Consider the following 57,671-nt stretch of genomic DNA (forward strand, 5'->3'; position numbering starts at 1 on the left):
CAGAAAGGATGAATATCCTCCACCCGCTGGAAATAAAGATGCCCTTTCGTAAAAGGTACTGTCACTGAAGATCACACCATAGAATGCTGAATCAATGATATTTCCCAAAGCACCAGCAAGAATCAGGGCTACATTTAATATAAAGCCACGGTTGTATTTATTCTTGATCATGTAATGTAAACCATACCCGATACCGGCTACGGCAAGTATCCGAAACACGGTCAGGAACAATTTCCCGTAATCACCACCAAATTCCATTCCGTAGGCCATCCCATTGTTTTCAATAAAATGGATTTGGAAGAATTTACCTAATATGTGATGACTTTGTCCAATTGTCATAGAGAGCTTAACCCATATTTTTGACAATTGGTCTATTAAAAGAATCGCGACAATTAGTGCGACTGGTTTCGTATACCCCTTCATTGTGCTATAAAAATGGTCTTTGCCCGCGCAAAGACCATATATTTTTACCTAAAATTAATATTGTTTGTTTTTCGCCTCGATGCTCAACGTCGTATGCGGAACAGCTTTCAAACGTTCTTTTTGGATCAATTTTCCTGTTTCTCTACAGATACCATACGTTTTGTTCTCGATGCGCACCAACGCTGCTTCCAGGTTGTCGATAAACTTCTTTTGACGTGCAGCCAATTGGTTGGTTTGTTCCTTCTCCAAAGTTGCAGAGCCATCTTCTAAGGTCTTGTATGTACCCGCAGTATCGTCTGTACCATTCGCATTGCTGTTATTGAGCGTTGCTGTCAACGAGGAAAGCTCTTCTTTTGCTATTCTAAGCTTGTCCAAGATAATATCTTTGAATTCTTGTAATTCTGAATCGCTATAGCGTGTTTTCTCGTTGTTGTTTGCCATAATTTAATTTTTTTGGATTAATGCCTTAAGTTCTTTGCCATCGATCTCGATGGTCTCTCCTTCAGTTAGTGAATCTTCAAATACCAATGAATCGGCTAGAATTTCGGTGCAAATATAAGATAAATTTTCTTTCGCTGCATTGACTACTTCTAAGGCTGCTGTTAACTTTACGTTAATTCTATCAGTCACCTCAAGTCCTTTTTCCTTCCGTAAATTTTGTAGACGGTTGATCAATTCTCTTGATAAACCTTCTTTCTTCAATTCTTCGGTGATATGAACATCCAATGCTACGGTCAATTTACCCAGATTAGCAACTTGCCATCCCTCCACATCCTCTGCTATAATTTCTACATCGCTTAATAGAATAGTATATGGCGTACCTGTTAGGGCTAATTCACCGGCTGATTCCAATGTGCTGATTTGATCTATAGTCAACGATTGGATAGACGAAGAAACTAACTTCATATCCTTACCAACTTTCGCGCCAAGAGCTTTGAAGTTTGGTTTTATTTTTTTCTTGATTATACCAGTTGTATCCGTAATAAACTCAATATCTTTGATATTGGTTTCTGAAAGTATCAAATCTTTTACTTTTTCCACCTTCTCCTGGAAAGCACTGTCCAATACAGGAACGAGGATTTTGTTTAATGGCTGACGCACATTGATCGACGTTTTCTTACGTAATGAAAGTGTTAAAGACGAAATATCCTGCGCCAGGGCCATACGTTCTTCCAGATCTTTATCCACTAGTTTTTCGTCGTATACCGGGAAGTTGGCTAAGTGAACTGACTCAACTTGTTCCTTATTGGTTGCAGTATTCAAATCCAGGAATAGTCTATCTGAGAAGAATGGCGATATTGGTGACATTAATTTCGCAATGGTATCCAGACAAGTGTATAATGTCTGATATGCAGAAATCTTATCTTCGGTATATTCTCCTTTCCAGAAACGACGACGGCACAAACGAACGTACCAGTTACTTAAGTGTTCATCCACAAAGTTTTGGATTGCACGTGCGGCTTTCGTCGGTTCGTAATCCGCTAGATATTCATCCACTTCTTTCGTTAGTGAATTTAGTAACGAGATAATCCAGCGGTCGATTTCAGGACGATTTTCTAATGCAATATCTGGTTCTGCATAGGAGAACTTATCAATGTTAGCATAAAGTGCAAAAAATGCATAGGTATTGTATAGTGTACCGAAGAACTTACGGCGCACCTCATCCAATCCTTCCATATTGAACTTTAAGTTGTCCCAAGGAGCAGCATTGCTGATCATATACCAACGGGTAGCATCGGCACTATATTGATCGATCGTTGAGAAAGGATCAACACCATTGCCTAAGCGTTTGGACATCTTATTTCCGTTTTTATCCAATACCAATCCATTGGAAACAACGTTTTTGAAAGAGACCGACTTATACATCATCGTGGAGATTGCATGTAGCGTAAAGAACCATCCACGAGTCTGATCAACTCCTTCGGCGATGAAGTCTGCAGGGTATGCATGATTAAATCCATCTTTAAATGGAAACTCTTCACCTTTTGCTAGTTTCTCATGATCCAATCCCCATTGTGCATAAGGCATTGCTCCCGAATCGAACCATACGTCAATTAAGTCAGGCTCACGGAATAATTTTTGACCAGCATCAGAAACAAGCACGATGTCGTCAACATATGGACGGTGTAAATCCAGCTTTTCTGTGTCAAATTTGTCTAGATAGGCTTGGTTTTTCGCTTTCTCATCTGCCGATAGAACATCCGAAGTCAGGGAAGCCTCTAACAAAGACTTTAATTCAGGTAACGAACCGATACAAACCTCTTCATTCTCATCTTCTGAACGCCAGATTGGAAGTGGTGTCCCCCAGTAACGAGAGCGGGAAAGATTCCAGTCCACCAGGTTTTCCAACCAGTTTCCAAAGCGCCCTGTTCCAGTTGCTTCAGGTTTCCAGTTGATAGTCTTATTTAAAGCAACCAGATCCTCTTTTACCGCAGTAGTACGGATAAACCAGCTATCCAATGGATAGTATAAAACCGGTTTGTCTGTACGCCAACAGTGTGGGTAGGTGTGTTCGTATTTTTTAACATCAAATGCTTTATTATCCTCTTTTAGTTTGATCGAGATCAAGACGTCAGTAGGTTTGAAATCTTCTTTCGCACGCTCTTCTGCACTGTAGTATTCCTCTTTTACAAATCGTCCTGCGAAATCAGTGATTTCATTCACGAAACGGCCTGTACGGTCTACCGTAGGAACATCTTTTCCATTTTCGTCTTTGACCAAAATACCCGGTACACCGTGTTCTTTCGCTACACGAAAGTCATCTGCACCATAGGTCGGTGCAGCATGCACGATACCCGTACCATCTTCAGTGGTCACAAAGTCACCCGGGATTACACGGAAAGCATTCTCTTGTAAATCTTCATTGGTGATATAAGGCAACAATTGTTCATAACGCAAGCCTACAAGCTCTTCGCCTACAAATTCTGTTGCAAGTTCCCAAGGGATAACTTTATCACCCAACTTGTAGTCTTGGAAAGAGGCATCTTGCCCCTCTGCTTTAAAATGCTTGCTGATCAGATCTTTTGCCAATACAACAGATACTGGAGCACCTGTGTATTTATTGAAAGTTCTGATTTTGACATAGTTTATTTTTTTGCCAACAACCAGAGCTGTATTGGACGGTAAGGTCCAAGGCGTAGTCGTCCAGGCGATAAATGCAACATCTTCGGCTTCATCATCCACTAATTTTTCAATCGCTGGATGGAGCTGGCTTTTGATCAATCTAAATTCAGCAACAATTGTTGTATCCTTCACATCTTTATACGTGCCCGGTTGATTAAGCTCATGTGAACTCAAACCTGTGCCTGCAGCGGGTGAATAAGGTTGAATAGTGTAACCTTTATACAATAAGCCCTTTTTATACAGCTCTTTTAACAAATACCATAACGTTTCGATGTATTCGTTTTTATACGTGATGTAAGGATGCTCAAGATCGACCCAATAACCCATTTTGTTGGTTAGGTCATTCCATACATCGGTATATTTCATCACTTCCTTGCGGCAAGCGTCATTATATTCTTCTACGGTAATCTTTTTGCCGATATCCTCCTTAGTAATACCAAGAGCTTTCTCGACGGCAAGTTCAATTGGAAGACCGTGGGTATCCCAGCCTCCTTTTCGTTTTACCTGGTAGCCTTTCAATGTCTTGTAGCGACAGAAAATATCCTTAATCGTACGAGCCATCACGTGATGGATTCCAGGCATTCCATTCGCAGAAGGTGGCCCTTCAAAAAATGTATATGACTTGCTCTCAGGGCGATTATTGATACTTTTTTCGAATATTTTTTCCTGTTCCCAACGGGTCAAAATCTCTTTACCAATCTCCGGTAAATTTAACTGCTTATATTCTTTGTACATCAGACTGTTGTATGCTTCTTTTCTAAAGGTCGCTAATTTAGTGAATTATGATGGAAAAAGAAAGAGGGCTTTGTTGCTGTAGTATCATTATATGATGGGCAAAATATTTTTGAAAATCCCCATTACTGTCAATGATCAACGATTACACGATAATGGTGGCTGATGAAGTCGAATTGAAAGCTAGGAGATAGGGAGATTGTAGCAGGAATAAGTTGAATAAAGGGCAGTTTAATTTTCCGAAACCGTTGATCAGGTTTGCTGTTATAGAGGGCTAATACAAAAAAGGGATCGCTATCCGCAATCCCTTTTTCATTGGAATATGTGTAAATTTCAACTTATGCTGAAAAACTACTTCCACAACCACAAGTGCTACTTGCATTTGGGTTATTGAAAGTAAAACCTCTTGCGTCAAGTCCTGATTTGAAGTCAATTTCCATGCCTGCAAGGTATAAGCCGTGTGCTTTGTTCATAAAAATGCGGATTCCTTCAATTTCGTACTCGCTGTCTCCATCTTTTTTCTGGTCAAAACCAAGGATATAACTCATACCTGAACAACCACCACCTTCTACACCGACACGTAAACCAAAATCATCAGAAATTTCTTGCTGATCTTTTAATTTATTGAGTTCCTTGATTGCCCCTTGCGTTAAGGTAACAGGAGCAATTGCTGTATGTTCTGTGCTCATTTTGATAATGTTTTAGCCAATTCTTTAGCAAAAATACATATTTTTAATCGCAAATCGCCCGCCGTAGATTTTTTGACATTTACAAAACATTCGATTTTTATAGGATTGTGTGACTTCAAATAGGAGTTAAACGGATACCTTGTTAATTAGCTAATTCGCATAAATAAGCCTATTTTTCTAAGAACATTTAATAAAATATGGCTTTTTGTCGATATTCTTTATGGAATATGCTATCTTTGAGGCATTAAAATAAAAACAAAATTTACTTTACAACATTTAAAAACAATGGAAAGAGATCAAGCCATTTTTAATTTAATAGCTGATGAGCTGAAACGCCAAGAAGAAGGTATTGAATTAATTGCTTCGGAAAACTTTGTTTCAAAACAAGTGATGGAAGCTGCTGGTTCAGTGTTGACAAATAAATATGCAGAAGGCCTCCCAGGAAAACGTTACTATGGAGGTTGTGAAGTTGTGGATGAAATTGAAACCATCGCAATTGATCGTGCAAAACAATTATTTGGCGCAGAATGGGTAAATGTTCAACCTCACTCTGGAGCGCAGGCGAATGCGGCTGTTTTTTTGGCGACAATCAAACCTGGCGACAAAATTTTAGGTCTTGATTTATCTCATGGTGGACACTTGACTCACGGATCACCAGCGAACCTTTCTGGTAAGATCTATCAACCATTATTTTACGGTGTAAAAGAAGAAACAGGTCTAATTGATTACGAACAGTTGGAAGAAACTGCACTTCGTGAAAAACCAAAAATGATCATCTGTGGTGCTTCAGCTTATTCCCGCGACTGGGACTATGCACGCATCCGTAAAGTTGCTGATGAAATTGGTGCGATTGTTTTGGCTGATATCTCCCATCCAGCAGGTTTGATCGCTCGTGGTTTATTGAATGATCCACTTCCTCACTGTCATATCGTTACAACTACGACACACAAGACGTTACGTGGTCCTCGTGGTGGTATGATTATGGTTGGTAAGGATTTTGAAAACCCTTGGGGCATCAAAACTCCTAAAGGTGAAATCCGTACGATAACGCAATTGTTGGATCTAGCTGTTTTCCCAGGTACGCAAGGTGGTCCTTTGGAGCATACAATTGCTGCAAAAGCAATTGCTTACGGTGAAGCTTTATCTGATGAATACATGGAATATATTGTTCAGGTGAAGAAAAATGCAGCTGCATTGGCACAGTTCTTCGTTGAGCGAGATTATAAGATTATCTCTGGTGGTACAGATAACCATTTGATGTTGGTTGATCTACGTAACAAGGATATTTCTGGTAAAGAAGCTGAGGCCGTATTAGGTAAAGCAGGTATCACAACCAATAAAAATATGGTTCCTTTTGATACACGTTCTCCTTTTGTAACTTCAGGTGTACGTTTCGGTACTGCCGCAATCACTACTCGTGGTATCAAAGAAAATGATATTATTCAAATCGGAGAGTTAATTGATGAGGCATTGAAAAATGCATCCAATGATGCTGAATTGGATAAGATCCATGGTAAAGTGAGAGCCATGATGGCCGAGTTCCCGTTGTATAAATAAGACAAGTCTTTATCATATAGAAAAGCGGAATCATCTTAGGGTGATTCCGCTTTTTCCGTTTTTGATCTTATACGATACCCACCGTGTACTTGCTCTGCCATATGCGAGCCATTAATGCATTTGTTTTTTAAGTTTTATGCTCCGTATCTGCTATGAAGTAAGGCCGTACTATCTTGGGGGCAACTGTATGCCAACCTCCTAATTAAAAGGGATTTTATCCTAATATAATAGGGGATTAATAGGTACTTTATACGCTTTTATCCGAATGAGGTCCGGACAAGGTCCGAATGAGGTCCCTATAAAGTCCCTGTTAGTTGCGAATTTGTATCAAAGTTAGTCACTGGATAAATTGAATCAGACATAAGCTTTTTTTATCAAATGCCTTTTTGCGAAGTGGATGGAGTTTTTACCTTTCTAAATGTTAAAAAACCTTAAATTGAAATGTAATAATTTGATTACTCAATAATTTTACGGTACTTTGAAATACTATTAATTGATTGTTTTACAATAAGAAAGGAACACTATACGCTAAACATTTACATTTTATAACAGAACTGATAATTTATTTGCGAACTGCTAAAAAGTAAGTGACGTATGAGACTTTTGAAAAGTAAGAGTGATCAAGAATTGATCCAAATGTATGTCGGGGGCCAAGAGTCCGGCCTAGAGGCATTGTTGAATCGATATAAATCGAAAATTTACACCTCTATATATATGAAAGTAAAAGACGAATATCTTGCTGAAGATATTTTCCAGGAGACTTTCATTAAAATCATCAACACATTAAAATCGGGTAAGTACAATGAAGAGGGAAAATTTTTGCCTTGGGCTATCCGTATTGCCCACAATATGATCGTTGACTTTTTTAGAAAAGCCAAACGGGCCCCAAATATTGTTAATGCGGATGGTTTCGACATTTTCGAGGTATTGGAATTCAGTGATGAAAGTGCTGAATCTAAGATGCTGAAACAACAGGTCGATGTAGACTTAAAGAAAATGATCCAGAAACTACCAGATGATCAGAAAGAGGTTTTAATTATGCGCCACTTCTGTGATATGAGTTTTAAGGATATTGCTGAGATAACAGAGGTGAGTATCAATACCGCCTTAGGAAGAATGCGCTATGCATTGAGTAATTTACGTAAAATGATAGAGGGCTCTGATTTGGTCTTTCAGATGGGATAATGAAATAGGCTCTATAATTTAGAAAATAACAAGCAAAGGGAGTGAGTTTTTCACTCCCTTTTTTATGCTACAATGTCATGTCGGCATCAGAAGAAATTGTTCTTTTTGTCAGTTATACGCTTTTTATTATCTTAGAAGTTCATGCCTTTATCAATTTATAGGAATTGGAATGAGGTTTGATGATCATATTGAAACTATTAAAAAGAAAATAACGATAAAAATATAAAAAAGCTATGTACTTGATTTTATTTATTGGAATAATGGTGGTAAGCCTAATTGTCCAGACACGATTTAAAAACAAATTTAAGAAGTATTCAGAGATGCCATTGGGGAATGGAATGTCTGGTGCTGAGATTGCGCAGAAAATGCTAAATGATAACGGTATATATGATGTGAAGGTATTGTCTATTCCTGATCGCTTGGGAGATCATTACAATCCATCGGATAAAACGGTCAACTTGAGTCCTGAAGTATATAGTGGTCGTAGTGTAGCGGCAGCAGCAGTAGCGGCCCATGAATGTGGTCACGCTGTCCAACACGCAAAAGCATATAAATGGTTAGGTTTCCGTTCAGCGATGGTACCAATGGTCAATGCAGCTTCCAAAATGACTTCATGGGTATTAATGCTTGGGGTAATGTTATTTGCATTTTCCAAAGGTGGTAATCCATGGTTGTTAGCGGTCGGTGTAGGTGCATTGGCGATCACAACCATTTTCTCGTTTATCACACTTCCGGTGGAATTTGATGCGTCAAACCGTGCCTTAGAATGGCTGAACCATGCGGGCGTTACTTATAATGGTGAGGAGCATGATGGTGCAAAAGATGCATTAAAATGGGCTGCTATGACTTATGTCGTTGCTGCTTTGAGTGCTTTGGTGACACTTTTATACTATGCTTCCATCTTATTTGGTGGGCGTAGGAGCGAGTAAAGAGTGCTATCTAAACTTGAGTATACAAAGAAATGCGATTAATTTTTAATAGTCGCATTTTTTATGAGGTGTTAATGAGGTTACTACAGACAATTTTTTTAACTTTGCTGTTTATATAGAATAAGATTCAGATTTTATGTTTTCAAATCTTCAAGATAAGCTAGATAGGGCCTTTAAGGTATTAAAAGGACAAGGCAGTATTACCGAAATCAACGTTGCGGAAACGATGAAAGAAATTCGCAAAGCATTGTTGGATGCCGATGTGAATTATAAGACTGCTAAAACTTTTACGGATGATGTTAGACAAAAAGCTTTAGGGCAGAATGTATTGACAAGTATTTCTCCGGGTCAGTTGTTGACTAAAATCATGAATGATGAGTTGACAGAATTGATGGGTGGGTCTGTCACGGAGTTGGAGATTGGTAAAAATCCTACTGTTATTTTGATCGCAGGTCTGAATGGTGCCGGTAAAACAACTTTTTCTGGTAAGCTGGCATTATTCCTGAAAGATAAAAAGAATAAAAAACCATTGTTGGTTGCAGGTGACGTTTATCGTCCAGCAGCGATTGATCAATTGGAAGTCCTGGCTGAACAAGTTGGTGTTCCTGTTTATGTTGATAGAGCATCAACAGACCCGATTGCTATTGCGAAAGCAGGTGTTGAAGAGGCAAAACGCAATGGGCATAATGTTGTAATCATCGATACTGCTGGTCGTTTGGCTATAGATGAGCCTTTGATGGTTGAGATTACTGCTGTTAAGGAAGCGACAAAACCGGATGAGATCTTATTTGTGGTTGACTCAATGACTGGTCAGGATGCCGTCAATACAGCGAAGACATTCAACGATCGTCTTGATTTTACAGGTGTTGTATTGACCAAATTAGACGGTGATACGCGCGGTGGTGCTGCATTATCAATTAAATCCGTTGTCAATAAACCAATTAAGTTTATTGGTACCGGAGAGAAGATGGATGCACTGGATGTTTTCTACCCAGATCGTATGGCGTCCCGTATTTTGGGTATGGGTGATGTCGTATCGTTGGTGGAGCGTGCGCAACAACAGTTTGACGAAAAACAAGCTGCGGAGCTTCAAAAGAAAATCCGTAAAAATAAATTTGATTTCAATGATTTCAAATCCCAGATCCAACAGATCAAAAAAATGGGTAACATGAAAGATTTGATGGGCATGATTCCTGGAGTAGGAAAAGCAATGAAGGATATTGAAGTCGATGATAATGCATTCAAACCTATCGAAGCAATTATTGATTCAATGACACCTTTTGAACGAGAAAATCCGGATGTAATAGATCAAAAACGTCGTTTACGTATTGCCAAAGGTTCGGGAACTGACGTTAATGAAGTGAACAAATTGTTGAAGCAATTTGGCGACATGCGTAAAGTGATGAAACAGATGTCTAATCCTGCAATGGCTGCGAAGTTGATGCGCAATATGCCTAAAATGCCTGGGAAAATGTAATTTTAGTGTATAGTTCTATACGATGGGGCATTGTACGCATACAATGCCCCATTTTTTTTAATAAATAATTTGTAATTTCAAGTTCCTCGCTAGAGTAAACGAAATAATTGTTAAATTTGTAATTATTATGGATGACCCCGCGCAATTATCGGAATACGGCAAAATCCTTATCATTCTGCTGATAGGGGCATTGTTAGTCTGTGCGACCATTTTTCTAGCACGTTTAATTTCTCCTAAAAAGAATAATCCCATTAAATCTAGTACTTACGAATGTGGCGAAGACCCTATCGGGTCCTCTTGGGTACAATTCAATCCCCGATTTTACGTTATCGCTTTAGTGTTCCTGCTTTTTGATGTTGAGCTCATCTTTATTTTTCCTTGGGCTACAGTATTTGGACAATCGGAATACATTGCCGCAGACGGCAGATGGGGATGGTTTACGATGATTGAAATGGCGATGTTTATTGGTATTTTAATCTTGGGATTGGTTTTTGTCTGGAAAAAGGGAGATTTGGAATGGGTGAAACCCAATGTATCTCTACCTAAGGTTCCTGTAAATATTCCTCAAAGTGCTTATTCAACATTGAACAATAGCAGCTATCAAGTGCGGAACTATAGAGAGCCGGCGGTTGCGGTCGTAGAGAATACTGTTGCGCAAGAGGTGACAGCTGCGCCAAAGATTGCTTTTAAACCTCGATTTAAAAAACCTGAGTAAGCATGAGTTTAGATAGTCAACTACAAAATAATGGTGTCGTTGTTGCCAAATTGGATGATCTGCTTAACTGGGCAAGACTTTCTTCGATGTGGCCGATGAGTTTTGGTATTGCCTGTTGTGCGATCGAAATGATGGGAGCTATGGCTTCAACTTATGACCTGGATCGGATGGGTGTTTTTCCTAGACCTTCACCGAGACAATCAGATGTTATTATTATTGCTGGTACAGTCACATTTAAAATGGCTGACCGTATAAAAAAACTATACGAGCAGATGCCCGATCCCAAATATGTGATCTCGATGGGCTCCTGCTCCAATTGTGGTGGTCCCTATTGGCAGCATGGTTATCATGTAGTGAAGGGAGTGGATCGGATTATCCCGGTGGATGTGTATGTTCAGGGATGCCCACCTCGTCCAGAAGCACTGATAGGTGCTTTTATTGAACTGCAAAAAAAGATAGATAAAGAAAGCTTATTAGGTGAACAGCTGTTCAGGGAAAAAGCTTAAAAGATAAATTTTATAAGATTTTAGAATCAATTATGGCAAAAGATTTTTATGGCGAACTGCAATTAGGCATTCTTGGTGGTGGTCAACTCGGAAGAATGTTAATCCAGGAAGCCATTAATTACAATGTAAACGTTCATGTACTGGATCCCGACAAGAATGCCCCTTGTCGTAAACTGTGCAATAGATTTGAATGTGGCTCATTGAGCGATTTTGAGACAGTATATGATTTTGGTAAAGACCTGGATTTGATTACTATCGAGATCGAAAAAGTGAATGTGGATGCATTGGAGAAACTGGAAGAGGAAGGGGTGATCGTTTACCCGCAGTCGCGTATTATTCGCCTGATCCAGGACAAGGGATTACAGAAACAGTTTTTTAAACAAAATGATATCCCGACTTCTGCGTTTCAATTGATATCAACTAAAGATAATTTAACAAATGCTTCGTTAAGTTTACCCTACATACAAAAACTACGTAGAGATGGGTATGATGGAAAAGGCGTAAAGAAGATCGTTACTGAAGCGGATATCCAGGATGCCTTTGAAGAGCCAAGTTTGATTGAAGAGTGGATAGATTTTGAAAAGGAAATTGCTGTTATTGTTGCACGTAACGATAGAGGTGATGTCTCCACTTTTCCAATGGTAGAAATGGAATTCAATCCACAAGCTAATTTAGTGGAGTTTCTTATCGCGCCATCATTATATGGTGTAGAGATTCAGCAACGTGCGGAAGCAATTGCGAAGAAAATCGCAGATGACTTGCAAATCGTCGGTTTGCTTGCAGTGGAAATGTTCCTAACGAAAAATGGTGATATTCTGGTGAATGAAATTGCTCCACGTCCGCATAATAGTGGTCATCAAACCATCGAAGGGAATTATGTTTCTCAATTTGCACAACATTTGAGAGCAATATTCAATTTACCATTGGGTGATACAAGATGCCGGACAAACGCTGTCATGATCAATTTACTGGGCGAGGATGGTTATGAGGGCTTAGCAAAATATGATGGAGTAGAAGAGGTGTTGGCGATGGAAGGAGTCTATTTACATCTGTATGGCAAGAAGTATACAAAACCATTCCGCAAGATGGGGCATATCTGTATCATCAATGATGACCGTGATAAAGCCATCTCCAACGCAAGAAAAGTACAAGAAATATTAAAAGTTAAAGCTTAATAATACTATGTCAATCAATAATAAGGCCCAGGTAGGCATTATCATGGGAAGTAAATCCGATCTTCCTGTTATGCAGGATGCCATCGATGTCCTGAAAGTCCTTGGAGTAGAATTTGAGGTCACAATCGTTTCGGCACACCGTACGCCGCAACGTATGTTTGATTATGCTAAAAATGCCGCGTCTCGTGGTTTAAAAGTAATTATTGCGGGAGCTGGTGGTGCTGCGCATTTACCTGGAATGGTGGCTTCAATCACGCATTTGCCTGTAATCGGTGTACCTGTAAAATCATCCAACTCTATTGACGGCTGGGATTCGGTCCTTTCCATCTTGCAGATGCCTAATGGTATTCCTGTAGCAACAGTTGCGCTAAACGCTGCAAAAAATGCAGGTATATTGGCTGCTCAGATCCTGGGAACTCATGATGAGACGATCAGTAAAAATATTATCGATTTTAAAGAGGAATTAGCACGGAAAGTGATTGAAACTGCGGTCGAAGTAGAGGATACGCAATTCTAATAAAATCTTATCAAATAAAAAAAGGGAAGCATTGCTTCCCTTTTTTATTTGATAAGATTTGCCTGAACGTAATCGTAGCTTTTCTTAAGACTTTCCATCTTGTTAGGCATGTAGATATCGTCTTGCTCTACGAAAGCGTATTTCAGGCCCGATTTAGCCTTTTCTTTCACAATTTCTGGGAAAGAGATGCTTCCGGTACCAACTTCGGTATACCTGATATCTTTAAAGATTTGTTCCACAGGTAACTTACCATCCTTAGGCCATTCGATCGGATTAGATTTTGTACGGTCCATATCCTTCACATGCCATAGTTTAAATCTATTGGGGAATTTTTCAAATATGGAGATGGGGTTTTTCCCGGCTTTCTCGGTCCAGAAAAGATCGAGCTCAAAATCGACGAGATCAGGTTCTGTAAAAGCCAACATGACATCTTCACCTGTAGTATTGTTCCCTAAATCTCTAAATTCCCAAAAATGGTTGTGGTATGCAACCTTTAGTCCTAACTTTTTAGCTTGTTCACCGGCCTTATTGAGCTGTTCTGCAGCATAGAGATAGTCATCTTTTTTAAGCGCATTGATATCGAACATCGGTGTTACTGGCGCAATCACATATTCCTGTCCAAGCTCTTTTGCAGCATCAAAGTAAACGGATAAATCTTCTTTATCGGTATGTGATTTACTGAGATATTTAGACATATCATAGTGACCTGAGTGCGTTTTTAGGCCATTGTCATCCAGAATCTTCTTTAGCTCTTTATAGGGTAATTTCCAGAATTGTTTGGCAGTAGGATCTATGCCATAAAGCTCGACATGTTTGTAGCCAATTTTTGCTACCTGTTCCAAAGATCCTTTCGGATCTTTATCCATCAAATCACGTATGGAGTACAGCTGTACTCCTATATTCTGCAAAGGATTGTCACTGACAGCACCCGTTTTATTTTGACAAGATATCAAGTTGGGCATCAGATAAGCTGCCGAAAGACCTATTCCAGCTTGCTTTAAAAATTGACGGCGAGAATTGTTCATCATATAACTGATTATGTGTTAGTGTACAATGTACAATTATTTTGTTCAAAAATCAATAGAACATGCTGGAATATTTTTGTGAAAGGATAATACTGAATTATCAGAAAATAAGAAAGGGCGTGCGTAAAAAGTAAAAACAAACCCGCTGAAAATTACACATTTGCTAAGTGGAGGGGGAGGATACAAACAGTAATAAAAAAAACGAGGATGTCCAAGCTTTTGAACATCCTCGTTTTGTATGTTTAAGAATAAGAACTTAAACAGTCATGATATCTTTTTCTTTCAGTTCAGACAGATTATCAACTTTTACAATGTATGCATCAGTCAATTTTTGGACTTCCCCTTCAGCGGTTTTGATTTCGTCTTCTGAGGCACCGTCATTTTTTAATTTTTTGATGGACTCATTGGTGTCTTTGCGGATGTTACGGATACCTATACGGCCTCTTTCAGTCTCTTCTTTTACTTTTTTCACCAAGTCACGTCTTCTTTCCTCTGTCAAAGGCGGGATATTCAAGCGGATCACAATACCATCATTCTGTGGGTTGACACCAAGATTAGCATCCGTAATTGCTTTTTCAATTGCATTGATGAGCGATTTTTCCCAAGGTTGGATGACAATAGTCCGAGCATCAGTTGTATTGATGTTAGCTACTTGTGAAAGTGGAGTAGCACTACCATAATAATCGACTGAAATACCATCTAACATAGATGGAGAAGCTTTACCGGCACGAATTTTTGTTAATTCTGACTCCGTGTGAGCAACTGCTTTGGACATCTTGTCTTTACAATCGTCCAATTCAATTGAAATTAGTTCGTTCATATAAGATTACGTTTTTTACAGATATTAATTATTTTACCACAGTTCCAACATGTTCACCATTGGCAAGTTTCAATAAATTGCCGGGCTTGTTCATGTCAAATACAATGATTGGTAATTTGTTTTCTTGACAAAGGGTAAAGGCAGTCATATCCATTACATTTAACCCTTTCTCGTATACCTCCGTGAATGAGATTTCTTCGAATTTTGTTGCACTAGGATCTTTCTCCGGATCAGCAGTATAGATACCATCTACACGTGTCCCTTTTAGTACAGCATCGGCATTGATTTCAATCGCGCGCAAAGAAGCTGCTGTATCCGTCGTGAAATATGGGTTTCCGGTACCAGCTCCGAAAATAACAATACGACCTTTTTCCAAGTGGCGTACAGCTCTTCTGCGAATAAATGGTTCACAGATCTGTTCCATCTTGATAGCTGTTAGCAAACGTGTCTTTTTCCCTACTTTTTCAAGAGCATCTTGCAGTGCCATACTGTTGATTACAGTGGCAAGCATTCCCATATAGTCTGCTTGAACACGGTCCATCCCTGATTTTTCAGCACTCAAACCGCGGTAAATGTTACCACCGCCGATAACAATTGCAATTTCTAAACCTTGATCGTGAATTTCTTTGATATCATTAGCGTATTGTGATACACGGTTAATATCGATACCATAGCTTTGGTCACCCATTAAGGATTCACCGCTAAGTTTTAATAAGATACGTTTGTATTTCATAATTGTTTTTTTGGAAATTTTCCAAAGGTCAAAGATAAAATTTTTTTTTCAACCCTTAAGGCCAAAAATGATATTTATTGCGCTTTTGTTGTTTGATCAATCACTTCGCGGTAATATTGTTCGTATAAAGGCATGATATTGGACAATTGGAATTTTTTTGCATGATTTAATGCTGCTTCTTTAAATTTCTCTAATCTGTCAACATCTTCCAAAATATAGATCGCATTCTTGGCCATATCGTCCACATCACCTACATTGCTCAGAAATCCTGTTACACCGTTTTCATTCAGTTCAGGCAATCCACCTGTATTGGATGAAACAACCGGAACCCGGCAAGCCATTGCCTCTAAGGCAGCCAAACCAAAGCTCTCGGAGCTCGAAGGCATCAAGAAAAGATCGGAAACAGACAAGATCTCTTCCACAGCATCCTGTTTACCCAAAAAACGAACATCCATACATACATCCAATTCTCTGGACAGTTCCTCTGCGTTGCGACGTTCAGGACCATCACCAACCATTAATAGTTTGGAAGGGATGACATCATGTACTTTCTTAAATATACGGATGACATCTTCCGTATTTTTTACTTTTCTGAAATTGGAGGTATGGACCAAGATCCGCTCATTGCCCGGAGCAATCGCTTTTTTGAAATGGGAGCGGTCCCTATTGCTGAATCTATCGAGATCGATAAAGTTGGTAATCACTTTAATATCTCTGGTGATATCAAAATACCGGAGTGTCTCATCTTTTAGATTTTGTGAAACGGCGGTTACACCGTCTGACTGATTGATCGAGAAGGTGACGACAGGACTAAAGCTTTTATCTTTTCCAACCAGTGTAATATCTGTACCATGAAGTGTGGTTACTACAGGGATATTAATACCATAGGTCGTCAGTAATATTTGTTTTGCCATGAACGCAGCCGAAGCATGGGGAATGGCATAATGCACATGGATCAGATCCAGCTTTTCAAAGCGTACGACATCAACCAATTTACTGGCCAACGCAGATTCGTAAGGTAAAAAGTCAAAAAGCGGATATTGGGATACTGCAACTTCGTGGTAATAGAGGTTTTCCGAAAAGAAATCTAGGCGTGCAGGTTGTCGGTAGGTAATAAAATGGATCTCATGTCCATTGGCTGCTAAAGCCTTTCCTAATTCCGTTGCCACAACACCACTGCCACCAAACGTGGGATAACAAACAATGCCTATTTTCATCTTTATGAATTGATTTTTAAAGCAGATGAAGCAATCAGATTTATTCAGCCATTATTGGTTGGAATAAATCAAGATGGTTTCATCTCTAATTTTTGTGTTGCAAATTTCGACTATTTATGCCTAAAATAACAAAAACCAATTGCCATAGTTTTGTGAATTTTTTGATTACTTAAAAAGCATTATCTTTAAGTAGACATTTAAGCGGTATATGGACAATTTTACCAGTGATATCTCAGGGCAGCAATTCCCTTTGGAACAACGTATTTTGGGCGCCTCTATTCGACAACCCATTTTTAAATTAATCCGGAAGGAATATCCAAATTTTGGGAAAGATAAATATATTTCCGCGACAGAACTGACACGATTTAAGGAAGCTTATATTACTGAATTTTTAAAAGATGAGTCGGGACAACTCAGCCAACTGGATCAACAAGTTATACAGAGCTTTAAGGACAACAAGGTCATTAGCGCTAGCATGGATAACGATGGAGCAACGGCAGCCTCAGTAGGTGAACGTGTCGCAGACAAAGTTGCTGAATTTGGGGGAAGTTGGACGTTCATTATTTCTTTCGTTGTATTTTTGCTGATCTGGATCGCGGTCAACATGTATTGGTTAAATAATAAAGGTTTTGACCCTTATCCATTTATTTTGCTTAATCTGATCTTGTCCTGTGTGGCTGCACTGCAGGCCCCGGTGATTATGATGAGCCAAAATAGACAAGAGGCCAAGGATCGTGAACGGGCGCGGAATGATTATATGGTAAATCTGAAGGCCGAGCTTGAAATCAGGGAACTACATGAGAAAATTGATCACCTCATTATTAGAAAAGAACAGGAACTCGTTGATGTGCAGCGTGACCAAGTAGAAAAATTGGGCTTCCTGTTACAGAAAATGGAAAAAATAGAAGAAGCGTTTAAAAACAAATGAATATAACAGAATTAATAGGAGAGCTGACCTTTAAATTTTCAAGATCGGGAGGAGCAGGGGGGCAACATGTTAATAAGGTATCCTCCAAAGTTACCCTGCAGTGGAATGTGGAGCAGTCTGCAATTTTCTCAGCAGAAGAAAAGGTTGTAGTGACTGAAAAGCTTTCGAATCGTATCAATAAAGAGGGAATATTGCAATTGGAATCGGATACGGACCGCTCACAGGTACGAAACAAAGAAATAGCCATTGATCGTTTTCTTAATCTACTGAAAGAGGCCCTTGTGCCCACCAAACCAAGAAAGAAAACCAAAATACCTTATTCCAGTGTGCTGAAAAGATTGGATCGCAAGAAACAACAATCCCAATTGAAAGCTTCACGTAGACGAAGTTTTGAGGATTAATTTGTTATAAAAAAGTGTTCGGTTAAATTTTATTCATTTGTTATTCAGGCTGTTAAGTATATAACTAAAGAAATAGTTGTAAAACTATTTCTTTAGTTATATACTTGTATTGTAATCGATTACAACAGTACTGTTAATAATAAGGAGTTATGGAAGATTTTAAAGAATTGACTAAAGCAGAAGAACAGATCATGCAGGAGCTTTGGGAAATGGGGCGTGGTTTTGTCAAAGATATCATTGACCGACTACCTGAACCGAAACCAGCTTACAATACAGTTTCAACGATAGTGCGTATTCTCGAAACCAAGGGTTTTGTGTCGCATGAGTCTTTTGGTAAAAGCCATCAGTATTTGCCGAAGATCTCAAAAGAGGAATATAAAAAAGGAATCACTGGTAAGTTGTTGAATAATTATTTTAATAATTCTCCCAAAAGTATGCTTTCTTATTTTCTGGAAGAGAATAAATTGGACGTCAAAGAATTAAACGATATTCTTTCGATCATCCAACAGAATAAATAGTAACAACCACCTCTTATAAACTTTTGATTATGATTTACTTATTGATTGTCAATGTTTCATTGATTATCAGCTTTGCGCTCTATAGGCTGATTTTTCGAAAACTTACCTTCTTTCAATGGAATCGCGTCTATTTGATTGGGATGATATTTTTCTCGCTATTGGCACCCATCGGGATATTTATAGAATTACCGAAAGCAGAGATAATCGCGTACTCCATACCTATGGTGGATTTGAGTGGCTATATGGAGATCGCCATTAATAGCCCCAAAGAGCAACCAATTTACTTGATAGACATCTTGACTTATGTGTATTGGGTAGGTGCTGCAATTGCTTTCATATTGTTGTTATTTAGGGTGATTAAGTTGGTACGTGCATTACAGGATGAACATGATTATCTAAGTTTCTCATTTTTCAATAAAATCATCATTGGAGAGTCTATTAAGGAGAAAAGTAGTATTGAATCACATGAGCGTGTTCATGTCGATCAGGGGCACTCCTATGATTTACTTGTGATGGAGCTGTTGAAAATTTTCAACTGGTTTAATCCGGTTTTATATTTCTTTCAGAAGGAGTTAAAATTCCAGCATGAATGTATTGCCGACGAAATCTGTTCGACGGATAAGGTGGCCTATGCCGAAATGCTGGTCGCTCATGCGCTGCAGGTGGATCATTTACCACTGACGCATGAGTTTTCTAATCATTCATTTTTAAAGAAAAGAATTATGATGTTATTTAAGAATAAATCAGCGCGGAAAAAGCGTTTGTTATATACCGCAGTATTACCAATGTTGCTGCTTGTAGCAGGGTCTACACTGGTATTCAATACCACGCGTGCAAAGGATATAGTTTCAGATGTAGAAAGTTCGATCAATCAGGTTGAGATCGCGGCTCCAACGAAAGTGTTGAAAGAGCAGGATGAGTGGTTTGGTAAAAACATTGATATTCAATTAGATACAATTAAAAGTAGAAAAGTGGCTGATGCCAACCAGGCGAAATTGGATGCTGAGCGAGTTATTGCTGAACAGCAGATGAAGGGTAGAGACTCGAGCCTCGATTCGCTTAACCCAAATTTCAATGCAATATTTACTGCGGTGGAGATCGTCCCCCAACCGGAGGGTGGGATGGCAAATTTTATGAATTGGGTATCTACGAATTATGCATATCCTAAGGAAGCACTTGATAGGAAGGTAAGTGGCGTCATTGAGATTTCCTTTGTTGTAGAAAAGGATGGAAGTCTTTCTGAAGTCAATGTGAAGCGGGATTTGGGTTATGGAACCAAAGAGGCTGCGCTGGAACTAATGAAAAAAGCGAAAAAGTGGAAGCCTGGGATTCAAAATAGACGGATTGTTCGGGTTGCTTATACATTGCCTATTCGTCTAAATCTCAGCGATGGTAAAGAGAATCAGGTTATGCGCGGTAAACCAACTGGAAGTCCTGTCTTAGGGGCTGAAGGACTTGAAAAATGGTTTATTCAAAATTTTAAGTTTCCAAGGAAGGTGACCAAAGAAGATCTTGATCCAGTAATCCAAGCATATTTGACAATTAATGCAGATGGTAGCATCGAGTCGGTGTTAACCAATTCGGATTTAGGACCTGCATTTTCTAAGGAGGCTGCCTCACTTTTAGAAAAATCAAAATGGATTCCGGCCTTAAAAGATGGCAAACCCGTCGAATCCATTGGTCTTTTCAGAATTAAGTTTACGCCAGAAGGGGGTTATGTGAAAAATTATACCCGAGTGGATGTGAATTCTGAACCTGTGGGAGGGATGATTGCCTACCGAGATTATGTTATGAAGCACTATGCTCCAAATTCGACAGGAGAGGATGGAAATGTTGTTATACAGTTTATGGTTGAAAAAGATGGTGAGCTAAGTAACTTTAAAGTTGTTAATACACCAGATACAAAGGCGGCTCAAGAACTTGTAAAACTATTGCAGCGTGGAACAAAGTGGAGACCTGGTATTCTTGACGGTAGTCCAATTAAAAATCAATATGAACTGACGTTAAGGGTAATGAAGATGAATGGAGATCTTTATAATGTTTATCGTTGGGAGGGGGTAAAGGTGCAAAAGATTAAATCTTAGGAGATCGATCGGATGTTTAGAAAGAAGAGTATCTTATTTTTGTTTATCGCCCTTTCGCTAATTTTTACACTTGTATCCTGCAAATCCTATCAGGTAGCGCCTAATGGTTATACCGTGGAGGGCGATGAATATTTCATCAACGTCGATAAAAATCTTGCTGTATTTTTAGGAGATGATATTTTAAAAGAGGAAAATTGGGGTGCCAATACCGGTCCCATCAATGTTAGTAAGGTCAAGGCTGAATACACTAAAGTACTCAAGCATCTAAATTACCTGGATACAGCTTACAAGGTGTTGTTTACCGGAAGCCTGAAAGGGGATTATAACTATGATATGCTTGCTGTGATAAACAATTATCCGAATGTTAAAGGTCAGAAAAGTCATTTACTCGACTTGACCACTTTCCAGCGTGAGGAAAACAAGGAAGGACGCTATTTTTATAGCATAGGTGAATTTAAAGGGAAGAAGCTACTGCACTTTGTTATTCCGTTCAATGATCGGCTTTGGCAGGAAAAGATGGTTAGTATGATCTTTCTGCTTCCGCCTGATTTCAAAGATATTGCCTGGGCGAAGGATATTGTGCAATCCAATGTAGCGATGTACCGGGATCGCTATGTTTTTACGCCGAGCAGGACGGAGATACAATGCCCCGATGATGGAAGCCGTTCGCACCTGGACTATAAAATTCCTGACGAGAAGATTAACAAAACCGGATACATGCTAATGAAAGCATACGGAAAGGTTGAAGGGAAGCGCACATTGGTAGTCTATCGACTAATGAAACCAAAAGATTTTTTTGGATCCTTCGTCGTTTGTAAAGGAGACTATGAAATTCTCTATACAACACTGCAAGATAAAATCGTCTGGCAGACCAAAATCAATACAGAGAGGGATATTGTATTCTAGTTATTCTATTTTATGAAGAAGTATTAAAGCCTTGGATTAATAATCCAAGGCTTTTAATTTATTTTTGAGCTGTAGAATTTCATTCTGAAGTTGCTCGACTTTATCCAATAGGTGATTGGCCACCTGAATTCCTTGTGGATTTACTTCCAGGTCATAATATAGATTTGAGAAACGCTCCAGTTTCTTGAGCTCATCTTCATCAATAAATTGTTCTTCCTGTTGTATGACAATATGAATAAGGCCATACTCCTCCATGGTCTGTAGAAAAGTTGTTTCAACTTTTCTGGATTGGCAGAAGTCAATAACTTTTATGAGTGTCGTTTCCATGAGATTATTGTTTTAAATCCTTCAGTTGCTGAAACAATGTTTTTTCCTCTTCGGAAAGATTGCTGGGCATTTTTATATTAATGCTGACATAGAGGTCTCCAAATTCGCCTTCTTTCCGATAGATTGGAAAACCTTTACCTTTGAGCCGCATTTTTGCCCCGTTTTGACTTTCAGGTTTTACCTTTAATTTGATCTTACCTCCAAAGGTGTCGAGCGTTGCCTCTCCTCCTAAAATGGCCGTATAAAGGTCAACATCTAGCGAAGTATACAGGTCATTTCCCTGTCTTTTGAAGGTTGCATCGGGAGTGATATTGATTGTAATATACAAATCGCCCTTAGGGCCTCCGTTGATTCCTTCACTACCGTATCCTTTTAATTTGATTTTCTGTCCATCCTCTACACCTGCATGGATTGTAATACGAATACTTTTACCATTGATATTAAAGGTTTGTTGATGGGTTGTATAGGCCTGTTGGAGGCTTAAACTCAATTCGGCATTAAAGTCCTGTCCTCGAAAGGTACTTTGCCTACCACCGCCACGTCGGCTTCCAAACATCTGTTCGAAAAAATCTGAGAATTGGCCGTCATCGAAATTTCCTGTATATTCTTGCGAACCGCCACTACCAGCAAATGGATTACCTCCGGCACCAAACGGATTGCCACCACCAGATTGGGATTGTCTGTATTGTTGCTGCGCTTTCTCGTACTCTTCTCCATGCTGCCAATGTTCGCCATATTGGTCGTACTTTTTGCGTTTTTCGGGATCGGACAATACCTCATTTGCTTCATTAATCTCCTGGAATCGTTGTTTAGCCTCATTATCATTCGGGTTTACATCAGGATGGTATTTACGCGCTAATTTGCGATATGCTTTTTTGATATCATCAGCCGAGGCTGTTTTATCAATACCAAGCACTTTATAATAATCTACAAAAGCCATATGTAATTTGCTGTCTTGTAATAAATATAACAAATTTTTAAGCGCTTTGTTCTGCTTGTCAATCAAAAAAAGAAGTCCCAGAGTTTGACATCTGGGACTTCTTTTTTTGCGGTAAAGTTTATTTGTTATTCTTTATTACTATCAATAATTAATCGCTCATCTCTATTGGCGATCTGCCATGCCGTGAAAAAGACCAACTTCTCCCGTTTGACCATTAATGGGAAATCAATCCTGTCATAGGTGTCTGATGGTGTATGGTAGTCCGGATGGAGGCCCGAAAAATAGAAGATGGATGGTATGCCTTTCTTTGCAAAGTTATAATGGTCTGAACGGTAATACAGACGCATTGGATCCTTTGGATTATCATACATATAATCTATTTCCAGTTTGGTGTTTTTTTCATTTTCATCTTTATTGATCTGATAAAGTTCAGAACTCAGTTTATCTGAACCGATCGCATGGATATAGTCATGATTCCCTTTGATGTGCTTATCATCTACACGACCAATCATATCGATGTTGATACAGGCAACAGTATTTACCAGTGGGAAAACTGGGTTTTCGGTGTAGAATTTAGAACCCAGTAAGCCTTTTTCTTCAGCAGCATAGGTAATAAAAAGGATACTGCGTCTTGGTCCATTACCAGCTGCTTTTGCGCGGGAAAAACTGCGGGCAAGTTCCAACACAGCGGTTGTTCCTGAGGCGTTGTCATCAGCACCAAAGAAAATATTTCCTTTGGAATCTTTGCCATCGTGATCGTAATGTCCACCAATGACAACAATTTCGTCTTTTTTGTCGGTTCCCTCCAGGTATCCCAGGATATTCGGGTCGGCTAAAGGTTTTGCATTTGTACCGAAGTCGGCCTTGAGATTGGTGTTAATCGCAAAAGAATTTGCTTGTCCAGAACGGTTGATCTTGCCGACAACAGCGGCTAGATTTGTGCGTGCAAGGTTAAAGATATAATTCGCAGCATGATCTGTAATGTTGACGACTGGGATCATGGGTGATTTTTCGGGCGCAGGCTGATCTATAGCTAGGTTATAACGTCCTTCTGTCGCGCGGTCTCCTGCCTCTTCAAGCAATTGGGATAATTGGCTGTTGACAGCCAACACCAACTTTGGTTTCTTCTTGAGAATTTCCTTGATTTTCTTATTCCTGCTTGTCGACCAGTCAGATGGAGTCTTCTTCCCGGTGATCCATGAATTTCCCTTATCATCCGTAGGTTCACTTTCGTTCAATAACAGGACAACTTTATTGGTCAGGTCTAAGCCCGTGATATCGGAATACTTTGGATCATCAATTCCATAGCCAATGAATATTATTTCATTGCTTTCAAAGAGTTTCTCCTCGTTGTTTCCAATGACAAAGATATCTTTCCCATTTTGAAAAGGTCGGTCATTGATTGTAAACTGCTTGACCTTAAAACTATTATGTATAAGCTGTAGGGGCTGGAAATATGATCCATTTACGGGTGCTGAAAGTCCGTATTTTTTGAACTCATTTGCGATATAATCCGCGGCCAACTGACCACCTTTCTGTCCTGTTCCTCTTCCTTCAAAGTCTACCGAAGCAAGCGTTCGTAGATGTTTTTGTGTCGATTCTACAGTGATTTCATTCGCATATTTGGTACTGACATCCTGTGCCTGAGCACAACTCACCACAGAAAACGCTACCCAAATCAGGTTATGTATTTTCTTCATTTCGTATTTAGTATGTAGTATTGTGTATCGAGATACTGGTGCTGTAAGCTTGGGCTCTGCGCCGCACGCAATACTTTGTTATCGTTTAAAATAGTATGTATATAAGATGATCAAGGATAACAATTAACAACAGTGTATTATTATGCCCAAAACAATATGAAGTATAGCAATGCCAACCTTGACCACCTTAGATCAGTACACAATATAACTAAAAAAGCGGATGAAAAGTATATTCTACTCTTCATCCGCTTCTTAAAATATGTTAATTTATTAATAGCTGCAAGCTATTTTATTGACACGATTGGCATGACGTCCACCTTCAAATTCGGTTGTCATAAAAGTTGATACGATCTTTTTAGCGAGATCAAGATCGATAAAACGGGCAGGGACACACACCACATTGGCATCATTATGTTGACGTGCCAATACCGAAATTTCCTCCAACCAACAGATTGCGGCACGGATATTTTGATGTTTATTGGCTGTGATCGCAACACCATTGGCACTGCCACAGATCAATACACCAGCATCAGCCTCTTTGTTCTCTACCGCTGATGCGACCGGATGTGCAAAATCTGGGTAATCGACTGAATCTGGAGAGTTGGTTCCAAAGTCGGTTACTTCATAACCCAATTCATTTAAAAAGCTAACCAATGCTGTTTTGTATTCAAAACCTGCATGGTCACTTCCAATCGCAATTTTCTTTACGCTGCTCATTTCTATTGTTATTTTATTTTTCTTGTGCTAATTTTTTTCTTTTGACATCCGCAGAGACCATGATACTTATTTCATACAATAAGAACATCGGGGCAGCAACGGTCAACATGGTGATAATATCTGCAGAAGGTGTAATTACGGCTGCTATAAGCAAAATAATTACTGTTGCATAACGACGGCTGGCACGCATAAATTCAGGCGTCATAATGCCTATTTTAGACAGAATAAATACCATGATCGGCAGTAGGAAGACGATTCCACAGCCTAATGTCAATGTCGCAATGGTAGACAGATAGTTGTCTATCGTAATCTGGTTGACGATTTCATCACTTAAGGATACATTCGCTAGGAAGTTGATGGATAATGGTACAACAATATAATATCCGAAAAGAGCGCCTAAAACAAATAATACCGTAGCATAAAATACAAACCCTCGGGCAGAACGTCTTTCTACATCTGTCAATGCCGGTTTTACAAATAGCCAAATTTCGAAAAGAAGATAAGGGAAACCCATCATCAAAGCCATCAACAAGCAGGAGTTGATCTGGAGCATAAATTGCCCAGCCAATTCCGTATTGATAATATTAAAAGGTATCTTCTTGACACAGAAATCAGCTAAATTGAATACCTCAGCGGCTTTACACATCATGCGGTAGGTCCAAAAATCCAAATTTTTGGGTCCCATGATAATATCTTTAAATACAAAATCGTAGAATGTGAATGCAATACCTGCAAAGATACAGATTGCGATAGCTGAACGGACCAAATGCCATCTTAAGACCTCAAGATGGTCAAAGAAAGACATCTCTGCTTCTATATTCTTCCCCTTATTTTTGATAGCTTGTATTAGATCTTTCGAATTTGGTGTACTCATAAAAATTGTTTGGAAACAAAAATACCATTCTTATTGTAAAGAATGGTATTTTTTATGTATGTAAAGATAATTTTATTTAGTCTTCTACAGGATATTCAGTTAGGTCAAATGTTTCCATGAACTTTGTTGTGAAATTGCCTGCTCTAAAGTTAGGGTCACGCATTAATCTCAGGTGCAAAGGAATGGTTGTTTTGATGCCTTCAATCACAAATTCGCTCAATGCACGCTCCATGGTACAGATTGCTTCTTCACGTGTTTGTGCAACAGTGATCAATTTAGCGATCATAGAGTCATAGTTTGGTGGAATGGTATAACCTGAGTATACGTGTGTATCTACGCGTACACCATGACCTCCCGGTGAGTGAAAGTTAGTGATTCTTCCCGGTGAAGGGCGGAAATTGTTGAACGGATCTTCTGCATTGATACGACATTCGATCGCGTGCATTTCCGGTTCATAATTTTTTCCGGAGATCGGAATACCAGCAGCGACCTTGATCTGTTCTTTGATCAGATCAAAGTTGATCACTTCTTCTGTTACAGGGTGTTCTACCTGAATACGTGTGTTCATCTCCATAAAATAGAAGTTGCGGTGTTTGTCAACCAAAAACTCGATTGTGCCAGCACCTTCATAGTTTACAGCTTTTGCACCTTTCACAGCAGCTTCACCCATTTCAGCTCTTAGTTCAGGCGTCATAAATGGTGAAGGAGATTCTTCGATGAGTTTTTGGTGACGACGTTGGATTGAGCAGTCACGTTCTGACAAGTGACATACTGTACCAAACTGATCACCTACAATCTGGAATTCAATGTGACGGGGTTCCTCAACATATTTTTCAAGGTAGATACCATCATTACCAAATGCTGCAGCAGATTCAACACGAGCAGAATCCCAAGCTGGTTCAAACTCTTCGTCTTTCCAGATGATGCGCATACCACGACCACCACCACCGGCAGTAGCTTTGATAATAACAGGGTAACCTATTTCATTGGCTAGCGTGATCCCTTCTTTTACGTTTGAGATCAAACCATCTGATCCCGGTACAGTAGGTACACCGGCTTTTTTCATGGTATCCTTCGCACGGGACTTATCGCCCATTTTTTCGATCTGCTCAGCAGTAGCACCAATAAATTTGATACCATACTCTGCACAAATTGCCGAAAAACGTGCGTTCTCAGATAAGAAACCATATCCTGGGTGAATAGCATCTGCATTTGTCAATTCAGCCGCAGAAATAATATTCGGAATGTTTAAGTAAGAATCTTTACTCGGTGGAGGGCCAATACAAACTGCTTCATCGGCAAATCTTACGTGTAAGCTGTCTCTATCTGCGGTTGAATATACTGCAACACTTTTGATACCCATCTCACGGCAGGTACGGATAATGCGCAGGGCAATTTCTCCTCTATTTGCAATTAATATTTTTTTAAACATTGTCTTGAATTATGAAGTTTACAAAAATGTAGCCCTTTGGAGGCTACATAGTATTCATTTACGTTTGTAAATTACTTAGGCTCAACTAAGAATAATGGTTGGTCATACTCAACAGGTTGAGCATCCTCTACCAAAATCTTAACGATTTTACCAGAAACTTCAGATTCGATTTCGTTGAACAATTTCATTGCTTCAATAATACACAATACATTACCTGTATTGATATCATCACCAATATTAACGAAAGATGGTTTACCAGGTCCAGCTGAACGGTAGAATGTACCGATCATCGGTGATTTAACAGTAATCAAGTTTGCGTCAGCGTTAGCAGCTGGTGCTGCTGGAGTAGCCACAGGAGCTGGTGCTGCAGCTTGAGCCACAGGAGCAGCAGCAATTGGTGCTATAGCTGGAACAGAAGCTGTTACGTACGTAGGCTCTTGATTTGTCTTTATTGTAATTTTAAAATCTTGCTCTTCAATCGAGACTTCATTCACACCTGATTTTGAAACGAATTTAATCAAGTCTTGAATTTGTTTGATATCCATACCCATAGTATTCTAGGTTTTGTTTGTTTCTTAAAAAATTCTAACTGTCAAAAGTAATAAATTATACCATAAAATGGATAATTAATACGCCCATTTTAAATAGATGGATCCCCAGGTGAAGCCACCACCGAAAGCTGCAAGGATCAGGTTATCTCCTTTTTTCAATTGAGATTCCCATTCCCATAAGCATAAAGGGATTGTTCCACTGGTTGTGTTTCCATATTTTTGGATGTTCACCATCACTTTTTCTTCTGGAAGACCTACACGTTCTGCTGTTGCATCGATGATACGTTTGTTGGCCTGATGCGGTACCAACCAAGCAATGTCCTCTGACTTCAAATTGTTTTTCACCATGACATCATGGGCAACATCAGCCATATTTGTCACTGCAAATTTGAATACTGTACGGCCTTCTTGGTATGCATAATGTAATCCTGCGTCAACAGTAGCATGTGAGGCCGGGTTTAATGAACCACCACCTTTAATATTTAGGAATTGGCCACCGGAACCATCTGTCTTCAAAATCGCATCTTGGATACCCAATCCTTCTTCATTTGGCTCCAATAAAACACAACCACAACCATCTCCAAAAAGGATACAGGTATTACGGTCTTGATAATTGATTACCGATGACATTTTATCAGCACCGATGACAAGCACTTTTTTGTGCGTACCTGCTTTGATAAACTGTGTTCCGGTATTCAGTCCGAACAAGAAGCCCGAACAAGCTGCCTGTAGATCAAAGCCCCATGCATTTGTCGCACCGATTTTATCGGCCAAAATATTTGCTGTAGCAGGAAACAGCATATCAGGTGTACTTGTACAAAAGATAATTAAATCGATATCTGTCGCTTCTATTCCTCTCTTTTTCAACAAACCCTGAACGGCAGGTACAGCAAGATCTGATGTAGCAAGCCCTTCGCCCTTTAAGATGCGTCTTTCTTTGATTCCTGTTCGTGATACAATCCACTCGTCGTTGGTATCGACCATTGTTTCCAATTCTTTGTTGGTGAGGATGTAATCCGGAACGTAACCATTTACAGCCGTAATCGCGGCATGAATCTTTGACATAAATACTTAATTGAAAATAGATCTGATACTGTCAATGAATTTAGACTCGATCATATCTCTTGAAAATAAAACCATATTTTTAATGGCCTCAGGTGTTGAAATACCATGACCAATAATGACAGGAGCGTTAACTCCTAAGATTGGACTACCACCGTACTGCTCGTAGTTGAATCGGTCGAAGAAATCATCTTTAAAGCCTTTTTTCAGGGTCACTACATAAAATGATTCTGCAAGTTTCAAGACCACATTGCCCGTAAATCCATCGCATACGTATACGTCTGCATGGTCACTGAACAGGTCGCGGCCTTCTGCATTTCCGATAAAGTTAATCTTGTCGTTGGCTTTAAGTAGGGGGTAGGTAGAGGTTGTCAGGATGTTTCCTTTTTCTTCTTCTTCTCCGATGTTCAATAATCCCACTTTAGGGTTGGATACATTGAAAACATGCTCGGCAAAGAGGCTGCCCAACATTGCAAATTGATTCAGCATCTCTGGTTTACAGTCCGCGTTTGCACCGACATCCAGTAAGATTCCGAATCCCGATTTCAATTTTGGAACAATTGATGCTATGGCTGGGCGTAATACGCCTGGAATAGCTTTCACGCTGAACATCGATCCCACGAGCATGGCTCCGGTGTTGCCAGCGGATGCGAATGAGTCGATTTCCTTGTTTTTTAAATATTCAAATCCCTTCGCAATACTTGAGTTGGGTTTTTGAGTTATTGCTTTGGTTGGATGTTCACCCATTGCAATGACTTCTGGAGCTTCCACATATTCAAAGTCAGATGAATTTCCTCCGGCTTGATCGATTAATTGTTTCGTCTCTTCAGTTTTACCAAAAAGGACTATTTTTTGGTCTCCAGTAAGCTGTTTTTGTGCTTCAATCGCACCTGTTATCGTTGCTTTAGGAGCATAATCTCCTCCTAAAATATCTAAACCAATCTTCATCCGTTATTATTTAGTAAATCAATAATACGCAAAAAACATCCCAAAATAAAGCAAATTTCTAAAATATTGCTTGTTTGGGATGTTTTGGTGTTATGAAAGGTTTACCTTAGACAACAGCTGTATTTTCAATGATCAATTTACCGTTGTAGTACAAGTTTCCGTCTACTTTGTAAGCACGGTGAGGTAAATGAACTGCGCCAGTTTCTTTACATACTGTCAAGCTAGGAGCTTCAGCTTTATAATGTGTTCTTCTTTTGTCTCTTCTTGATTTAGAAGTTTTACGTTTTGGATGTGCCATCTCGTATTTTTGTTTTAGTTATTTTTAATATTTCTCAATGCTTCCCAACGTGGGTCGATAATTTCTTCTTCTTTTTGCTCCTCTGAATCCGGCTCGCTTGTAAATAAAGCCAACATCTCAGGATCGCATTGTATACCCTCTCCCTGCTCTTCACATTTCACGATATAGGGAACAGCTAAATTGATGTATTCATACAACAGCTCAGCTATATCCAACTCATGGTCGCTTTTTGATAAGATCAACACCTCTTCGGTATTGTCTGTCCAATCTTCATCCGTGAATTTGACCAATATCCGTTCTTGAATTGAAATCGGTGACATAAACTCTTTTAAGCAGGTATCACAAGCCAATTGAATTTCGCCTTGGATATCAAAATGCAAAATTAACAGGTTCTCCTGTTTTTGCAACTCAACTTCTGCTTTCAGATTGCCATCTTTTACAATCGAATGTTCGTAGCAGTCAAAGAACTTTTTATTAACGTCAAATTCAAAATTGTGCTTTCCAGCGTTGAGTCCCGAAAAGGGAATTCTGTATTGTTTTAGATGTTTCACAATCTTGCATTTGAGCCTGCAAAGGTATGTATAAAATCAATAGGATCGAAATATTTTTTTAAATATTCCCGTCGAATGCTTTATCTATACACAGAGCACGACTTATTCATAATAATTTTTACCTAACTCTATCTTTTCGCGTCCATTTGCCATGCGCCATTTGTTTGTGTCACGTAGCGAATAAGCGCAGCCGCAATATTCCTGCATGTAGAATTTCTCTTTTTTGGAGACTTCTAACATCCTTGCCGAACCACCTTTCTTGCGCCAGTTGAACGTCCAGTACTCCATGTCTTGGTGGCGGGAAGCTGCACGTAGCCCACAGTCGTTGATCTGCTCCATGTTTTTCCAACGTGAAATACCCAATGAACTCGAGATCACATCAAAGCCATTAGCCGCCGCATATTCGGCTGTTTTTTCAAAGCGCATATCAAAACACATGGTACAACGGATCCCTCGCTCAGGCTCTTGTTCCATGCCTTTAGCCAGATCAAACCAATGGTCTACATCGTAATCCGCATCAATGAAAGGAATATTGTGCTTCTCCGCAAAACGAATATTCTCCTCTTTGCGCAGATCATACTCCTTACGTGGGTGGATATTGGGATTGTAGAAATAAATCGTAAAATCGATATCCGAAGCAATCAATGCTTCCATGACTTCTCCGGCACAAGGTGCACAGCAGGAATGTAAAAGCAATTTCTTGCCCTCTCCTGGTAATGCCAACTTCTCCCGTACAAATTCCTTCTTTTCCATAATCGTATGTGATATCAAAAAACAAAGGCAATTTTAATCAAAAAGTAGCGAAATGGCAAATATTTCCGTTTTAGACATCATGGTATCCGTCTAAAAGAATGAGATAAATTCATTGATATTCTGCATATATTAGTAGATTTGTATGTTTGACACAATAAGCTATTTATAATAAAAAATATGAAATTTTCATTTCAAACCTGTGTTATTGTATTATTTGCAAGTTTAATAGGTGTTGCTTCCTGTAAAAAATTGGACGATGAACCAGAAAAAGGTTTGCCGACACTTATTTCAAGATTGTATATTTCTTTCTCTGACTATCGAACAAATAATTCGATCAAGAATCTTATGATTGTTGATCCTGCGGACACCAATACACTGGATAATACCGTTCAATATCTTTCCCCAACGAGAGGCGGTGGACCGGTGCTCTTTGATCCCAATGCAACATCTATTTTCCAGGCAAGCTCGGGAGCCGTTACTCAAGATACCTTTATCCAACGGATTCCTTTGGACGACATTTATGGGAATCCCGGTAATGCTAGTCAACTTGGGTTTACAGGTTTTAGAAATGTAAGAGGATTGGCTTATTACACCTATGCGCAACAAAATGGTACTGGAGGATCGGCAGTGACCAACTTTCTACTTGCGGCGACAGGTGGGAATATGTTATATGCGATAAGCCGTCCGGAGGGAAAAGGTGGAGCAGGTGGTTCTAAGATCATTGACAAGCAGATCAGTTTAGGGGATATTGAACCAGCCTCATTAACTTTATTACAGGGAAATCCAGCTGATAAAAATGAAAAATGGGTACTCATTGGATTTAATGATGAAGCTAAAAACAGAATTGGTTTTGCTGTCTACAAAGGTCTTAAACAGGAATTGATAGACAGGGCGCGTGATACGATCATCAATAAGGATAGATTTGAGCCTGCATTGACAGTCTATGTGGAGGGAAAAAAAGACCTAAGAGCGGTGTCTTATGCACCGAATAAAAAACTATTTGCTGTCACTGCAGGCCAGGAGGTATTGTTCTTTAGGAATCCTGATGCGTTGTTTAGCGAATCCGGGAATAAACCGATTGTTCCTGACTATGTGGTTGCTGGTTCAAAGACCGGATTTGATATACCGCAGGGAATTGCGATCGATGACCGTGTTAAATCGGGTAAATTCTTTTATGTCTCCGATTATGGTTCGAAAAAAGTCTTACGTTTTAATTTGACAGATCAGGGGGGAGATATTGAGCCCGAGCTAACAAAAGAGTATGGGACATTGACACCGAATTATATCTTTTTGGACGCCCGAGAGGCAACGAATTTCTAAGCCCTCGACTTACTACTTATCAAACAAGCAATTCGAACAGTTCCCTGATTTCCTGTTGCTTGCTTGAACTTTCATGTGCTTCATACGCCGACAGGAGATTCCGCAAAGCGCGCTTCAGGATAGTCACATTGTCGCAGGGAAATGTAAATTCCCGATCTGGACCTAGGTTTAACTGCTTCAGGAACGAGTTAACATCACTTTTTTGCATGATCTGCCCCCGGTTAAATGCATTGATGTAGAACAAAACATTTTCATTTCCTTCCTCATCCGAATCCATGTAAGCCAGGATAAAATGTTTGGGTAAATTGATCCCATAAATCGGAATATCTAGCTTTTGCGCAATAATGCTATAGATACAGGATAAGGTCAAGGGATTCCCCTGTTTCGTGTCCAAAACCTGACCGATATAAGAGTTTTGCGGATGGTGATAGTCCTTCGTATTACCAGATAATCCAAAAGAGCCAAATAGCACATGATTCAGCAGATTCACCTTCTCCAATGGACTCATATCGTATTGTAGTCCGCGCCACACCTCTGTTTTCAGATCTTCGATCTTCAACACGATTTTATGATCTTCGTAAGAAGGATATTGATAATTATTGAGAATGATAAGTCCTTCCAGTAGATTGAAGGAATTGCTCAGATTCCAGATCTGTAGCTCATTTTTAGTCTGGTCAAACTGAATTTCATGAATAATGTTTTCCAGCCGCCCCTGGACTCTTGGATCAAAACTCGACTCCCAGAATCTTTCCAAATAAGGAACAATTTCAGGACCTTGGCTTTTTAACTGATGTTCCACTTCCTGAATAATCTGTTGATCGGTATCGTCCAACAGGAATATTAACGATTTCAGCTCTCTCTCATTCATCATAACGAAGTTAAAAAATTGAATTGAGAAATGATACAAAAAAATCCCTACAGTATTCATGTACCGAGTAGGGATTATTCAGGTTAAATTGGGATACAATTATTTGAGCTGGCCATCCAGCATATTGACAATTCTTTTGCCGTACTCCGCATTTTTTTCGGAGTGGGTAACTTGTATGATCGTGACACCGTCATCATTCAATTGTTTGAACAGTTCCATGATCTCTTCGCCTTGTTTGGAATTGAGATTACCCGTAGGTTCATCTGCCAACAAGAGTTTCGGAGATCCCGCCAATGCACGTGCAATACCAACGATCTGTTGTTGTCCTCCGGACAGCTGAGCCGGAAATAGATCTTTCTTTCCCACAATACCAAAACGGTCAAGCATATCGGCCACAATGGCTTTACGCTCTTTGCTGGAAATGTCCTTATAGATCAGTGGTGTTTCTATATTTTCATATACAGTCAATTCATCCAGTAAATGGTAAGCTTGAAATACATATCCAATGTGAGATTGGTAGAGTTGCATTCGCTTTTTTGCTTTCATCTCCAATACATTTTCATCCATAAAGATATATTCACCTTCATCCGGTTCGTCCAGCATACCAATAATATTCAACAGGGTGGATTTGCCTGAACCCGAAGGGCCCATTATGGATATGAAATCACCTTCTGCTATATCTAAACTGACATCTTTGAGCACAAATGAGCGTGTACCACCTACGTTATACCACTTGAATAAATGTTTTAATTGTATCATTTTCTAGTATTGAGATTTTAGTATTGAGTTTTGAGATTTTGGGTGTACAAGCCTAGGCTTAACTGATACCTCTTTTTTATTTTGTCTTTTAATTTTTACTTATTCATCCCGTAGGCTATCTACCGGATTTGTTCTTGCAACTTTTAATGATTGGAAGCTAATGGAAATCAATATTAAGATAAATATGCAAAATATCGGGATCAAAAACGACCACCATTGTATATTGACATGGTATGCAAAATTGGAAAGCCATTTCTCCATGAGTAAATAAGCTAAAGGAAGGGCTATGCCGATACCGATCAGAAATAACCTGAAAAACGGTTTATTCAATTGGAGAAAGAGCAGCTGAGCCGAGGCACCGAGTACTTTCCGGATACTCATTTCTTTTTTGCGTAATGCGGCCTGATAAGCGGCCATGCTGAACAGTCCCAATGCGGCGATAATAACGGAAAGGCTCGTGAAGCTATTAAAAGCAACCTGTAGTTCTTGTTGTTTCTTATGCTGTAAAGCATATTGCAGATCCATAAAGGAGTAGTCTAAAGGCAGATCTTTTGCAGATGTATTTTTTGTCCATTCTTTCTTGACTGTCTCAATTGCCCGATCGACCATTCCGGATCTTGTTTTCACCATAAGCGTCGTCTGAATACGCATGCTACCGCACTCATTTTTAAATGAATATAGGGTAGGTTGAACGGCATTTTCAAAGCCATAAGCCTTATTATCTTTGACAAGGCCGACGATTTCGAAGTTTGCGTCACAGCCACTAATTTTTGCGCCAATTGGATTTGAAAGTCCCAAATTTTTAGCGACCGATTCATTGATGACCGCATAGTTGGAAAGGGAGTCGCGGAGCAACTGATCCATTGACAGATTGGTATTTCCTTGTAAATTAGGAATATTTAATGTTTTGAAATAGTCTGGATCAATACCGACATGAGCAAAGGAAATATTCTTTTGGGCATAGGAGAATTCCATTTTGGGAGGTTGTTCTCCCTCTCCTGGGATATTTGTTGCGGAAGCCACTGCCTCAATGCTTGGATCATTTTCCAATCTCCGCTTTAATTGGTGGAAAGAACCATCAATTTTGGTGTCATAATACATTCCCACTCCCTTGAAATTGATCACTTGAGCTGGCTCAAATCCCTTATCTGTATGCTGCATGTACTGAAGTTGAGCCCTAATGACCAGCATGCCTGAAATAAACAGAATTGCCATACTGATCTGAAAAATTAATAAGGCATTTCGGAATGTTCCTTTTTTTAGTATGGAAGTTAATCCTCCTTTGAGCAGATTGACTGATTTGAAACCTGAAAGAACTATGGCAGGGTATATTGCGGAAAGGATTGTTGTTAATAGTACAGCGACACAGAGCTGGATAATGGTTTCAGAACTTAAAATATAACTTCTCAGATCATCATTGAACCATCTTTGTAATATGTTTCCCGTAAGTGCCAAGGTAATGAAACTCAATACTGCCGCACTGCTGGTCAATATAAATACTTCCAGTAATAATTGCCTTACAATAGCCCAGCGCGAACTTCCCAATATTTTTTTAAGGGCAAGCTCTTTCAGGCGTTGATCGGCTTGTGCCATAATCATATTAGCGAAATTGGCGGATGCAAGCAGGAGTATCAACAAGGAAAGAATACCGATAATCCATGTAATGATATAGGCGGTGTTACTTCCGGTTTTTGGTCGCAGGTGCATGTGGGCCAATGGATCTAAGTAGATCTTGCCTTTGGCATAACTGGAAGAGCGTATTTTATCTTTTGGTGCGATTTCCTTGTGGTAGATTGCATTAATTTTATTGGTCAAGTTGACCATGTCTGTACCTGGTCTGACCTGAATAAAAGTCTGGTATAAAAATGGATTATTTTCAGCAAAAAGATCCTGTGGTTCACGGATAAAAAGAAGGTCGTAATCAATCATCGAAAGACCTTGCTTTTTGATGGTGCCGTAAATCGTCTCACGCATACCCAGATCAAGGCTCATAGACGGAATGGAATGGGGACTGTCAAATGTTAAATCCTCCTTTTTGAAAAGCTGTTGGGCAATAGGACTTTTGACCATGGTCGCATCTTTTTGATCTTTGTTTTTGTAGAGCGGTCCGTTGGCATTTTCTATCTGAAAGATCCGTGCGGCAGAAGAATCGATTAATGCAGCATTTTTGATAAGCACCGTCTTCTCCCCAAAGAGTGGGTAGCTACCATAGTTGTAGACCATTTTTCTGCCGGCATATACAATATCCGGTAAATTCTGTTTTAGCAAAGGAGCTAGGGAAGGAGAGGTTTCGTCCGTAAAAGCACCTTCGGCTTCCAGACCAACCTGATAGATTTCCTTATAGTTTGGATTCCATTTATCAAAGCTTGTTTCCCGATTGATGTATTGATAGGAAAGGATAAAACCGGTAAAACCCAGCGTCAGTCCGATAATGTTCAAGAACGTGAAACCCTTATTTTTTAAGAGTTTACGCCAAGCCAGTTTGAAATCATTTTGTGCCATGTTGTAAGGTTTTATGTTTCGGTCTCTTCCGCATCAAATCCGCTGTAAAGAAAATACAATCCCCTTGCCAGTGTTTTAATACTTTTATTATGAGTTTGTTAGGTGGTATTGCTTGCCTTTTGATGTTCGATTTCGGACAGTTTTCGTTCGCAATCGAACATTCATCCCCCTTAGCCATTGGTTCATTGCCCACCACGCAACAGGCAAGGCAATGACCAAGGCAACAAACACCAATTTTTAAGATCTTCTGACTTTATTCATCCCTTAGACTATCGACCGGATTGGTTCGGACAGCCTTCCATGTTTGATAACTAATGGTACCTAAGGCGATGAGGACAGCGCCCATGCCCGCCAGAATAAAGTACATCCAGTTTATGTCTATTTTATAGTTGAAGTCTCTGAGCCATTGGCTCATTGCCCACCACGCAACAGGTGAGGCAATGACCATGGCAACAAACACCAATTTTATAAAGTCTCCAGACAGCAGTTTCAGCAATCTGAGGGTACTGGCACCAAGCACCTTCCGTACACCGATTTCTTTTGTCCGCTGTTGTGTCACATAGGTGGCCAGTCCAAAGAGACCAAGGGCAGCTACAAAAATGGCGACGATTGCGAAACAGCTAAATATATTTTTCGTTCGTTCAACATCTTGATAAAGGGAAGCAAAGCCCTCATCCAAAAAGCTGTAATTGATTTTTTGATTAGGTGAAAATTTATTCCATACATTGTTAATCGCGTTCAGGGTCTCTTGCAGGTTTTCGGGCTTAACTTTAATAGAGAGGAGTGATGGATAACCCCGCAGTACCATACATAGACCAGCGTACCCTTTACCTTTCAGTGATTCAAAAATAAAATTGTCTACAACACCAACTACTGTCCAGGTATTGGCATTGGTTATTTTTGCCCCGATCGGATTTTTTAATCCCAGGTCATCCGCCAATTTTTGATTGATGATCGCAGCCGTACTGTCCGTAGCCATTTTTGGATCGAAATTTCTACCCTGCGTCAATTGCAATCCGAAGGTAGCAAGATAGTCCTGGTCAATCTCCCAAAACTGCCCCTGTGTCGCCATATCGATCTCTCGTCTACCTTCATTCCAAAAAGGATTACCATTTCTTTTGGCACCATCAATGGGGACAGGGAGGAAATCACCTAGGGAAACTGCGCTGACATTTGGAATGGACTTTAATTCATTCTTAAGACTAGGGATCTGATTTCCCAATGTACCAACGCCGCGCAGGACAATCACCTGCTCCTTTTTGAAGCCGAGGTCTTTTTCCAGGATATAGCGTATCTGTTGATTGGTCACCAGGGCGCTTACAATGAGGATGATGGAAGTTGCAAACTGAAAAATGACAAGACCATTTCTGAATAATGAAGATTTGGCTCCGGTGGTCTTATTTTTCAATGTAGCAATCGGCTTAAATCGGGATAGATACAACGCTGGGTAGATTCCAGCCAAGCTGCCGATGAAAATTATCGCTATTAATAAAGAGGGGAAAAAGTATAGGGATGTCCAAGGAATCGTCAAGGATTTATTGGCTAGATTGTTGAATATAGGCAACAAAAACCAACTCAGTAATAGAGCAACGAACAAAGATAATACACTATAGCAAATCGCTTCGAGTAAGAATTGTCCGATCAACAATGCCCTTGTCGAACCAATTGTTTTCCGGATACCGATTTCTTTGGCTCGTGTAGCGGCATTGGCCGTGGATAGGTTGATAAAGTTGATACAGGCAATCAGAAGAATAAATAACGCCACGGTGGCAAATGTCCAAACCATGCGGATATCACCTCGATTCAGTGTACTGACTTTATCATCATCAATATCAGTAGACTTTAAATGGATGTCAAGTGCATTTTGTAAATTGATTTTTACTTGTTCGAATATAGGATTGAGCTTACGACCTGATTTTTTGTATTCAGGCAAATAGTGCTCTTTATAGTTTCTTAAGATCTCTTTTTCTGTTTGTTCAATGTTGACCTGTGGTTTCAATTTAACGTAGACCGTGTAATTATTGCTGAGCCATTGATTTTGTTCGCCAGGGTAAAAAGGTTCACCAGCAAGCGAGATAAAAAAGCTATAACCGGCCAGCGTAGAATTTTGAGGTATGTCTTCGATGACACCAGTAATAGTATATAGCTTTGATTTGTTATTGTTCAGATAGATGGTCTGTCCGATAGGATCAGTTTTGAAATATTTTTCCGCTTTACTTTTCGTAATGACCAATGTATTGGGTTGATCTAATGCATGGGCAAGTCTTCCTGAAACCATAGGTGTCGGAAACATGTCAAGAATAGATTGATCAACATACACAAAGCCATCATCGTAAAAGCTCTGCGGATTATCGTTCAGAGAGAGTTGATTGCTGCCTGCACCAAACAAAGGATTGGGAAGTATCCGCCCCGTTTGTTCTATTGATGGTATTTCCGCTTTAAGCGTTGGGGCAACGGGTGCCGAAAGCGACACCCAACGTTCTATTTTACCTTCGATCGGAAGCTGAACGACCAGACGATAAATTCGATCCATCGATGGATAAAATTTGTTGTAACTTGTCTCCTGTTTGATGTAAAGTACGATGAGAATACAGATTGCGATACCAAAAGCAAACCCTCCGATCTTTATAAAAGAATAGAGTTTATTTTTTGCCATATTCCGCCGAGCGATTTTAAGACTATTTCCGATCATAACAATACTTTTTTAAGGTCTTATTGATCAGTAATCGACCGATCAATCTAGATATTATATTGAAGTCAATTGTATTGCCACTTTTTTAAGTTGTTGGTTTATAGGTTTTTGTTTTGTTTATTGGGTTTTATGTCTGTACGATATCGAACAGTTTTACGTCCAATACCGCACAGATTATTCCTGCGATGCGATATCCTTTCTTTTTTGTCAATATCGATCAGCATCAGATGATTTGTGCTAGGAAATAATTATGTGCTCAAATACGTTGTCTTGGGCCTTATCTTTTCAAATGGCTTGGTTTCTCTGATTTTATGGAGGAAATTTTATAAGAGGTACTGGTGTATTTGGATGAAATAAGGCGAAGTAAAAGCATCTCGTAGTTTTATGCTCATAAGTGCATAAAACTACGAGATGCGGAGCTTAATCCTCAATCTCTTTCAATTGAAGATGTTCACATAATTCGGACATCATTTGAGCAGGGTCGGTATCGATGGCCAAAGCGATTAAGTACATTTCATCCAAACGTAATTTGGATGTTTCGGTCATTGTTAATTCGTTAATCCTGGCTTTACTTAGTCCTGTTTTGCGCGCAATCTGAGACTTATTTACAGACTTCTTCGCTAAAAATTCGCCTAGTTTGGTCATTGTGTTATCTTAATATTTCATCGTTTTGTATAGATAAATATATATAATGTTATTTTTATTTATACAAATGTTTTTATTTTTGAAATATTTTCTATTTCTTTGTATTGAAAATCTATACAATTAATTGTGCCAATTATGAAAAAGGTGAAAAATCAAATAACAAAGATCTATAAGAGAAAAGGAAAAGAAATAGACATACTGATATATTATCGCATGCTGCTACAGCGTATTTCGCGGCACCTGTCGCCCAAAGAGGTTTCTTTTTTAATGGGTAAACCATTGGATTTTATAAGCAAAGTCGAGACGTTCAGGATTAAAAAAATTTTTATTCAGGATGTAGTTGTCATGCATCGCGCTTTAGCTGTAAATAGTATTAATTCAATGATGCATCTTGGGGAAGATATTTCATCGAAGGACAATGCATATGAATTACATGTGACAAAATTAGTTGACCGGGTTATTTACGACATGTATAAAGTTGATGTAGAACAGGATCAAAAAGTAAAGGAATTTAAGTTAATCGATATTAGATATGATATTGATCCTTCTACAAATTCGACAACGGATGAGGTTAAAAAGATAGAGACTTTTTTAGATGAGCAAATTGATGTAGAACAGGATCAAAAAGTAAAGGAATTTAAGTTAATCGATATTAGATATGATATTGATCCTTCTACAAATTCGACAACGGATGAGGTTAAAAAGATAGAGACTTTTTTAGATGAGCAAATTGATGGGGGATATTTTAGTGAGGAAAGGCTCGCATATGAGATCCACAACTTGTGTTGTGAGAAACTCGAGAAATATATACAGCCTAAAAATCTGATGCTAGTTTTAGATGAATTGCTTCAAGGTAGCGAGGAGACAAGGATTGTTCGTCATCAAACTGGATACGGATTCGGCTATGTTTTGGCTGCTCACGCAAAATCGACTGAAAAGAAATAAGCAATTTTTAACTGTTCGCAGTGAACCGCTAAAAATTGCTGCAAAGATCCTAAGCCGTAGGTACACCAATTATAAACTTTCATTCCCAATCGGTCAATAATAAATGCACTTTTTGCGAGCGTCAGACAACACCTACGGCTTATTTTTTCTTATTCATCCCGTAAACTATTGACGGGATTGATACGGGCTGTCTGGAATATCCTGACAGCGATAATTGCTAAGGTTATCAAACCAATAAACATTCCGGTGAAACCAAATAGAGCGATTGGAACCTCAATGTGGTAGTAGAAATTTTCCAGCCATTTGTGCGTAAACCACCATGCTATAGGGAAAGCAATTAGAATAGCGAGCAGCAGAAGTATGATAAAAGATCTGGAAATCATATAGGTGATCGTATTTACCGAAGCACCGAGCACTTTACGGATACCAATTTCTTTTACTCTTCGTTCTAGTGTATAAATGGCAATAGCTACGATCCCTAAGATAGCAATCAGCATACTGGAACCCGTAAAAAGTGCCAATTGCTGGTACTGTTTTTTCTCTTTGTTATATTGATGCTTTACCTGATCTTCCTGCCAGTTGATCTGCGCGATCCGGTTAGGGAAAAATTTGTTCCAGGTACTGTTTACCATGGCTAAAGCTTCCTTTTTCTTACCTTCTTCTACGCGGATAAGCATACAGCCGCCTTCCCATTCCTTTTGTGCTTTAATCGCAAAAGGACCGATCGGAAACTTTAAACTGGCTCCGTTAAACTCTTTAAATACGCCTACTGGCGTATTGTTTAGAGGCTCGTTGCTCTTATTGAGTTTTAAAGACAGCCGCTGGGCGGTTCCTTCGGAGACGAGCATATTTGTAAGGACCCGCTGTCCGGCATGTACAGAATCCGTAAAGGGTCTGTCCAGCGCATAGTCCGCGCTTAAAGGCCGGCCATCAAGCAGCTTTATACCCATTGTTTTGATGTAATCATAATCCGCATAAACAAATACAACGGGGAGTTCTTCATTCGGATTGTTGGGGTCTTTTACTGTTTTAAAATCCACACTACCACTAAAGGGAGTCCAGCCTGTGAGACTGACCGAGGAAATATATGAATTTTTTAATAGCTCCTGTTTGAAGGCCTGATCCTTTCCTTCCCAGGAGGTATAATTGATGGCCATGAGATTTTTGGGCTCGTAACCAAGATCTTTGTTGTACAGATAATGCAATTGCGCCCTCATGGACATCATACAAATCGCTACGACAATGGCGATGGCAAACTGGACAACCACCAGTACTTTGGTAAATGCCATATTGAGCGGAAGTCTAAAGAAAGAAAGCTGCTTCCGAAGTTCCAGTGATGGCTGCGTTTTTGATAGCGACAGGGCCGTGGGTAAACTGCACAGCCATCCCAGAAAGATCCAAATGGATAGTAGTCCAACAAACATAAATAATGAATGTTGGTAGCTCATGGTCAATGGATGTTCTAAATAGTGTTCAAATGCAGGACTGATAAGCACATAACTGGAAAATGCAACCAGAAAAGAGCCGGCAAAGAGTATGGTACTCTCTATGCCCAATTGTAAGATTAGATTTTTTCGACTTGCTCCCAATACTTTGCGGATACCGATCTGCTGTGTGCGTTTGAGTGCATGGGCAAAACTCAGGTTGATGTAGTTGATACTGACTAATACAAGGATCAAGATCGCTATTCCTGCCAACAGATAAATATCTTGCATGGGATTCTCCCATCCTGTAATACTTAGTAAGTGTATATCTTTGATAGGTTCAATAAAAAGATTGTGTCCTTTTAGCCAATCATCCAGTTTTTGTGCGTTGTACCACTTGTTTATTTTGGTTGAGAGGCTGTTAATATCAGATGTGCTTTTGAGCAATAGAATTTGGTTTTGTAGCGAACCGCTTTTTTCGGGATTGAATTCATTCACCTTAGGCATCAGCACGAGGGCTTCTGCCTGAAAGGAAGAATTATGGGGCATATCCTCGATAATGGCATTGACATAATAAGCTTCGGGTTCACCTTCTTGTGGTTTATTGTAGAATGTGCTACCGAGCACGTCTTTGCCGCCGAAGTATTTTTGTACCGCAGAGGCTGTCAATGTAATGTTTTTTGCTCCGGCAATGACTTGTTTCGGATTGCCTGCGATGATTTTTGTATCAAAAAGATTGAAAAAACCGCTGTCGATTTCCAGGGTACTGATTTCAGCTAGCTGCTTTGACAGCTTGTCGACTGTTAATTTTCGCGAGTCACTGTTGACCGTAGTATAACCAAGTACTTCTGGGAAATTAACTTTTAATGTTGCCGAGATACCTTCAGGAGCTCCAGAAATATTGTTTGTGACACCTTCCTTCGTTTCTTTGGGCACTATTCGCATTCGATAGAGCGCATTGGAGTTGCTCCATTGTCTGTCGTAGGAAAGCTCATCAACGACAAGCGAACTGATTAACATAAATACCAGCAACGCAATGGTTAAACCAATGAGGTTTGATAGCGAATAGATACGATTGTGCATCAATGTCCGCCAGGCGGTTTTAAGATGGTTCTTTATCATACTGTTTAAATGGATTGGTTTCTTACATTATTCATCCCTTAATTTTTCAACCGGATTAAATCGGGTCGTCCGAAATACGATGAAGCCTACCAATAGGCCAAGTACGCTCAGCAGTATGCCTAGTGGCAACAGGTAGGTAAATGCATTGATTTCTATCCGGATTATATAGTTCTGTAGCCAATGTTGCATCAGCATATAGCTAGATGGGACTGTAACCAAAACCGCTAACAGAAATATGCCATAGTATTCCTTCGAAAATAACAGCATCAAATGTGCTAATGAGGCACCTAGTACTTTGCGGATACCTACTTCCTTGTTACGGAGATGGATCGATAGGGAGATCAGACCGGTCAGCCCCAATACAACGATCAAAAGTGAAACAGCACTTGCAATCTGTGCCGCCCGGTGCAGTTGCAGTTCCGTCTCATATAAACCTTTGATGCGGTCATCCATAAATTGATACTTAAATGGTGCATCAGGCATTAATTCTTTCCATTTCTTTTCCAGTCCTTGTACCGCGCTGGACAGTCGGCCCGGTTTTAAACGGATACTCAGATATCGGTATTGGAAATTTTCATGGATATCTGTCCAGACAATAGCTGGAGATGCCCGATGAAGAGAATTTGCGACAAAGTTATCGGTGACGCCTACAATGGTCATCTTAATATTTGGGTCGTTCAGGGCGATCTGTTGACCGATTGCACTCTCGGCATCACGGATGCCAAAATCTTCCATGGCTTTCTTGTTGATCACAACGGATCTATTTGTGGTATTTGTCACCGCATTTTTGGGTAAAAAGGTACCCGCCAATAGGGGTATTTCATAGGCGTCCAGAAAGTAACTGTCACTGTTAATTCGTTGAACCTGTACTTCCGTATCGTTGTTATTGCCAAAAGCCGGTTGCATATTGAAGCCTAATAGCCCCGGTGTCTCATAGGAAAGACTTACGGACTTAACCGCTGATTCCTGCAATAGCTCATACCGGATGGCCTCCATTTTCCGGATACCATTTTCGGACCAGTCCCTTGGTGCCTGTACCGTCAACAGATAATCTTTATTGTATCCTAAATTGCTATTTATAAATAGATTGACCTGTTTGGAGATAATCAAGGTACAGACCAAGAGGAGCAGCGCAACAGCGAACTGAAAGAACAATAGCACTTTTCGAACCAATTGCTTGTTACCCAATGTGGAGAACTGATTTTTGACCGAAGGAAGTATCTTGATATTGGACAACTTAATTGCCGGATATAGTCCCGCCAGCATACCGATCACTACAGTCAATAAGGCCAATAAAGCGAAAAAATAGGTCGGTAAATTGATTATAGAGGGCAGCTGGCGCATCAGTACATGTGCAAACAAAGGGCTTACTATGCTATAGATGGGTAGACTGATCAATGCTGCAATAGCTACGATAAGGGTATATTCTGTCAGCAACTGCCTTACCAATTGTGGTCTGGAAGAACCCATAATCTTGCGCACACCGATTTCTTTCAACCGCGTAATATGCTGAGCAATACTAAAATTGATAAAGTTGATGATCGCCATGACCAGGATAAAAATGGCAATCCAGATTAGGGTCTGCATCATCTTGCGGACAGCGCCCTGATTATCGTCTAGATAATAACTTTTCAAGGGTTTTAGGCTGGGGCTGTACTGGTTGGCGAATTCCTTATCGGTATTTTTATGAACCAGCGTTTGAATTGCTGCATCCAGTTGTTGCGTCGTCACTCCAGTTTTCAATTCGAGATAACCTGCAATGTAAGGATTATTCCAGTTATCCAGGGATCGGCCGAAATATTCTTCGTTGGCAATGGGCAGAAAAATATCGGAATGCATATCCTTTGTCAGATCCATGACCGCATTTTGTACAGCAGTTTTTATCACGGCAGTAATTTCAAAATCATGTTTTTCGCCTTTGAAATTTTTAATCTGCAAGGTTTTTCCCAGAACATTTATATTTCCGAAATATTTTAACGCTGCTTGGTCAGTGATCACCACAGAAAAGGGATTATTCAGCGCGGTCTTTGGATTGCCTGCTAAAAGTTCAAAACCAAACATGGTTAAAAGGCTTGGATCACCGAGGGCCATTCCTTCTTCGTGGATCGTAGCTCCATTGGCGATAATACCTGTCAGTCCATCGATACGATAATAGTTGGCCACCAAATTTGGGTATTCTTCATACAGGGCTTTGGGTAGCGCTCCGATTGTGGTCAAATTGATCCCAAATCCTTCTTTCTTATACTTGCTCTGTAATAGAAATTGCTGATCTATATTTTTGATTTTGCTATTTACCTGTAGAACATCCCATACATAGGCCCCGACCAGGAGTAAAAAAGTAATCCCAAGGGTCAATCCAACTAGGTTGATCAGGTTTTGAATTTTTTTCTTTCGAATATTCCGCCAGGCAATCTTGAAGTTTGTAAAAGTCATTGTCACTCGTATAAGGTTTATTCCCATCACCACAAACGGATCGGATGCAGGCTTTGGTTTTTGCTAATTTGTGTACGATAATACAAATCCTTAGCCAAGCCTGTAGTTTATTGATTGTTAGTTTGTTAAAATGGCTTTCGTCGAGTGAACTGTCCGAAATCGGACAGTCATTGTACACCCGCGAACACCTCAGTCTGGTCGATTCCTCGAACGGATAGCAAATAACCAGACAGGTAAACCTGACCTAGCTTAAGCTATCCATAGGATTGCTTATCTCTTGTTTGATAGTTTCCTTTCTATTCATCCCTTAAACTATCAACAGGATTGGCTGTAGCTGCTTTTATAGATTGTAGGGATACCACGGCAATCGTTAAAATAAGCCCAATGCAGAAAGCCAATACAAAGATCCACCAGCCCATACTGATCCGAAATGGGAAATTGTCCAGCCAGCGGTTCATAAGATAATAAGCCAGCGGGGTCGCAACTACAAAGGCGATGGTGATCCATTTGAAGAAATCTTGTGACAACAATACAATAATACCTGTTACCGAAGAACCTAACACTTTCCGGATTCCGATTTCTTTTGTTCGTTTCAGGATGTTGATCGAGAGCAGTCCCAGAAAACCGAGCATACTGATGCTTATCGCAACGATAGCAGCGATCCAGATCAGTTTTTCCAGTAATGCTTCTTTCTTGTAGAGCTGAGCAATCTGCTGATCATAGAATTTGTATTGGAACACTTCATCGGGATACCAGTTTTTCCATTGTTGCTCCAAATCTTTCACGAGAAGCTGATGATCGGTGCCTTTTAGTTTAATCGCCACATTTTTTAACCGTGTTTCGTTATACCCAATTACAGTAGGGGAGATGGGTTCGTTCAGGGAATTGGTGCTAAAGTCCGCAACAACACCTACAATTGTTCCCGCATGTTCTTCATTCAGCCCCCCGGCGTTTAAAGACTTGCCGATAATATCACTGGGATCTTTAAAACCCAATGCGGTAGCCATATTCTTATTGATCAGAAATTCTGGCTTCTGCGGATTGTCATTGAAATTTCTTCCCGCCAATAATTTGATGTTGAATGTGCTGATATAAGCAGAATCCCCGATAGCGTATCGGGCAGGCCATTTCTCCCATTCCGTTCTGTTGTCAAACTGGATGGTTCCACCCCATACCTTTTCAGATGAAGGTGGATTATCGCTAAAAGTATACGATTGAATATCGGTTCTATTGCTGATGAAATGAGCGATTTTTGCTTTTGATTGGATCATTTTTTTTGTAAACGGGAGCAGGATAACCTGCTCCCTGCTGAATCCTATATCTGTGTTTTTGAGGTGATTTACCTGTAAGACAATAACGGAAGTGGCAATCAGCAGCGTCATGGCGATCACATTCTGAAACACAATAAGCGTTTTGCGGCTAAAACTCCAGGGGCCTATGGCCAGCTTTTTCAGTGCCTGCTGAATGTTCATCCGGTTGACGAAAATCAGCGGATAGATGGAGGTCAATAGACTGGTTAAAATCCAGATAATACCAATGATCCCTATAAATGATAGGGGATGGATAATCTGTATGGGTTCATTTGGAAAAAGAGCCTGATTTGCCCAATTGGAAAAGATGAGTAATAAAACTAAGGCAAAGATAACAGCAGCAGCGGTCAGGATCAGGCTTTCGATCAGAAACTGAATATACAGCTGTCTTTTGGAACTACCCAATACCTTTCTTACACCCATTTCTACACTGCGGTTCATTTGTCTGGCAAAGATGATGTTGCTGTAATTGACCAAAGCCATGATACTGACTCCAATAGCAATCGCAACCAGGATACTCAGCAGTGTACGTTGTGTTCCCTTTCCGTAATCTGTGTCAAAATGGTAACTTGTCAATGGCAGGAGTTTATAATTGAATGTCTGTAGTATATCTTTGTGCCAATACTTGGCAACAAGCGCATGTATGGCCTGTTCGACGGAACTTTTATCGGCTGCGTTTTTTAAGGTGACAAGAATATTATTACTTGAGTTGGAAAAGCCCCAATTGTTAAAGAAGCCATCGTTTTGAGGGATCTGCCATAAAGTAGCAACAGAACTTTGTGAAAAATAGATTTCTGAACGGAAGTCTGAATTTTTGTTGCTGTCATCGATGATACCCACAACTTTCACAGGGAATTTGCTATCGACCAGGATCGTTTTGCCTAGGGGGATATCGTTATTAAAATAAGTTTTGGCAATTGTTTTGGTCAACGCGACGGTGTTAGGCTGATCCAGATCTTTTGGGGATCCCTCCAGCCAGTGGAAATTTAAAGTATTGAAATATTCCGATGAAACAAAAGCGGCTTTGCCCTCTGTTTTATACATTTGATCTGCGATCCGTAGCGTCAGATCTTTATTATCCATATACAATGCTGTTCGTTCCACTTGTGGAATTTCACGTGAAATAGCGTTGTACATGGCATAGGATCCGCCTTTGCTATGCTCTATCTGCTCTAGTTTCAGATCCTCTACGACTAAAAAGGTACGATCTTTATGGGTATGAAACTGATCAAAACTATATTGGAAGCTGTTATAGCTATAGATAAATAAGCTACATGCAATTGCCAAACCTAAACCAGCAATTGTTAGAAAGGTATAATAGCTATGTTTCAATAGTTGCCGTAGGGCTGATCTGAAATATGTTTTGATCATAATTTTATCGTGTTGCGTTTACAATATCACTGTTTTGGTCGTATTGGCGGTTATTCCTCCCGCAGACTATCAACCGGATTTGCTACAGCTGCCTTGATGGCTTGCGAACTCACTGTCAGTAGTGCGATCAGTACTGCGAGTAGCCCTGCAACAGCGAACATCCACCATTGTATTTCAATGCGGTAAGCAAAATTTTCCAGCCATTTGTACATCGCCCACCAGGCTATCGGTGAAGAAATCACGATGGCGATCAGGACAAGTTTGATAAATTCCGCCGAAAGCATCCCCGTAATACCCGGAACAGAAGCGCCGATGACCTTACGGATACCGATCTCTTTCCGGCGCTGATTTGCCGTAAAAATAGCTAATCCAAATAAACCCAGACAAGCGACAAAAATCGTCAGTCCGGCGAATATGCTCAACAATTTTCCTGTTTTGACTTCGGCCAGATAGGTTTGGGCATAGCGCTCATCGAGGAAAGAATAATTGAATGGAATATCGGAAGGGAAGGCGTCGTATTCCGCTTTCAACTTTTGAATCAGCGCCTCGGTATCTTTTGTCTCTGTTTTGACAATCAGACTCCCAGCTTGATCGCCCAGTACCATGACTAAGGGCGAGATGGGTTCGTGTAGCGTTTTAAAATGGAAATCTTTGACAACACCCACGACACGATAGGTTTTATTATCCTTATTGGTCAATGTACGGCCAAGACTTTTTCCTTTCCAACCCAGATCTTTTGCTGCGGTTTCATTCACGATAATGGATAAGGTATCGTTACCAAAAGCTTTCGAAAAATTTCGTCCCTCATGAAGCTGCATACCCATTGCAGCTATATATTCCTCGTCTACATCATAACGTAGTGTTTTGACCCATTTTTCGGTGTTTCCGTCCGGATAGACAAAGAAGTTATTGTTGTTGGTTTCTCCAGCGGGTAGGTAAGATGAGCGGGAAATATGTTTGATACGGCTGTCTTCGGATAATAGCTTGACGTAAGTTTTTTCATTTTCGCCCAAGGGCCAACTCTGGATCACAATGACATTCTCTTTTTCATAGCCTAATTTGATGTTCCGCATATAATCGAGCTGTCGGATGACAACCACTGTGCAGAAAATGAGCCCCACGGAAATAATAAACTGAAAGACCACAAGGCCGCTCCTGAGATTGAACCGTTTTGTAGATCGCAACAAACGTCCTTTTAATACAACCAAAGGGTTGAATGCCGCTAGATATAAAGCCGAATAAGTACTCGAAAATAGACCGACCAATAAGCCGAATGCAAGGAGGAGGGGGATTATTTTGACGAAATCGAGTTGATGGATTGCAATAGATTTACCCGATAATTGATTAAATAGGGGAAGAGCAAGTAAAACAATCCCGACTGCCAGAAACAATGCCAGATAGGTCAGCAGAATGCCTTCGGAGAGGAACTGACGGATCAGACTTTGCTTGTCGGCGCCGAGTACTTTACGTACACCTACTTCCCGACTTCTCCGGAAACCACTTGCCGTTGATAGGTTCATAAAATTGATCGTCGCGATCAATAGCATAAAAAGCGCTATAGCGCTAAAAATATAGATATACCGAATATCACCCGATGGACTTAGATCGTAGCCAAAATTGGAATGCAGATGGATATCGGTCAGGGGCTGTAAATAGAGACCTATTGTATTGCCTGATTTTTTGTAATCTTCATAGCTCATTCCGAATCCAGCCATAAACTGAGCGCCAACATGTTTGTCAAATAAGGTCGCTAAGTTTTTCTCTAGACTTTTTATTGAGGTATTTTCTGCAAGCAGTGCATAAGTATAATACTCGGATGTCATCCAGGAGTTTGAACGGGAGTCTTCCAGTGCCGCCATTGAGGTAAAAATATCAAAATGGAAGTGCGAGTTTTTTGGAATATCCTTCATTACCCCAGTAATTTTTAGGATATTTTGATCACCTTTTATGGCGAGATCCCGACCTATAACATCTGTTGTTCCAAAATATTTGCGTGCCATGGATTCAGATATTACCGTGGTATAAGGTATCTTCAACGCGGTATTAGCATCACCTTTGATGAGAGGCAAGGTAAATATTTTAAAGAAGGAGACATCAACATAGGCCATCTGTTCATCACGAAAAACCTTATCACCAACCATAAATAAGGGGGCTCCACCTTGTCTCAAGCGTGCTGTTTCCTGTACTTCGGCTAATTCAGCCTTCATTGTGGCTGCGACAGGAGGCATAACATGTGCCTCATTCATCGTTCCCCCTTGTACCGTACCCCGAAAGACGACACGTACAATTCGATCCGCATTTGTATTGAACCGGTCAAAACTGAACTCATCAGCAACATATAGGCTTATCAGTAAGCAGATCGCAATCCCCAAGGCTAACCCAGTGATATTGATGATCGAGGTGGAAGAATTTCTTCTTAGATTCCGCCATGCTATTTTTAGATTGTTCTTTATCATAATTGGATCGTATTGGTTGGTAGTATTTATGTTATTCGTCCCGTAAACTATCAACAGGGTTGACTAACGCTGCCCGGATCGTTTGAATATTTACAGTAATTATACTGACAAATAAAACTGAGAGGCTGGCGGTAATAAAGAACCACCATTGCACTTCTATTTTATAGGCATAGTCTTCGAGCCATTTATGAGAAAAATACCAAGCTATTGGGCTGGCAACTAAAACGGAAAGAACGATCAAGGTCAAATAATCTTTCGAAAAAAGATGTGAAATATCAGTAACCGAAGCTCCCAGAACTTTGCGGATACCTATTTCTTTGGTGCGTTGTTCTAGGCTTTGCATGATTAAGCCAGTGATACCAAGTGCGGAAATCAATAATGTCAATGCGCTGAATAGGGCAAATAATTGTACTTGCTTGTTTTCCTTCTCATACTGTTTAGCTATTAAATCGTCCACCCAGTTAAATGAAATTAGTTTATCTGGATAGGTTTTTTGGAGAATTTTCAAGGCCGATTGGATGGTTTGCTGTTCCTGTCCTTCCTTGACTTTCATCAGGATATTGCCGCGGTCAAATTCTTTGGCTAGGATGACTGTTGGTACCTTATTTTTGTGAAAGGACTCACTGTGGAAGTCTTTGACAATGCCCACAGGAATAATTTGTAGGTCTTTATACAATACGTTGAGCTTGTCTATCCCCAGTTGTTCTGCAGTGCTTTCGGTAATAAGGGCATTGTTGATATTGTCTTCATCTTTGGGTTCGTCGGTTTCGACATGTGCGTAGTCTTCGGGAGTCAGCAGTCTTCCCTTGACCAACTGTATTCCCAATGTCTTGGGCAAATTTGAATCCCCACCGATAAAACTCACCTGAATATTTTTTTCGGGGTTATTTTTGTCGGCAATCGTTTTTGCCATATAACCAGACCCCTGACTTGGAGTCCATGCTGCGATGCTGACAGCTTCAATTCCTGAAAGTCGACTGATCTCGTCTCTCACAGCGGTACTATGTGTTCCCATATTAAAATAGGTCGCATTAAAGATATTCTTTACTTGTATCCCCAAAGGCGAAGACTGAATATAGGTCAGCTGTGATTTAATGGTGATCAGTCCGATGAGGACAACAATTGAAATGCTAAATTGAATTGAAATGAGTACTTTTTTGATCAGTATTTCTCCTTTAGGAACCTTTGACAGTTTGTTTTTGAGCGCATCCGAACTTTTAATCCTTGAGATTAACCAAGCGGGATAGAACCCGACCAAAAGTCCCAGCAGGACAGCTATAATCAAAAAGTATGGGAGTAACATTGCTTGGCTGGATCTCACATAAGCGAGATCGTATCCTAGAAAATTCTCAAGTTGCGGTAGGCAGACTTTAAAGAGTATTACGCTAATTAAGGCTGAGGTAAAAAAGATCAATACTGTCTCCAATAATAAGCGCCAGATTATTTGGTTCCTGCTGGCCCCAAGTACTTTATGTATATTCAGGTTTTTTAATTTCTTAATTGTTCTTACGGCATAAATATTTATGAAATTGATACAGGAGATGATCAATACCAAAATAGCAACACCGACAAATATTTTAGTTGTTTTTGAGTTGCCACTGATTTTGTTATCTCTCAACGGTTCCATGTAGATGTCGTGAATGGGCTGTAGACGAAAAGATGTCGTGTTTTTGACCCCTGGGTTGAGAAACCCCTTATACCAACTGTTTATTTTTTTCTCGAAGTCTGGTATTGATGTTCCGGATTTCAACTGCAAAAACTGTTGTCTATAATAACCTGAGCCATCCCTTTGCAGTTCCATTGCCAGTTTGGGTAATAGGACAATGGCCGAAGTCCGTAAGGTGGAATTGTAGGGAAGCTTCTCCATAACCCCTGTAATTACATAATCGTATGTTTTATTGGAATATGGGTCGGCACTTTGGATCACTTTTCCAATCACATTTTCACCTTTAAAGTATTTTTCTTTGAATTCGCTGTCAACGAGCAGGTTTGTTTTTCCTTGAATGAGCTGACTAGGGCTTCCTTCAAGGATCTTGATGTCAAGCAGGCTCAGTATGTTTGGTTCTGCTTCCAATGCAGGTATCGCAATGGATTGTGTTGACTCTTTAGCCGTTTTTAGATAGATGTCTGTCGATTCTATATAGCTCTCATTCTGAACCTCCGGAAATAGTCGCTTTAGTTCAGAACTTAGATTCACAAAAGTTTGAGACATCTGGTGCTCTAGTCCCGCAGTTGAATCAAGGGTTACGATCCGAAAGAGACGATCTGCATTTTTCCAACTTTTGTCATAAGAATTTTCTTCAACAACGAGTGCAGACACTAGAAGACAAAGTGTTAAGCCCACGCTCAAACCGAATATATTTATCCAGACATATTGCTTATTTTTAATAATGCTTCGTAATGTAAGTTTAAATGTATTCATTGTTGCTTTATTGGTTTAAAATTTGATAACTATTTATTACAGTTTACAACTTACTCATTCCTCAGACTATTCACCGGATTGCTAAGTGCGGCCTTAATGGCTTGATAACTTATAGTTGCCATACTGATTAATATTGCCATCAGTCCGGCAAAAGCAAAATAATACCATTGTATCTGGATGCGGTAGCTATAATCCTGCAACCATTTGTCCATTACCCACCAAGCGATGGGTGAGGCTATCAGGATAGCAATAATCACTAATTTAATAAAGTCTACCGACAGCAAGGAAGTTACCTGTGTCAAACTTGCTCCAAGGACCTTGCGAACTGCGATTTCTTTCATACGTGTCTCAGCCATATATGCGATCAAAGCGAGTAGACCAAGACAGGAAATAAAAATGGTCAAGCCTGAAAATAGCATTGAAATCGTCCCAATGGACTGCGTTTCTTTGAATTTAGCTTCAAAATTTTCGTCGATGAATTTATACTCAAATGGATATTCTGGATTGAATTTTTTAAAGATAGCTTCGATGGTTTTCAAGTTCGCAGCAGTACTGTTGTTTGGATTTAAGCGGTAGTGGATATTTGTAAACCAGGATTTAGGCCCAAAGACGACCATTGGATAACTTGCTGCAAAAGGAGATTCCGTGATAAAATCTTTAATTACCCCAACGACGATCCAGTCCTGACCGTCACCGTTTATTGTTTGCCCAACCGGATGCTGCAAGCGCATCTGTTTGACCGCTGTTTCGCTTAGCAACATAGCATTACTGTCTGTTGGGTATTTGTATATATCGATGTCCCGTCCCGCAACAAGTTTAAAGCCTAATGTTTTAACGGCATCGGCGTCGGTACTGAAACGGTCAAAGGAAAATCTTTTATCGCTCTCTGTACTGCCCTGCCAGGAGAAGCCCCAACCATTGCTGTAGCGATCCGTGACTGGGGACATATTTTTTGTCACCGAGAGCACGGCATTGCTGGCCAACAATTCATTTCGAAGAGTCTGGTAGATCTTTCCGTCGTTAAGTTTGCCCGTAAATCGGGTTGCAGCAAGCCCATTGTCATTATAACCGCGGTCCCGATCCTTGGTATGCTGGATCTGTTGCGAAACGATGACGGTCGCTATGACCAAGATAATTGCGAGACTGAATTGGACGACAACCAAGATCGAGCGTACACTGATTCCTTTGTTGTAGGTGTTCAATTTCCCTTTTAATGTTTTCAATGGTTTAAAGGAGGAGAGAAAAAATGCAGGATAGCTTCCCGCTAATACTCCAGTCAACAAGGTGAAGCCAATTAAGAACAACCAGGTATCTCCGGACAGGATGGAGATGGTAAGATTTTTTTCAACTAGATCATTGAAGGCTGGGAGAATTAATACGATGGCTACGAGAGCGAGTATCATTGCACCAATACTGATCAGGATACTCTCGACAATAAATTGTAGAATAAGACTTTTTCTTTGTGCACCGACTACTTTACGTACACCGACCTCTTTGGCTCTTCTCTCGGAGCGTGCCGTGCTGAGATTCATGAAATTGATACAGGCAACAAGTAAAATAAAAACACCGATCCAGGTAAATAAATGAACTAACTGAATCCGCCCAGCAGTATAAGCGCCATTTTCGCTTTTGTTGTAGAGATAAGTGTCTTTGTATGGAAATGCAAAGATTTCGTTTGTTGACTTGATTTCGTTATCACCTACATTGATATGGTTCTGGCTGAAAAGTCTAATTTTAGCATTGAAGTTTTCCAATGTTGTGCCTTCCCGTAGCAGTACATAAGTATAGGTTGAATTGTTCGACCAATTTTCATCTACGAAGCCCATTTTCTTGGCCAAATCCCATGATAGCAAATAATCAAACTGTATACTGCTATAGCTGGAGGGATCTTTTACGATCGCCTGGACGGTCACTAAATACTTCGATTCTATTTTGATGGTTTTTCCTATTGGATCCGTATCACCGAAAAGAGCTTTCGCATATTTTTCGGTAATGACCACTGAGTTGGCATCTTTAAGCAGATTGGTTTTATCTCCTTTAAGCAATGGATAGCTGAACATATTGAAGAAACCGGGATCGGCAAAAGTGGCATTGGAAACAAGATTTTTATCACCATAGCTTGTTAGAAATTTATCATCCTGCTCGATACGCGTAAAACTTTCGATTTCGGGGAAATCACTTTTCAGTGTTGGCCCCATTACCTTAGGCGTATTTGTCCAGGCCTGTAATTCACCCTGGTAGGTATCGCGGTTACTGATAATATAAAGCCGATCACTTTTTTCGTGAAAGCGGTCTGTACCCAGCATATTCTGCAACCATAGGGCAATAAGTAAGGCCCCGGCCATACCGATGGCTAAACCAAAGATATTAATGGCCGAAAAAGCTTTGTTCTTCAGTAAATTCCGCCAGGCTACTTTGATGTATGTCTTGATCATATTATTTCTATTGAAATATGAGATAATGGATAATTTTATTCATCCCTTAAACTGTCAATGGGATTTGTGACTGCTGCTTTTACCGTCTGAAAACTGATTGTAATGAAGGAGACCAGCAGTGCGCTCGATCCTGCGATAATAAATATCCACCAGTCCAGTGTAATGTGATAAGCAAAATTGTCCATCCAGTGATGCATGGCGTACCATCCCAATGGTACGGCGATCAAAAGTGCTGAACAGACAAGTATCATAAAGTCAATGCTGAGTATCTTGACGATTTTGAATACGGAAGCACCCAATACTTTGCGGATTCCGATTTCTTTTATACGCTGTTGCACAGCATAAGCAGATAGTGCGAATAATCCCATACAAGCAATGGCAATTGTAATAATCGAAAAGAGCTGCATGACTTTTGTCGTCTGTTGATCTTTTAAATAGAGTTTGCTATAGTCATCATTTAGAAAATGATACTCAAATTGATTTTTCGCATCAATATCTTTCACGACCGATTTCACCTGTGCTATTGCGTCCTGAATTGGTGTATTTGGGTTGAGTCGGATGAAAATATTACCAAAATAATAGTATTCAGGAAAAAGTACAATAGGCTTAATCTCATTGTGGAGTGAGGCAAAGTTAAAACTGGCGACAACTTGTTTAATACTGCCTTTACGACCATTTAAATTGATTTTCTTACCGATTGCCTGTTGTGGTGTAAAACCCATTGCCGATGCGGCAAGTGTATTGACCACAAAACCGAATTCTGGTGATACGGTATCCCGTGCACGCAAAATATCTGTGTCAGAAAGCGGTTCGCCTGCGAGCGTTTTAATACGGAAGACTGATACAAAATCTTTTTCGATAGGAATTGCCGTCACATTCATTTCAAAATCGGTTGGTTGGCCCTCGACTTCATTAATGCTATATCCGCCCTGAATATTGACCGGATTGTCATAGGAAGCAGTTACACCCTCAACACTATTGAGTTGCATCAATTTATCTTTTAATAATTGCCGTTCCTTGTCCTGCCATCCCTGTCCATCGATGACCAGCATATCCGTACGGTCTAGCCCTGTATTTTTGGATTGTATAAATTGCATTTGACGTCCAGCAAATAGGGTGCAGATGATAAAGAAGATGGATATGCTGAATTGGAA

The 57,671-nt window shown here is 39.9% G+C and carries 47 protein-coding genes (2 of these 47 only partly in view); 15 read left to right on the forward strand and 32 right to left on the reverse strand.

Going from position 1 to position 57,671, the window contains the following annotated elements; all coding sequences use genetic code 11:
- From M2408_RS21195 to M2408_RS21210, 4 genes are all read right to left on the reverse strand, one after another.
- Positions 1-423, reverse strand: the 5' portion of a protein-coding gene (locus tag M2408_RS21195; RefSeq protein ID WP_259186456.1) for a lipoprotein signal peptidase. 228 nt of this gene lie to the left of the window's left edge; 423 of the gene's 651 nt are visible here — the first part of the coding sequence; the start codon lies at positions 421-423; its stop codon lies beyond the left edge, outside the window.
- Between the two features lie 54 nt (positions 424-477).
- Complete coding sequence (locus M2408_RS21200) at positions 478-864, reverse strand: TraR/DksA C4-type zinc finger protein (protein WP_046674049.1); 387 nt, start codon at positions 862-864, stop codon at positions 478-480.
- Between the two features lie 3 nt (positions 865-867).
- Entirely contained in the window at positions 868-4,281 is a 3,414-nt protein-coding gene (gene ileS / locus M2408_RS21205) for an isoleucine--tRNA ligase (RefSeq protein ID WP_259186458.1), read from the reverse strand.
- A 335-nt stretch (positions 4,282-4,616) separates the two neighbouring features.
- On the reverse strand, positions 4,617-4,967 hold the full coding sequence (locus M2408_RS21210) for an iron-sulfur cluster assembly accessory protein (RefSeq protein WP_108635906.1): 351 nt from the start codon (positions 4,965-4,967) through the stop codon (positions 4,617-4,619).
- Positions 4,968-5,252: 285 nt separating this feature from the next.
- On the opposite strand from M2408_RS21210, the gene glyA reads away from it, so the two are divergent.
- From glyA to purE, 8 genes are all read left to right on the forward strand, one after another.
- Complete coding sequence (gene glyA, locus M2408_RS21215) at positions 5,253-6,524, forward strand: serine hydroxymethyltransferase (protein ID WP_259186459.1); 1,272 nt, start codon at positions 5,253-5,255, stop codon at positions 6,522-6,524.
- Positions 6,525-7,160: 636 nt separating this feature from the next.
- On the forward strand, positions 7,161-7,709 hold the full coding sequence (locus tag M2408_RS21220) for an RNA polymerase sigma factor (RefSeq protein WP_408022393.1): 549 nt from the start codon (positions 7,161-7,163) through the stop codon (positions 7,707-7,709).
- Positions 7,710-7,942: 233 nt separating this feature from the next.
- Complete coding sequence (locus tag M2408_RS21225) at positions 7,943-8,638, forward strand: zinc metallopeptidase (protein ID WP_259186460.1); 696 nt, start codon at positions 7,943-7,945, stop codon at positions 8,636-8,638.
- A gap of 136 nt (positions 8,639-8,774) precedes the next feature.
- Positions 8,775-10,115, forward strand: a complete 1,341-nt coding sequence (ffh, locus tag M2408_RS21230; protein ID WP_259186461.1) for a signal recognition particle protein — start codon at positions 8,775-8,777, stop codon at positions 10,113-10,115.
- 127 nt (positions 10,116-10,242) lie between these two features.
- Positions 10,243-10,830: an NADH-quinone oxidoreductase subunit A gene (locus M2408_RS21235; protein WP_259186462.1), complete on the forward strand. Its 588-nt coding sequence runs from the start codon at positions 10,243-10,245 to the stop codon at positions 10,828-10,830.
- A gap of 2 nt (positions 10,831-10,832) precedes the next feature.
- Positions 10,833-11,336: an NADH-quinone oxidoreductase subunit B gene (locus M2408_RS21240; protein WP_259186463.1), complete on the forward strand. Its 504-nt coding sequence runs from the start codon at positions 10,833-10,835 to the stop codon at positions 11,334-11,336.
- 32 nt (positions 11,337-11,368) lie between these two features.
- Positions 11,369-12,511: a 5-(carboxyamino)imidazole ribonucleotide synthase gene (locus M2408_RS21245; protein WP_259186465.1), complete on the forward strand. Its 1,143-nt coding sequence runs from the start codon at positions 11,369-11,371 to the stop codon at positions 12,509-12,511.
- Positions 12,512-12,518: 7 nt separating this feature from the next.
- Positions 12,519-13,028 (forward strand): 5-(carboxyamino)imidazole ribonucleotide mutase, encoded by a 510-nt coding sequence (gene purE, locus M2408_RS21250; protein WP_259186466.1) that lies wholly within the window; start codon positions 12,519-12,521, stop codon positions 13,026-13,028.
- 44 nt (positions 13,029-13,072) lie between these two features.
- Here the strand turns inward: purE and M2408_RS21255 are convergent, their stop codons facing one another.
- From M2408_RS21255 to bshA, 4 genes are all read right to left on the reverse strand, one after another.
- On the reverse strand, positions 13,073-14,056 hold the full coding sequence (locus tag M2408_RS21255) for a sugar phosphate isomerase/epimerase (RefSeq protein WP_259186467.1): 984 nt from the start codon (positions 14,054-14,056) through the stop codon (positions 13,073-13,075).
- A gap of 253 nt (positions 14,057-14,309) precedes the next feature.
- Positions 14,310-14,873 (reverse strand): ribosome recycling factor, encoded by a 564-nt coding sequence (gene frr, locus M2408_RS21260; RefSeq protein WP_223583934.1) that lies wholly within the window; start codon positions 14,871-14,873, stop codon positions 14,310-14,312.
- A gap of 28 nt (positions 14,874-14,901) precedes the next feature.
- Positions 14,902-15,606, reverse strand: a complete 705-nt coding sequence (pyrH, locus tag M2408_RS21265; RefSeq protein WP_075991132.1) for a UMP kinase — start codon at positions 15,604-15,606, stop codon at positions 14,902-14,904.
- Positions 15,607-15,680: 74 nt separating this feature from the next.
- A complete protein-coding gene (gene bshA / locus M2408_RS21270; RefSeq protein WP_259186475.1) occupies positions 15,681-16,823 on the reverse strand; it encodes an N-acetyl-alpha-D-glucosaminyl L-malate synthase BshA in 1,143 nt (380 codons plus the stop codon).
- 208 nt (positions 16,824-17,031) lie between these two features.
- Between bshA and M2408_RS21275 the strand changes: the two genes are divergently transcribed.
- The 5 genes from M2408_RS21275 (at position 17,032) to M2408_RS21295 (ending at position 21,660) form a co-directional block, all read left to right on the forward strand.
- Positions 17,032-17,751, forward strand: coding sequence for a DUF1003 domain-containing protein (locus M2408_RS21275; RefSeq protein WP_259186476.1), 720 nt, complete (start codon positions 17,032-17,034; stop codon positions 17,749-17,751).
- Positions 17,748-18,152, forward strand: a complete 405-nt coding sequence (gene arfB, locus M2408_RS21280; protein ID WP_259186479.1) for an alternative ribosome rescue aminoacyl-tRNA hydrolase ArfB — start codon at positions 17,748-17,750, stop codon at positions 18,150-18,152. Before M2408_RS21275 ends, arfB begins: the two co-directional genes overlap by 4 nt.
- A 149-nt stretch (positions 18,153-18,301) precedes the next feature.
- Positions 18,302-18,670, forward strand: coding sequence for a BlaI/MecI/CopY family transcriptional regulator (locus M2408_RS21285; protein ID WP_259186480.1), 369 nt, complete (start codon positions 18,302-18,304; stop codon positions 18,668-18,670).
- A 29-nt stretch (positions 18,671-18,699) separates the two neighbouring features.
- The gene (locus M2408_RS21290) at positions 18,700-20,754 is read left to right on the forward strand and encodes a M56 family metallopeptidase (protein ID WP_259186481.1); all 2,055 of its coding nucleotides are present in this window, start codon (positions 18,700-18,702) and stop codon (positions 20,752-20,754) included.
- Between the two features lie 12 nt (positions 20,755-20,766).
- A complete protein-coding gene (locus M2408_RS21295; RefSeq protein ID WP_259186482.1) occupies positions 20,767-21,660 on the forward strand; it encodes a hypothetical protein in 894 nt (297 codons plus the stop codon).
- Between the two features lie 36 nt (positions 21,661-21,696).
- Here the strand turns inward: M2408_RS21295 and M2408_RS21300 are convergent, their stop codons facing one another.
- The 12 genes from M2408_RS21300 to M2408_RS21355 form a co-directional block, all read right to left on the reverse strand.
- Entirely contained in the window at positions 21,697-21,987 is a 291-nt protein-coding gene (locus M2408_RS21300) for a chaperone modulator CbpM (protein WP_259186483.1), read from the reverse strand.
- Between the two features lie 4 nt (positions 21,988-21,991).
- Complete coding sequence (locus M2408_RS21305) at positions 21,992-22,927, reverse strand: J domain-containing protein (RefSeq protein ID WP_259186484.1); 936 nt, start codon at positions 22,925-22,927, stop codon at positions 21,992-21,994.
- A gap of 125 nt (positions 22,928-23,052) precedes the next feature.
- Positions 23,053-24,627, reverse strand: coding sequence for a M28 family peptidase (locus tag M2408_RS21310; protein WP_259186485.1), 1,575 nt, complete (start codon positions 24,625-24,627; stop codon positions 23,053-23,055).
- A 270-nt stretch (positions 24,628-24,897) separates the two neighbouring features.
- On the reverse strand, positions 24,898-25,344 hold the full coding sequence (gene rpiB, locus M2408_RS21315; RefSeq protein ID WP_259186487.1) for a ribose 5-phosphate isomerase B: 447 nt from the start codon (positions 25,342-25,344) through the stop codon (positions 24,898-24,900).
- A gap of 13 nt (positions 25,345-25,357) precedes the next feature.
- Complete coding sequence (gene tatC, locus M2408_RS21320; RefSeq protein WP_223583945.1) at positions 25,358-26,218, reverse strand: twin-arginine translocase subunit TatC; 861 nt, start codon at positions 26,216-26,218, stop codon at positions 25,358-25,360.
- Between the two features lie 76 nt (positions 26,219-26,294).
- Positions 26,295-27,650 carry an acetyl-CoA carboxylase biotin carboxylase subunit gene (gene accC, locus M2408_RS21325; RefSeq protein WP_259186489.1) on the reverse strand — a complete coding sequence of 452 codons (1,356 nt, stop codon included), beginning with the start codon at positions 27,648-27,650 and terminating at the stop codon, positions 26,295-26,297.
- Between the two features lie 71 nt (positions 27,651-27,721).
- A complete protein-coding gene (accB, locus tag M2408_RS21330; RefSeq protein WP_259186490.1) occupies positions 27,722-28,201 on the reverse strand; it encodes an acetyl-CoA carboxylase biotin carboxyl carrier protein in 480 nt (159 codons plus the stop codon).
- Between the two features lie 75 nt (positions 28,202-28,276).
- Positions 28,277-29,266 (reverse strand): beta-ketoacyl-ACP synthase III, encoded by a 990-nt coding sequence (locus tag M2408_RS21335; RefSeq protein ID WP_120261596.1) that lies wholly within the window; start codon positions 29,264-29,266, stop codon positions 28,277-28,279.
- Between the two features lie 6 nt (positions 29,267-29,272).
- Complete coding sequence (plsX, locus tag M2408_RS21340; protein ID WP_077437805.1) at positions 29,273-30,211, reverse strand: phosphate acyltransferase PlsX; 939 nt, start codon at positions 30,209-30,211, stop codon at positions 29,273-29,275.
- Between the two features lie 106 nt (positions 30,212-30,317).
- Positions 30,318-30,509, reverse strand: coding sequence for a 50S ribosomal protein L32 (rpmF, locus tag M2408_RS21345; RefSeq protein ID WP_077437804.1), 192 nt, complete (start codon positions 30,507-30,509; stop codon positions 30,318-30,320).
- Between the two features lie 14 nt (positions 30,510-30,523).
- Positions 30,524-31,060, reverse strand: coding sequence for a DUF177 domain-containing protein (locus M2408_RS21350; RefSeq protein WP_259186492.1), 537 nt, complete (start codon positions 31,058-31,060; stop codon positions 30,524-30,526).
- A gap of 102 nt (positions 31,061-31,162) precedes the next feature.
- Positions 31,163-31,813, reverse strand: coding sequence for an epoxyqueuosine reductase QueH (locus tag M2408_RS21355; RefSeq protein WP_259186493.1), 651 nt, complete (start codon positions 31,811-31,813; stop codon positions 31,163-31,165).
- A gap of 177 nt (positions 31,814-31,990) precedes the next feature.
- On the opposite strand from M2408_RS21355, the gene M2408_RS21360 reads away from it, so the two are divergent.
- Positions 31,991-33,133: a hypothetical protein gene (locus M2408_RS21360; RefSeq protein WP_259186494.1), complete on the forward strand. Its 1,143-nt coding sequence runs from the start codon at positions 31,991-31,993 to the stop codon at positions 33,131-33,133.
- A gap of 19 nt (positions 33,134-33,152) precedes the next feature.
- Here M2408_RS21360 and M2408_RS21365 read toward each other — a convergent pair whose 3' ends face one another.
- The 5 genes from M2408_RS21365 to M2408_RS21385 form a co-directional block, all read right to left on the reverse strand.
- The gene (locus tag M2408_RS21365) at positions 33,153-34,004 is read right to left on the reverse strand and encodes a transglutaminase-like domain-containing protein (protein WP_310447463.1); all 852 of its coding nucleotides are present in this window, start codon (positions 34,002-34,004) and stop codon (positions 33,153-33,155) included.
- A 96-nt stretch (positions 34,005-34,100) separates the two neighbouring features.
- Positions 34,101-34,760, reverse strand: a complete 660-nt coding sequence (locus tag M2408_RS21370) for an ABC transporter ATP-binding protein (protein WP_259186496.1) — start codon at positions 34,758-34,760, stop codon at positions 34,101-34,103.
- A gap of 99 nt (positions 34,761-34,859) precedes the next feature.
- A complete protein-coding gene (locus M2408_RS21375) occupies positions 34,860-37,262 on the reverse strand; it encodes an FtsX-like permease family protein (protein WP_259186499.1) in 2,403 nt (800 codons plus the stop codon).
- 253 nt (positions 37,263-37,515) lie between these two features.
- Entirely contained in the window at positions 37,516-39,918 is a 2,403-nt protein-coding gene (locus tag M2408_RS21380) for an ABC transporter permease (protein ID WP_259186500.1), read from the reverse strand.
- A 456-nt stretch (positions 39,919-40,374) separates the two neighbouring features.
- Positions 40,375-40,599, reverse strand: a complete 225-nt coding sequence (locus M2408_RS21385; protein ID WP_259186501.1) for a helix-turn-helix transcriptional regulator — start codon at positions 40,597-40,599, stop codon at positions 40,375-40,377.
- A 135-nt stretch (positions 40,600-40,734) separates the two neighbouring features.
- Between M2408_RS21385 and M2408_RS21390 the strand changes: the two genes are divergently transcribed.
- Complete coding sequence (locus M2408_RS21390; protein ID WP_259186502.1) at positions 40,735-41,544, forward strand: hypothetical protein; 810 nt, start codon at positions 40,735-40,737, stop codon at positions 41,542-41,544.
- 149 nt (positions 41,545-41,693) lie between these two features.
- Here M2408_RS21390 and M2408_RS21395 read toward each other — a convergent pair whose 3' ends face one another.
- The 7 genes from M2408_RS21395 to M2408_RS21425 form a co-directional block, all read right to left on the reverse strand.
- Positions 41,694-44,090, reverse strand: a complete 2,397-nt coding sequence (locus M2408_RS21395; protein ID WP_259186503.1) for an ABC transporter permease — start codon at positions 44,088-44,090, stop codon at positions 41,694-41,696.
- Between the two features lie 27 nt (positions 44,091-44,117).
- Positions 44,118-46,523, reverse strand: a complete 2,406-nt coding sequence (locus M2408_RS21400) for an ABC transporter permease (protein ID WP_259186504.1) — start codon at positions 46,521-46,523, stop codon at positions 44,118-44,120.
- A gap of 296 nt (positions 46,524-46,819) precedes the next feature.
- Complete coding sequence (locus M2408_RS21405; RefSeq protein ID WP_259186505.1) at positions 46,820-49,204, reverse strand: ABC transporter permease; 2,385 nt, start codon at positions 49,202-49,204, stop codon at positions 46,820-46,822.
- 50 nt (positions 49,205-49,254) lie between these two features.
- On the reverse strand, positions 49,255-51,660 hold the full coding sequence (locus M2408_RS21410) for an ABC transporter permease (protein WP_259186506.1): 2,406 nt from the start codon (positions 51,658-51,660) through the stop codon (positions 49,255-49,257).
- Between the two features lie 31 nt (positions 51,661-51,691).
- Entirely contained in the window at positions 51,692-54,082 is a 2,391-nt protein-coding gene (locus tag M2408_RS21415; RefSeq protein ID WP_259186507.1) for an ABC transporter permease, read from the reverse strand.
- Between the two features lie 50 nt (positions 54,083-54,132).
- A complete protein-coding gene (locus M2408_RS21420) occupies positions 54,133-56,517 on the reverse strand; it encodes an ABC transporter permease (RefSeq protein ID WP_259186509.1) in 2,385 nt (794 codons plus the stop codon).
- A gap of 35 nt (positions 56,518-56,552) precedes the next feature.
- Positions 56,553-57,671, reverse strand: the 3' end of a protein-coding gene (locus M2408_RS21425) for an ABC transporter permease (RefSeq protein ID WP_259186510.1). Its footprint extends 1,272 nt past the window's final position; only the last 1,119 of its 2,391 coding nucleotides appear in the window; the start codon falls outside the window, past its right edge; it ends in the stop codon at positions 56,553-56,555.

Origin of the sequence: Sphingobacterium sp. BIGb0165 (assembly GCF_024810095.1) — a bacterium.
Lineage (GTDB): Bacteria > Bacteroidota > Bacteroidia > Sphingobacteriales > Sphingobacteriaceae > Sphingobacterium > Sphingobacterium detergens.

Coding starts and splice junctions, on each gene's coding strand:
- M2408_RS21405 (WP_259186505.1), bottom strand. CDS start 49,204: ATGATCAAAACATATTTCAGATCAGCCCTACGGCAACTATTGAAACAT.
- M2408_RS21305 (WP_259186484.1), bottom strand. CDS start 22,927: ATGGCTTTTGTAGATTATTATAAAGTGCTTGGTATTGATAAAACAGCC.
- M2408_RS21390 (WP_259186502.1), top strand. CDS start 40,735: ATGAAAAAGGTGAAAAATCAAATAACAAAGATCTATAAGAGAAAAGGA.
- arfB (WP_259186479.1), top strand. CDS start 17,748: ATGAATATAACAGAATTAATAGGAGAGCTGACCTTTAAATTTTCAAGA.
- M2408_RS21420 (WP_259186509.1), bottom strand. CDS start 56,517: ATGATCAAGACATACATCAAAGTAGCCTGGCGGAATTTACTGAAGAAC.
- M2408_RS21380 (WP_259186500.1), bottom strand. CDS start 39,918: ATGGCAAAAAATAAACTCTATTCTTTTATAAAGATCGGAGGGTTTGCT.
- M2408_RS21200 (WP_046674049.1), bottom strand. CDS start 864: ATGGCAAACAACAACGAGAAAACACGCTATAGCGATTCAGAATTACAA.
- M2408_RS21395 (WP_259186503.1), bottom strand. CDS start 44,090: ATGATAAAGAACCATCTTAAAACCGCCTGGCGGACATTGATGCACAAT.
- M2408_RS21410 (WP_259186506.1), bottom strand. CDS start 51,660: ATGATAAAGAACAATCTAAAAATAGCATGGCGGAATCTAAGAAGAAAT.
- M2408_RS21300 (WP_259186483.1), bottom strand. CDS start 21,987: ATGGAAACGACACTCATAAAAGTTATTGACTTCTGCCAATCCAGAAAA.
- M2408_RS21375 (WP_259186499.1), bottom strand. CDS start 37,262: ATGGCACAAAATGATTTCAAACTGGCTTGGCGTAAACTCTTAAAAAAT.
- M2408_RS21335 (WP_120261596.1), bottom strand. CDS start 29,266: ATGTCAAAGATTCATGCCGCGATTACGGCTGTAAATGGTTACGTTCCG.
- M2408_RS21285 (WP_259186480.1), top strand. CDS start 18,302: ATGGAAGATTTTAAAGAATTGACTAAAGCAGAAGAACAGATCATGCAG.
- accB (WP_259186490.1), bottom strand. CDS start 28,201: ATGGGTATGGATATCAAACAAATTCAAGACTTGATTAAATTCGTTTCA.
- M2408_RS21310 (WP_259186485.1), bottom strand. CDS start 24,627: ATGAAGAAAATACATAACCTGATTTGGGTAGCGTTTTCTGTGGTGAGT.
- purE (WP_259186466.1), top strand. CDS start 12,519: ATGTCAATCAATAATAAGGCCCAGGTAGGCATTATCATGGGAAGTAAA.
- rpiB (WP_259186487.1), bottom strand. CDS start 25,344: ATGAGCAGCGTAAAGAAAATTGCGATTGGAAGTGACCATGCAGGTTTT.
- M2408_RS21360 (WP_259186494.1), top strand. CDS start 31,991: ATGAAATTTTCATTTCAAACCTGTGTTATTGTATTATTTGCAAGTTTA.
- M2408_RS21220 (WP_408022393.1), top strand. CDS start 7,161: ATGTATGTCGGGGGCCAAGAGTCCGGCCTAGAGGCATTGTTGAATCGA.
- M2408_RS21290 (WP_259186481.1), top strand. CDS start 18,700: ATGATTTACTTATTGATTGTCAATGTTTCATTGATTATCAGCTTTGCG.
- M2408_RS21385 (WP_259186501.1), bottom strand. CDS start 40,599: ATGACCAAACTAGGCGAATTTTTAGCGAAGAAGTCTGTAAATAAGTCT.
- M2408_RS21235 (WP_259186462.1), top strand. CDS start 10,243: ATGGATGACCCCGCGCAATTATCGGAATACGGCAAAATCCTTATCATT.
- tatC (WP_223583945.1), bottom strand. CDS start 26,218: ATGAGTACACCAAATTCGAAAGATCTAATACAAGCTATCAAAAATAAG.
- M2408_RS21355 (WP_259186493.1), bottom strand. CDS start 31,813: ATGGAAAAGAAGGAATTTGTACGGGAGAAGTTGGCATTACCAGGAGAG.
- M2408_RS21415 (WP_259186507.1), bottom strand. CDS start 54,082: ATGAATACATTTAAACTTACATTACGAAGCATTATTAAAAATAAGCAA.
- M2408_RS21365 (WP_310447463.1), bottom strand. CDS start 34,004: ATGATGAATGAGAGAGAGCTGAAATCGTTAATATTCCTGTTGGACGAT.
- rpmF (WP_077437804.1), bottom strand. CDS start 30,509: ATGGCACATCCAAAACGTAAAACTTCTAAATCAAGAAGAGACAAAAGA.
- M2408_RS21210 (WP_108635906.1), bottom strand. CDS start 4,967: ATGAGCACAGAACATACAGCAATTGCTCCTGTTACCTTAACGCAAGGG.
- bshA (WP_259186475.1), bottom strand. CDS start 16,823: ATGAAAATAGGCATTGTTTGTTATCCCACGTTTGGTGGCAGTGGTGTT.
- ffh (WP_259186461.1), top strand. CDS start 8,775: ATGTTTTCAAATCTTCAAGATAAGCTAGATAGGGCCTTTAAGGTATTA.
- M2408_RS21225 (WP_259186460.1), top strand. CDS start 7,943: ATGTACTTGATTTTATTTATTGGAATAATGGTGGTAAGCCTAATTGTC.
- accC (WP_259186489.1), bottom strand. CDS start 27,650: ATGTTTAAAAAAATATTAATTGCAAATAGAGGAGAAATTGCCCTGCGC.
- M2408_RS21245 (WP_259186465.1), top strand. CDS start 11,369: ATGGCAAAAGATTTTTATGGCGAACTGCAATTAGGCATTCTTGGTGGT.
- plsX (WP_077437805.1), bottom strand. CDS start 30,211: ATGAAGATTGGTTTAGATATTTTAGGAGGAGATTATGCTCCTAAAGCA.
- frr (WP_223583934.1), bottom strand. CDS start 14,873: ATGAACGAACTAATTTCAATTGAATTGGACGATTGTAAAGACAAGATG.
- M2408_RS21370 (WP_259186496.1), bottom strand. CDS start 34,760: ATGATACAATTAAAACATTTATTCAAGTGGTATAACGTAGGTGGTACA.
- M2408_RS21255 (WP_259186467.1), bottom strand. CDS start 14,056: ATGATGAACAATTCTCGCCGTCAATTTTTAAAGCAAGCTGGAATAGGT.
- M2408_RS21295 (WP_259186482.1), top strand. CDS start 20,767: ATGTTTAGAAAGAAGAGTATCTTATTTTTGTTTATCGCCCTTTCGCTA.
- ileS (WP_259186458.1), bottom strand. CDS start 4,281: ATGTACAAAGAATATAAGCAGTTAAATTTACCGGAGATTGGTAAAGAG.
- M2408_RS21275 (WP_259186476.1), top strand. CDS start 17,032: ATGGACAATTTTACCAGTGATATCTCAGGGCAGCAATTCCCTTTGGAA.
- pyrH (WP_075991132.1), bottom strand. CDS start 15,606: ATGAAATACAAACGTATCTTATTAAAACTTAGCGGTGAATCCTTAATG.
- glyA (WP_259186459.1), top strand. CDS start 5,253: ATGGAAAGAGATCAAGCCATTTTTAATTTAATAGCTGATGAGCTGAAA.
- M2408_RS21240 (WP_259186463.1), top strand. CDS start 10,833: ATGAGTTTAGATAGTCAACTACAAAATAATGGTGTCGTTGTTGCCAAA.
- M2408_RS21400 (WP_259186504.1), bottom strand. CDS start 46,523: ATGACTTTTACAAACTTCAAGATTGCCTGGCGGAATATTCGAAAGAAA.